49 protein-coding genes, 1 tRNA gene, 1 other RNA gene and 1 riboswitch (2 of these 52 running past the window's edge) are annotated in these 57,015 nt (G+C 69.0%); of the genes, 38 read left to right on the plus strand and 13 right to left on the minus strand.

What is annotated here, in order from left to right:
* A protein-coding gene (locus ED208_RS01985) for a TonB-dependent receptor (RefSeq protein WP_123210171.1) crosses the window boundary here: on the minus strand, positions 1–1,082 show its beginning. The gene continues 1,474 nt to the left of window position 1, outside the view; the window shows 1,082 of its 2,556 coding nt (coding positions 1–1,082); it begins with the start codon at positions 1,080–1,082; the stop codon falls past the left edge of the window.
* 118 nt (positions 1,083–1,200) lie between these two features.
* On the opposite strand from ED208_RS01985, the gene ED208_RS01990 reads away from it, so the two are divergent.
* Positions 1,201–2,148 (plus strand): SDR family oxidoreductase, encoded by a 948-nt coding sequence (locus tag ED208_RS01990; protein WP_158608392.1) that lies wholly within the window; start codon positions 1,201–1,203, stop codon positions 2,146–2,148.
* A 301-nt stretch (positions 2,149–2,449) separates the two neighbouring features.
* Here ED208_RS01990 and glnE read toward each other — a convergent pair whose 3' ends face one another.
* The 3 genes from glnE to groES form a co-directional block, all read right to left on the minus strand.
* Positions 2,450–5,161, minus strand: a complete 2,712-nt coding sequence (gene glnE / locus ED208_RS01995; protein WP_123210172.1) for a bifunctional [glutamate--ammonia ligase]-adenylyl-L-tyrosine phosphorylase/[glutamate--ammonia-ligase] adenylyltransferase — start codon at positions 5,159–5,161, stop codon at positions 2,450–2,452.
* A 127-nt stretch (positions 5,162–5,288) separates the two neighbouring features.
* A complete protein-coding gene (gene groL / locus ED208_RS02000; RefSeq protein WP_123210173.1) occupies positions 5,289–6,929 on the minus strand; it encodes a chaperonin GroEL in 1,641 nt (546 codons plus the stop codon).
* Between the two features lie 33 nt (positions 6,930–6,962).
* The gene (groES, locus tag ED208_RS02005) at positions 6,963–7,253 is read right to left on the minus strand and encodes a co-chaperone GroES (protein ID WP_123210174.1); all 291 of its coding nucleotides are present in this window, start codon (positions 7,251–7,253) and stop codon (positions 6,963–6,965) included.
* 286 nt (positions 7,254–7,539) lie between these two features.
* On the opposite strand from groES, the gene ED208_RS02010 reads away from it, so the two are divergent.
* The 3 genes from ED208_RS02010 (at position 7,540) to hemH (ending at position 11,674) form a co-directional block, all read left to right on the plus strand.
* Entirely contained in the window at positions 7,540–8,826 is a 1,287-nt protein-coding gene (locus tag ED208_RS02010; protein ID WP_123210175.1) for an acetyl-CoA C-acetyltransferase, read from the plus strand.
* A gap of 249 nt (positions 8,827–9,075) precedes the next feature.
* Positions 9,076–10,491: an amino acid permease gene (locus ED208_RS02015; RefSeq protein WP_123210176.1), complete on the plus strand. Its 1,416-nt coding sequence runs from the start codon at positions 9,076–9,078 to the stop codon at positions 10,489–10,491.
* Positions 10,492–10,618: 127 nt separating this feature from the next.
* A complete protein-coding gene (gene hemH, locus ED208_RS02020; protein ID WP_123210177.1) occupies positions 10,619–11,674 on the plus strand; it encodes a ferrochelatase in 1,056 nt (351 codons plus the stop codon).
* 32 nt (positions 11,675–11,706) lie between these two features.
* On the opposite strand, the gene ED208_RS17425 is transcribed toward hemH, so the two are convergent.
* Together ED208_RS17425 and ED208_RS02030 are read right to left on the minus strand one after the other, a co-directional pair.
* Positions 11,707–12,762 (minus strand): thrombospondin type 3 repeat-containing protein, encoded by a 1,056-nt coding sequence (locus ED208_RS17425; protein ID WP_123210178.1) that lies wholly within the window; start codon positions 12,760–12,762, stop codon positions 11,707–11,709.
* Positions 12,763–12,896: 134 nt separating this feature from the next.
* Entirely contained in the window at positions 12,897–13,973 is a 1,077-nt protein-coding gene (locus ED208_RS02030; RefSeq protein WP_123210179.1) for an OmpA family protein, read from the minus strand.
* Positions 13,974–14,111: 138 nt separating this feature from the next.
* Between ED208_RS02030 and sohB the strand changes: the two genes are divergently transcribed.
* The 9 genes from sohB to ED208_RS02075 all read left to right on the plus strand — a co-directional run bounded on the left by sohB (position 14,112) and on the right by ED208_RS02075 (position 20,400).
* Positions 14,112–15,152 (plus strand): protease SohB, encoded by a 1,041-nt coding sequence (gene sohB / locus ED208_RS02035; RefSeq protein WP_123210180.1) that lies wholly within the window; start codon positions 14,112–14,114, stop codon positions 15,150–15,152.
* A gap of 43 nt (positions 15,153–15,195) precedes the next feature.
* Positions 15,196–15,828, plus strand: coding sequence for a YbhB/YbcL family Raf kinase inhibitor-like protein (locus ED208_RS02040; protein ID WP_123210181.1), 633 nt, complete (start codon positions 15,196–15,198; stop codon positions 15,826–15,828).
* Positions 15,829–15,915: 87 nt separating this feature from the next.
* Positions 15,916–17,331, plus strand: coding sequence for a DegQ family serine endoprotease (locus tag ED208_RS02045; RefSeq protein WP_123210182.1), 1,416 nt, complete (start codon positions 15,916–15,918; stop codon positions 17,329–17,331).
* 87 nt (positions 17,332–17,418) lie between these two features.
* Positions 17,419–17,613 (plus strand): hypothetical protein, encoded by a 195-nt coding sequence (locus ED208_RS02050; RefSeq protein ID WP_123210183.1) that lies wholly within the window; start codon positions 17,419–17,421, stop codon positions 17,611–17,613.
* Entirely contained in the window at positions 17,610–17,930 is a 321-nt protein-coding gene (locus tag ED208_RS02055) for a cell division protein ZapA (RefSeq protein ID WP_123210184.1), read from the plus strand. The genes ED208_RS02050 and ED208_RS02055 overlap by 4 nt, the downstream gene beginning before the upstream one ends.
* A 50-nt stretch (positions 17,931–17,980) precedes the next feature.
* Positions 17,981–18,166, plus strand: a non-coding RNA gene (gene ssrS, locus ED208_RS02060) — 6S RNA.
* A 96-nt stretch (positions 18,167–18,262) separates the two neighbouring features.
* Positions 18,263–18,859: a 5-formyltetrahydrofolate cyclo-ligase gene (locus ED208_RS02065; protein WP_123210185.1), complete on the plus strand. Its 597-nt coding sequence runs from the start codon at positions 18,263–18,265 to the stop codon at positions 18,857–18,859.
* Positions 18,860–18,873: 14 nt separating this feature from the next.
* The gene (locus tag ED208_RS02070) at positions 18,874–19,341 is read left to right on the plus strand and encodes an EVE domain-containing protein (RefSeq protein ID WP_123210186.1); all 468 of its coding nucleotides are present in this window, start codon (positions 18,874–18,876) and stop codon (positions 19,339–19,341) included.
* 99 nt (positions 19,342–19,440) lie between these two features.
* Positions 19,441–20,400: a hypothetical protein gene (locus ED208_RS02075; RefSeq protein WP_123210187.1), complete on the plus strand. Its 960-nt coding sequence runs from the start codon at positions 19,441–19,443 to the stop codon at positions 20,398–20,400.
* Between the two features lie 12 nt (positions 20,401–20,412).
* On the opposite strand, the gene ED208_RS02080 is transcribed toward ED208_RS02075, so the two are convergent.
* The gene (locus ED208_RS02080; RefSeq protein WP_123210188.1) at positions 20,413–21,774 is read right to left on the minus strand and encodes an alkaline phosphatase PhoX; all 1,362 of its coding nucleotides are present in this window, start codon (positions 21,772–21,774) and stop codon (positions 20,413–20,415) included.
* Positions 21,775–21,973: 199 nt separating this feature from the next.
* On the opposite strand from ED208_RS02080, the gene ED208_RS02085 reads away from it, so the two are divergent.
* The 5 genes from ED208_RS02085 (at position 21,974) to ED208_RS02110 (ending at position 26,832) form a co-directional block, all read left to right on the plus strand.
* Positions 21,974–23,212 (plus strand): glycerophosphodiester phosphodiesterase, encoded by a 1,239-nt coding sequence (locus ED208_RS02085; RefSeq protein WP_158608393.1) that lies wholly within the window; start codon positions 21,974–21,976, stop codon positions 23,210–23,212.
* A complete protein-coding gene (locus ED208_RS02090) occupies positions 23,209–24,696 on the plus strand; it encodes a metallophosphoesterase (protein WP_123210190.1) in 1,488 nt (495 codons plus the stop codon). The genes ED208_RS02085 and ED208_RS02090 overlap by 4 nt, the downstream gene beginning before the upstream one ends.
* Positions 24,689–24,871 carry a hypothetical protein gene (locus tag ED208_RS02095; protein ID WP_123210191.1) on the plus strand — a complete coding sequence of 61 codons (183 nt, stop codon included), beginning with the start codon at positions 24,689–24,691 and terminating at the stop codon, positions 24,869–24,871. Before ED208_RS02090 ends, ED208_RS02095 begins: the two co-directional genes overlap by 8 nt.
* Before the next feature lie 308 nt (positions 24,872–25,179).
* The gene (locus ED208_RS02100; protein WP_123210192.1) at positions 25,180–25,878 is read left to right on the plus strand and encodes a glutathione S-transferase N-terminal domain-containing protein; all 699 of its coding nucleotides are present in this window, start codon (positions 25,180–25,182) and stop codon (positions 25,876–25,878) included.
* A gap of 123 nt (positions 25,879–26,001) precedes the next feature.
* A complete protein-coding gene (locus ED208_RS02110; protein WP_148044657.1) occupies positions 26,002–26,832 on the plus strand; it encodes a hypothetical protein in 831 nt (276 codons plus the stop codon).
* An 82-nt stretch (positions 26,833–26,914) separates the two neighbouring features.
* On the opposite strand, the gene ED208_RS02115 is transcribed toward ED208_RS02110, so the two are convergent.
* Positions 26,915–27,007, minus strand: a tRNA-Ser gene (locus tag ED208_RS02115).
* A 130-nt stretch (positions 27,008–27,137) separates the two neighbouring features.
* Here ED208_RS02115 and mltF point away from each other — a divergent pair.
* The 7 genes from mltF (at position 27,138) to ED208_RS02150 (ending at position 34,447) form a co-directional block, all read left to right on the plus strand.
* The gene (gene mltF, locus ED208_RS02120) at positions 27,138–28,712 is read left to right on the plus strand and encodes a membrane-bound lytic murein transglycosylase MltF (RefSeq protein ID WP_123210195.1); all 1,575 of its coding nucleotides are present in this window, start codon (positions 27,138–27,140) and stop codon (positions 28,710–28,712) included.
* A 32-nt stretch (positions 28,713–28,744) separates the two neighbouring features.
* The gene (locus tag ED208_RS02125) at positions 28,745–29,437 is read left to right on the plus strand and encodes a Rossmann-fold NAD(P)-binding domain-containing protein (RefSeq protein ID WP_123210196.1); all 693 of its coding nucleotides are present in this window, start codon (positions 28,745–28,747) and stop codon (positions 29,435–29,437) included.
* Between the two features lie 27 nt (positions 29,438–29,464).
* A complete protein-coding gene (locus ED208_RS02130) occupies positions 29,465–30,124 on the plus strand; it encodes a response regulator transcription factor (RefSeq protein ID WP_123210197.1) in 660 nt (219 codons plus the stop codon).
* Complete coding sequence (locus ED208_RS02135) at positions 30,121–31,443, plus strand: ATP-binding protein (protein ID WP_233574746.1); 1,323 nt, start codon at positions 30,121–30,123, stop codon at positions 31,441–31,443. Before ED208_RS02130 ends, ED208_RS02135 begins: the two co-directional genes overlap by 4 nt.
* Before the next feature lie 105 nt (positions 31,444–31,548).
* Positions 31,549–32,154 (plus strand): TetR family transcriptional regulator C-terminal domain-containing protein, encoded by a 606-nt coding sequence (locus tag ED208_RS02140; protein WP_123210199.1) that lies wholly within the window; start codon positions 31,549–31,551, stop codon positions 32,152–32,154.
* A gap of 159 nt (positions 32,155–32,313) precedes the next feature.
* Positions 32,314–33,531: a methionine adenosyltransferase gene (gene metK / locus ED208_RS02145; protein ID WP_123210200.1), complete on the plus strand. Its 1,218-nt coding sequence runs from the start codon at positions 32,314–32,316 to the stop codon at positions 33,529–33,531.
* Between the two features lie 82 nt (positions 33,532–33,613).
* Positions 33,614–34,447, plus strand: coding sequence for a D-hexose-6-phosphate mutarotase (locus tag ED208_RS02150; protein WP_123210201.1), 834 nt, complete (start codon positions 33,614–33,616; stop codon positions 34,445–34,447).
* Here the strand turns inward: ED208_RS02150 and ED208_RS02155 are convergent.
* Together ED208_RS02155 and ED208_RS02160 are read right to left on the minus strand one after the other, a co-directional pair.
* A complete protein-coding gene (locus ED208_RS02155; RefSeq protein ID WP_123210202.1) occupies positions 34,435–35,382 on the minus strand; it encodes a prenyltransferase in 948 nt (315 codons plus the stop codon). The two genes, ED208_RS02150 and ED208_RS02155, sit on opposite strands and share 13 nt — an antisense overlap.
* 9 nt (positions 35,383–35,391) lie before the next feature.
* A complete protein-coding gene (locus ED208_RS02160; protein ID WP_123210203.1) occupies positions 35,392–35,634 on the minus strand; it encodes an HP1242/YdcH family protein in 243 nt (80 codons plus the stop codon).
* A 419-nt stretch (positions 35,635–36,053) separates the two neighbouring features.
* Between ED208_RS02160 and ED208_RS02165 the strand changes: the two genes are divergently transcribed.
* From ED208_RS02165 to ED208_RS02200, 8 genes are all read left to right on the plus strand, one after another.
* Positions 36,054–37,481: a TPR end-of-group domain-containing protein gene (locus ED208_RS02165; protein ID WP_123210204.1), complete on the plus strand. Its 1,428-nt coding sequence runs from the start codon at positions 36,054–36,056 to the stop codon at positions 37,479–37,481.
* Positions 37,482–37,547: 66 nt separating this feature from the next.
* Positions 37,548–37,625, plus strand: a riboswitch (S-adenosyl-L-homocysteine riboswitch).
* A gap of 25 nt (positions 37,626–37,650) precedes the next feature.
* A complete protein-coding gene (gene ahcY, locus ED208_RS02170) occupies positions 37,651–39,090 on the plus strand; it encodes an adenosylhomocysteinase (protein ID WP_123210205.1) in 1,440 nt (479 codons plus the stop codon).
* Between the two features lie 150 nt (positions 39,091–39,240).
* Positions 39,241–40,053, plus strand: a complete 813-nt coding sequence (locus tag ED208_RS02175; protein ID WP_199720479.1) for an MBL fold metallo-hydrolase — start codon at positions 39,241–39,243, stop codon at positions 40,051–40,053.
* On the plus strand, positions 40,050–40,910 hold the full coding sequence (gene metF, locus ED208_RS02180; RefSeq protein WP_123210207.1) for a methylenetetrahydrofolate reductase [NAD(P)H]: 861 nt from the start codon (positions 40,050–40,052) through the stop codon (positions 40,908–40,910). The genes ED208_RS02175 and metF overlap by 4 nt, the downstream gene beginning before the upstream one ends.
* A gap of 3 nt (positions 40,911–40,913) precedes the next feature.
* Positions 40,914–42,125 (plus strand): NAD(P)/FAD-dependent oxidoreductase, encoded by a 1,212-nt coding sequence (locus tag ED208_RS02185; protein ID WP_123210208.1) that lies wholly within the window; start codon positions 40,914–40,916, stop codon positions 42,123–42,125.
* A gap of 103 nt (positions 42,126–42,228) precedes the next feature.
* Entirely contained in the window at positions 42,229–43,554 is a 1,326-nt protein-coding gene (locus ED208_RS02190) for a Xaa-Pro dipeptidase (protein ID WP_123210209.1), read from the plus strand.
* Between the two features lie 339 nt (positions 43,555–43,893).
* Positions 43,894–45,195, plus strand: coding sequence for a tetratricopeptide repeat protein (locus tag ED208_RS02195; RefSeq protein WP_148044658.1), 1,302 nt, complete (start codon positions 43,894–43,896; stop codon positions 45,193–45,195).
* 38 nt (positions 45,196–45,233) lie between these two features.
* Complete coding sequence (locus ED208_RS02200) at positions 45,234–46,133, plus strand: hypothetical protein (protein ID WP_123210211.1); 900 nt, start codon at positions 45,234–45,236, stop codon at positions 46,131–46,133.
* An 8-nt stretch (positions 46,134–46,141) separates the two neighbouring features.
* On the opposite strand, the gene ED208_RS02205 is transcribed toward ED208_RS02200, so the two are convergent.
* Entirely contained in the window at positions 46,142–47,044 is a 903-nt protein-coding gene (locus ED208_RS02205) for an AEC family transporter (RefSeq protein ID WP_199720480.1), read from the minus strand.
* A gap of 145 nt (positions 47,045–47,189) precedes the next feature.
* Positions 47,190–48,632, minus strand: coding sequence for an FAD-binding oxidoreductase (locus ED208_RS02210; protein ID WP_158608394.1), 1,443 nt, complete (start codon positions 48,630–48,632; stop codon positions 47,190–47,192).
* A 154-nt stretch (positions 48,633–48,786) separates the two neighbouring features.
* Between ED208_RS02210 and ED208_RS02215 the strand changes: the two genes are divergently transcribed.
* The 5 genes from ED208_RS02215 (at position 48,787) to ED208_RS02235 (ending at position 55,938) form a co-directional block, all read left to right on the plus strand.
* The gene (locus ED208_RS02215) at positions 48,787–49,593 is read left to right on the plus strand and encodes a crotonase/enoyl-CoA hydratase family protein (protein WP_123210213.1); all 807 of its coding nucleotides are present in this window, start codon (positions 48,787–48,789) and stop codon (positions 49,591–49,593) included.
* Entirely contained in the window at positions 49,593–51,713 is a 2,121-nt protein-coding gene (locus tag ED208_RS02220) for a TonB-dependent receptor family protein (protein ID WP_123210214.1), read from the plus strand. The genes ED208_RS02215 and ED208_RS02220 overlap by 1 nt, the downstream gene beginning before the upstream one ends.
* A gap of 99 nt (positions 51,714–51,812) precedes the next feature.
* Positions 51,813–53,003, plus strand: coding sequence for a GGDEF domain-containing protein (locus ED208_RS02225; protein WP_123210215.1), 1,191 nt, complete (start codon positions 51,813–51,815; stop codon positions 53,001–53,003).
* Between the two features lie 64 nt (positions 53,004–53,067).
* Entirely contained in the window at positions 53,068–54,912 is a 1,845-nt protein-coding gene (locus ED208_RS02230; protein WP_123210216.1) for a DUF885 domain-containing protein, read from the plus strand.
* 72 nt (positions 54,913–54,984) lie between these two features.
* The gene (locus ED208_RS02235; protein WP_123210217.1) at positions 54,985–55,938 is read left to right on the plus strand and encodes a metal-dependent hydrolase; all 954 of its coding nucleotides are present in this window, start codon (positions 54,985–54,987) and stop codon (positions 55,936–55,938) included.
* Here the strand turns inward: ED208_RS02235 and ED208_RS02240 are convergent.
* Positions 55,894–57,015, minus strand: the 3' end of a protein-coding gene (locus ED208_RS02240) for a M36 family metallopeptidase (protein ID WP_148044659.1). Its footprint extends 2,610 nt past the window's final position; 1,122 of the gene's 3,732 nt are visible here — the last part of the coding sequence; its start codon lies beyond the right edge, outside the window — the gene reads right to left on this strand; it ends in the stop codon at positions 55,894–55,896. The two genes, ED208_RS02235 and ED208_RS02240, sit on opposite strands and share 45 nt — an antisense overlap.

Raw genomic sequence — 57,015 nt, forward strand, 5'->3', positions numbered from 1 at the left:
AGCTGGCGATAGGCGCCGAGGTACTTCAGCTCGTAGCCACCGAAGTCGTAGGCCAGGGTCAGCGCGTGGCCGGAGACCTCGGTGCTGGACTCGGCCAGCGGCGCGCTGGTGGCGAGCGCGTCGAGCCGGCGTTGCGAGTAGACCGTCTGACTCTGGGCATGCGCCTTGAACAGATCCGCCGAACCGTGCGTGGTCACCGAAGGCAGCACCGCCTGGAACAACTGGTTGTAGTTGCCGACATCGCTGTAGTCGTAGCTGTAGTTGGCGGTCAGCGCCGTAGCGGGCTGCCAGCGGGCATCGAAGCGCAGACCGAGATCGCGGTGATCGCCGAACTCGCCGCCCGGCCCGAGGTTTTCGACAAAGCCGTCACGCGTGCTGCGGATCGCCGCCAGCTTCACCGCCAGGTTCTCGCTCAGCGGCACATTCACCGCCGCCTTGGCGCTCAGGCTGTTGCGGCTGCCGTAGCTCAGGCTTTCGGTGCTGGAAAAACCCTGCGTCGACGGCCGCCGGGTGATGAGATTGACCGCCCCGCCGGTGGCATTGCGGCCATAGAGCGTGCCCTGCGGGCCGCGCAGCACTTCCACCCGCGCGAGGTCGGCGACATCCAGCGCCAGGCCGGCGGAGCGGGCGATGTAGATGCCGTCGATGTAGACGCCCACCGCCGCGTCCTGCGTAACCTGCGCGTCGATCAGGCCGACGCCACGGATGAACAGCCGCAACTGCGCGTTGTTGGTGGGAAAGGGATCGACGGTCATCGCCGGCACCTGGCTGGCGAGATCGCCGACGCCACGGATGTCGAGGGTTTCCAGTTTGCGGCTGTCGAAGGCGAGCAGCGAGATCGGCGTCTTCTGCAACGAGGCCTCGCGCTTCTGCGCGGTGACCACCACGGTTTCCAGCGCCGTGGTCGGCGCCAACGCGCGCTCGGCGGGCTGTGCTGGCGCTGGCGCGGCCTCCAGGCTTTGCACCGGGATGCTGTCCGCGCTCGCGGATGGCGGTTCCTGCGCCTGCGCCAGCGGCGCCGACAGCCAACCGAGCAACAATCCGCTGGCGCGCAGTCCGCGCCTGGTCTTCCGATACCGCATCGTCTCCTCCCGCCGCGCTTTATGGATGCGCTTTGCGTTGGTTTATCGAAGCACCGACGAGGCAACCTCATCCAAACCGGGTATTCGGCCGCGCGCGTCGGCGATGGACGCTAGCGGCATGAGCAAGAACGCCTGGACGCCCGCGCAACTTCCCACCCTCGACGGCCGTCGCGCCCTGGTCACCGGCGCCGCCAGCGGCATCGGCTACGAGACCGCCGCCGCGCTGGCCGCGAGAGGCGCGGAGGTATTGCTCGCCGACCGCAACGAGCTGGGTGGCGCCGCCGCCGTGCAGCGCATCCGCGCGCAATGGCCGAACGCCCAGGTGCGCTTCCTGCCGCTGGATCTGGGCGAGCTGGCCGGCATCCGCCGCTTCGCCGAGCAATTGCTCGACGACGGCCGGCCGCTGGACATCCTCGCCAACATCGCCGGCATCCTGCCGCCGGTGCAGCGCGCCACCACCCGCGACGGCTTCGAGCTGAAGTTCGGCATCAATGTGCTGGGCCATTTCGCGCTCACCGGCTGGCTGCTGCCGGCACTGCTGAAGGCACCGGCGGCGCGGGTGGTGAATGTCTCCAGCCTGGTGCAACGCACCGGCCGCATCCACTTCGACGACTTGCAGACCGAACGCGGCTACGCCTCGCAGCGGGTCTACGGCCAGGCCAAGCTGGCCTGCCTGATGCTGGCCTTGCGACTGCACGAGCTGGCCCGCGCGCAGGGGGTGCCGCTGATGAGCCTGGCCGCGCATCCCGGCATCGCCCGCACCGCGCTGGGCAGCGACCGGCGCCAGCAGAGCGGCCATCGCCTGCGCGACCGGATGGAGGAGCGCATCCAGGGCTGGGTGTTCCGCTGGCTGGGCCAGGATCCGCCCGAGGGCGCGCTGCCGGTGATCTACGCCGCCGCCGATCCGCATGCGCAGTCCGGCGGCTTCTACGGCCCCGACGGCTTCGGCGAGTTGCGCGGCGCACCCACCGCCGTCACTCCGTCCAGCAACGCCCGCGATCCCGACGCGCAGCAGCGGCTATGGCAGGTCTGCGAACAGCTCACCGGCCTGCGCTACCGCCTTTAGCACCGGCTCTGAGCCACCAGTTGATCCCGAGCCCGGGGTGCCAGGCCGGCATGCCGATGTCAGAAGGACGCGGCCACCGAGCCCGGGAAACGGCGCCGGATGAAGAGGGCCTGTGAGCCCTGGCAGCTCGAACACGACCTTCCATAGCCGCGAAGAGACGACGCGCAGATCCAGCAAGAGGCGCATCGTTTCCACAACACCCGGCGCCTGCGCTCGGCACTCGGTCGGTGGCATCCCGCCGCGTCTGAAGCCCGGCGCTCATCACCAGTGGCTGTCCTGTTTCGCGGGAGAACTGCCGCCGCTAGCCGGACTCGCCGAACACCCGCTGCCAGCACTCCCGCACCCGCGTCCGTTCGCTGGTGAAGTCGGCCTCGCCGGCGTCGGCCGATTCGCCGCGCAGCAGGCGCGCGTGCAGCCAGGCGCGGTAGGCGCGCTGGGCGGCCAACAGAGCATCGGCCTCCTCACGCGCCACCAGCTCGGCGGCGACCAGGGCGTCGAGCTGGCGCCAGACATCCGGGTATTCGATCACCGCCGGGTGCGCGGCCGCCGCGCCCAGCACCCAGCACTGGACGATGAACTCGACGTCGATCAGCCCGCCCCGGCCCTGCTTCACGTCCCAGCGGCCGGGCTTGGGCTTGTCGAGATGGGCGCGCATCTTGGCGCGCATGCCGGCAATCTCCTCGCGCAGCTGGGCGCCGTCGCGCGGCCGCAGCAGGGTGTCGCGGCGTACCCGCTCGAAGGCCTCGCCCAGTGCCGGCGTGCCGGCGATGTGGCGGGCGCGGCTCAGGGCCTGGTGCTCCCAGGTCCAGGCCTTGTGGGCCTGGTAGTCGGCATAGGCGGCGAGCGTCACCACCGGCAGACCGGAGCCGCCGTTGGGGCGCAGCTGCATGTCGACCTCGTAGGCGCGGCCGAGATGGGTCTGGGTGGTGAGCCGGTGCACCACCCGCTGCGCCAGCCGCCCCATCCAGGTCGATTGCGGCAGCGGCCTGGCGCCGCCGACGGTGTCGGCGTCGGGCGGCTCGGCGTCGTGCACGAACACCAGGTCGAGGTCGGAGCCGTAGCTCATCTCCAGCGCGCCGAGCTTGCCGTAGCCGATCACCGAGAAGCCGGCCGGGCTGCCGTCGGCGCGGCGCGGGTCGCCGTGGCTGGCGCGCATCTCGCGCTCGGCATCGGCGACCGCCGCCTCCACCACCGCCTCGGCGAGCCAGGTCAGGCGGTCGCTGACCTTCACCAGCGGCAGCGCCTGCACCACCTCGGCGGCGGCGATCCGCAGCGTGGTCTCCTGCACGTAGCGACGCAGCAGGTCCATCGCCGCCTCGATGTCGCCCAGCGGCAACGCCGCCATGCGCGGCAGCAGGCCCTCGCGCAACTGCGCGCGGTCGGGCGGCGCGTACAGGCTGCGGCTGTCCAGCAACTGGTCGAGCAGCACCGGATGCCGCGCCAGGGTGGCGGCGATCCAGGGGCTGGCGGCGCAGAGGCGCAGCAGATTCACGCGGGCGCCCGGCGATTCCCGCAGTAGGGTCAGATAGGTGCTGCGGCCGAGCACGGCGGTGACCACCTCCAGCGCCCTCTGCAAGGCCAGCGAGGGCGACTGCTCGGCGCCGGCGGCGGTGATCGCGTCTTCGGCCAGCAGCGGCAGCAGCTGCGCCAGCTTCTGCTGGGTGGCTTCCGACACCGAGCGCAGCCGCGGATGTTCGCGCAGGGCGCGCACGCTGTTCAGCAGGGCGGCGTCGGGCGCGCGGAAGCCGGCGGCGGCCAAGGCCGCCAGCGCCGCCTCGTCGGCATCACGCCAGAGCGTGGCGGCGGCCTGGGCGGCGGGCTTCTGCGACACCGCCTCGGGTTCGGCGAACAGTTCGGCGAACAGCTGGCTGACGCCGGCGCGGGCGGCACGCAGCGCCGCGTCCAGCGTCGGCCAGTCCGGATAGCCGAGCGCCTCGGCCAGCCAGGCGCGCTGCTCGGCGGACTCCGGCAGGGCGTGGGTCTGGTCGTCGTTGCGCGCCTGCACGGCGTTCTCGGCGCGGCGCAGCAGCTGGTAGGCGGCGTCGAGCTGGGCGGCGGTGGCGGCGGGCAGGTGCCCCAGCTCCGCCAGCCGGCGCAGCATCGGCCGCCATTCGCGGCCGCGCAGGCGGGCGTCCTGGCCGCCGCGCACCAGCTGGAAGCTCTGGACGATGAACTCGCACTCGCGGATACCGCCGTCGCCGACTTTCAGATCGTCGGCGGCCAGACCGCGCGCGGCGGCGTCGGCGGCGATCTTGCGCTTGAGTTCGCGCAGGCCGGCCAGGGCGTCGAAGTCCAGATAGCGGCGGTAGATGAACGGCGTCAGTCGCGCCAGCAGGGCCTCGCCGGCGGCGAGATCGCCGGCCACCGGCCGCGCCTTGATCAGGGCGTAGCGTTCCCAGTCGCGGCCGTGGTTCTGGTAGTAGTCCTCCATCGCCGACACCGGGATTGCCACCGGCGCTGCGCTGCCGAACGGCCGCAGCATCAGATCGACGCGGAACACGAAGCCGTCGGCGGTGCGCTCGGACAGCAGGCGCACCAGCTCCTGCACCAGCTTGACGAAGTATTCGCCGTTGCTGAGCCGCTTGGGGCCGTCGGTTTCACCGGCTTCGGTGTAGGCGACGATGAGGTCGATGTCGCTGGAAAAATTCAGCTCCCGGCCGCCGAGCTTGCCCATGCCCAGGACGATGGCCTGCACCGGCTGGCCCTGCTCGTCGCGCGGGGTTCCGAAGCGCGGCGCCAGGCTGGCGCCAGCGGCTTGCAGCGCCAGCGCGCAGGCGGCGTCGGCAAAGTCCGAGAGATCGCCGAGGGTTTCGTCCAGCGTTGCCAGGCCGAAACGATCGCGCAGGGCGATGCGCGCCCACTCGCGGTTGCGCACGCGGCGCAGTTCGGCGCCGAGGTCGGCGGCGGCGGGATCGGGCCGCTGCGGCGGCAGCCGCGCCAGCTCGGCAGGCTCGCCACCCTCGTGGCGCAGCACCCGGCTCAGATAGGGGCCGTAGTCAGGGGATTCGCTCATGCCGACATTATGCGGCGGCCACGAAAAACCCCCGGAACGGTCACCCGTGCCGGGGGTTCTGATACTGCGCGGACTGTTCCGTCTGGCGGATCGGGCCGGAGCTCGCCCCGACCCGATCCGCAGGGGATCAGAAGTCGCCCATGCCACCCATGCCGCCCATGCCACCGGCAGGCATCGCCGGCTCGTCCTTCTTGGGCAGCTCGGCGATCATCGCCTCGGTGGTCAGCAGCAGGCCGGCCACGGAAGCGGCGTTCTGCAGCGCCAGGCGGGTGACCTTGGTCGGGTCGATGATGCCGGCGTCGAGCATGTCGACGTACTCGCCGTTGGCGGCGTTGAAGCCGAACGAGCCCTTGCCTTCCAGCACCTTGTTCAGCACCACGCTCGGCTCGCCGCCGGCGTTCTTGACGATCTGGCGCAGCGGCTCGTTGATGGCGCGACGCAGGATGTTGATGCCGATGGTCTGGTCTTCGTTGGCGCCCTTGAGCGACTCGAGCACCTTGGAGGCGCGCACCAGGGCGACACCGCCGCCGGCGACGATGCCTTCCTCGACGGCCGCACGGGTGGCGTGCAGGGCGTCTTCAACGCGGGCCTTCTTTTCCTTCATGGCGACTTCGGTGGCGGCGCCGACCTTGATCACCGCAACACCGCCGGCCAGCTTGGCCAGGCGCTCCTGCAGCTTCTCGCGGTCGTAGTCGCTGGTCGCGGCTTCGGCCTGGGCCTTGATCTCGGCGATGCGGGCCTTGATCTGGCCGGCGTCACCGGCGCCGTCGACGATGGTGGTGTTCTCCTTCTCGATCACCACCTTCTTGGCGTTGCCGAGATCTTCCACGGTGACCTTTTCGAGGCTCATGCCCAGCTCTTCGCTGATGACCTGGCCGCCGGTGAGGGTGGCGATGTCCTTGAGCATTTCCTTGCGGCGGTCGCCGAAGCCCGGGGCCTTGACGGCCGCGACCTTGAGGATGCCGCGCAGGTTGTTGACCACCAGGGTGGCCAGAGCTTCGCCATCGACGTCTTCAGCGACGATCAGCAGCGGGCGGCCGGACTTGGCCACGCCTTCCAGCACCGGCAGCAGATCGCGGATGTTGGAGATCTTCTTCTCGGTGATCAGGATCACCGGATTTTCCAGATTGACCTGCTGGCTCTGGGCGTTGTTGATGAAGTACGGGCTGAGGTAGCCGCGGTCGAACTGCATGCCCTCGACGACGTCCAGCTCGTTCTCCAGGCCCTTGCCTTCCTCGACGGTGATGACGCCTTCCTTGCCAACCTTGTCCATCGCCTTGGCGATGATCTCGCCGACGGCTTCGTCGGCGTTGGCGGAGACGGTGCCGACCTGGGCGATGGCCTTGGCGTCCTTGCAGGGGACGGCGGTCTTCTTCAGCTCGGCGGTGATGGTCTCGACGGCCTTGTCGATGCCGCGCTTGATGTCCATCGGGTCGACGCCGGCGGTCACCGACTTGATGCCCTCGTTGACGATCGCCTGGGCGAGCACGGTGGCAGTGGTGGTGCCGTCGCCGGCGGCGTCATTGGTCTTGCTCGCCACTTCCTTGACCAGCTGGGCGCCCATGTTCTCGAACTTGTCCTTCAGCTCGATTTCCTTGGCGACCGACACGCCGTCCTTGGTCACCGTCGGGGCGCCGTAGGACTTGTCGAGGATGACGTTGCGGCCCTTGGGGCCGAGGGTGACGCGCACCGCGTTGGCGAGAATGTTGACGCCGGCGACCATGCGGGTGCGGGCGTCGTCACCGAACTTCACTTCTTTGGCGGACATGATGGAATTCCTTATATTGCTGAATAGGGGGTGTTACTTGCTGAAGACGGCGACGATGTCGTCTTCGCGCATGACCAGGTAGTCCTGGCCTTCGACCTTCACTTCCGAGCCGGAGTACTTGCCGAACAGGACGGTGTCGCCGACCTTCACGTCGAGGGCGATGTTCTTGCCGTTGTCGTCCTTCTTGCCCGGGCCGACGGCGATGACTTCGCCGCGCACCGGCTTCTCGGCAGCCTGGTCGGGGATGATGATGCCGCCGGCCGACTTCTTCTCTTCTTCCAGACGCTTGACGATCACGCGATCGTGCAGGGGACGCAGATTCATAGGTACTCCTGTAGGTTTTTCAGTAACTTGGGTTGAACCCGCGAGCGTGCATCGCTGTTGTATGGCCGACTTTGGCCAAGCCGCTGTTAGCACTCTCCCGCGAAGGCTGCTAATTGTTGAGGGCAGCCGGTCAGCGATCAAGGGGGCCGGGCCAATAATTTTCGCGGGAGGCCGGACCGCCAACGTCCCGCGCACCTGCGGCCAAGTCTTAAGGCCCGGGGGCGCCGCTAAAATGCCGCACCGCAATAAAACCCACCTCGCTCACCCGCCTGGAGATTCCCGAAAAATGAAACCCTACGGCCGTAAAGTCGCCATCGTCGGCGGCAGCCGCATCCCCTTCGCCCGCAGCAACGGGCCCTACTCGCACAAGTCCAACCAGGAAATGCTCACCGCCGCCTTCAAGGGCGTGGTCGACAAGTTCCAGCTGCACGGCGAGCAGATCGGCGAAGTGGCCGCCGGCGCGGTGCTGAAGCACTCGCGCGACTTCAACCTCTGCCGCGAGTCGGTGCTGTCCTCGGGCCTGTCGGCCCACACCCCGGCCTATGACGTGCAGATGGCCTGCGGCACCGGCCTGCAGGCGGCGATCAACATCGCCAACAAGATCGCGCTCGGCCAGATCGAGTCCGGCATCGCCGGCGGCACCGACACCACCTCGGACGCTCCGATCGCCGTCAACGACAAGCTGCGCAAGATCCTGCTCGACGCCAACCGCGCCAAGACCACCGGCCAGAAGCTGGCGGCGCTGGCCAAGTTCCGCCCGGCGATGCTGGCGCCGGCCACGCCCACCAATGGCGAGCCGCGCACCCGCATGAGCATGGGCCAGCACTGCGAACTGATGGCGAAGGAATGGAAGATCGCCCGCGCCGACCAGGACCAGCTCGCCTACGAGAGCCACAAGAAGGCCGCCGCCGCCTATGACGCCGGCTTCTTCGACGACCTGATCGTGCCCTTCGGCGGCCTCAAGCGCGACAACAACATGCGCGCCGACACCACGCTGGAAAAGCTCGCCAGCCTCGGCCCGGCCTACGACAAGAAGAGCGGCCAGGGCACCCTCACCGCCGGCAACTCGACGCCGCTGACCGACGGCGCCTCCGCCGTGCTGCTGGCCAGCGAGGACTGGTGCAAGGCGCGCGGCGTCAAGCCGCTGGCTTATCTCACCCACGCCCAGACCTCGGCGGTCGACTTCGCCGGCCCGGGCAAGGAAGGCTTGCTGATCGCCCCCGCCTACGCCGTGCCGCAGATGCTGGCGCGCGCCGGCATCAAGCTGCAGGACTTCGACTTCTACGAGATCCACGAAGCCTTCGCCGCCCAGGTGCTGTGCACCCTCAAGGCCTGGGAGAGCGAGGACTACTGCAAGAACGTGCTCGGCCTGCCGGGCGCGCTGGGCTCCATCGACCGCAGCAAGCTCAACGTCAAGGGCGGCTCGCTGGCGGCCGGCCATCCGTTCGCCGCCACTGGCGGTCGCATCATCGCCTCGCTGGCGAAGATCATCGACGAGAACAAGGGCGGTCGCGGCCTGATCTCGATCTGCGCCGCCGGCGGCCTGGGCGTCACCGCCATCGTCGAGCGCTAAACCGCAGTACGAGGACAGCAACCCGCTCCGGCATCGGCCGGAGCGGGTTTTCTTTTGCGCGCGAATCTTTGAAGGGCTCGCTCCCGGGTTTTTTCCAAGAGCGCTGGCAGGAGCCTCGCCCGGCAGTCCGCCCATCGAGGCCCGGCGGCACAGCGTAGTGCCGGTAAAAATTGCCCGAGGGCCCCACGCTGCAGTCATCCGGCATACTTCTGGCATTCTGCGGCCAAACCTTCAGGGAGTTCCCGCTACATGAGCCTGTTCCGCACCAAACCCATCGACTCCGACCTCACCCGCGACCGTGGCCTGAAACGCGTACTGGGCGCCTGGGATCTCACCCTGCTTGGCGTCGGCGCGGTGATCGGCGCCGGCATCTTCGTGCTCACCGGCATCACTGCCGCGACCATGACCGGCCCGGCAGTGGTGCTGTCCTTCGTGCTGGCCGGCATCGCCTGCGCCTGCGCGGCGCTGGCCTATGCCGAACTCGCCAGCGCCATCGGCGGCTCCGGCTCGGCCTACGGCTATGGCTACGCGGCGCTCGGCGAGCTGCCGGCCTGGATCATCGGCTGGATGCTGCTGTGCGAGTACATGGTGGCGATCCCGGCGGTGTCGGCCGGCTGGTCGGGCTATTTCAACAACGGCCTGGAGTCGCTGGGCATCCTGCTGCCGACCGCGATCACCCACACGCCGCTGGATCCGACCACCCCCGGCCTGATCAATCTGCCGGCCTTCGTGATCGTGCTGGTGCTCGGCGTGCTGCTCGCCACCGGCGCCAAGATCAGCGCCCAGTTCAACGCCATCATGGTGGCGGTGAAGGTCGCCGCCATCGCGATCTTCATCGGCGTCGCCTTCGGCCATGTCGATCCCTCCAACTGGTCGCCATTCATCCCGCCGGAAGTCACCAACCCGGACGGCAGCAAGCACTTCGGCATCCAGGGCATCGCCGCCGGTGCCGCCACCATCTTCTTCGCCTACCTCGGCTTCGATGCGGTCTCCACCGCCGCCGACGAAACCCGCAATCCGCAGCGCGACCTGCCGCTGGGCATCCTCGGCTCGCTGTTCTTCTGCACCGCGCTGTACATCCTGGTGTCGGGCCTGTTGACCGGCATCGTCAACTACACCGAGCTGAACGTCGCTTCGCCGGTCGCCCACGCGCTGCTGAAGATCGGCCAGGGCTGGGCCGCCGGACTGATCTCGATCGGCGCCATCGCCGGCCTGACCACGGTGATGCTGGTGATGTACTTCGGTCTCACCCGCGTGCTGTTCGCGATCGCCAAGGACGGCCTGCTGCCGCCGTTCTTCGCCTACGTCAGCCCGAAGACCGGCACGCCGCTCGGTTCGATCATCGCCTCCGGCGTGGTGATGCTGGTGTTCGCCGGCTTCGTGCCGCTCGGCCGCCTCGCGGAGCTGGCCAACATCGGCACCCTGGGCGCCTTCGTGGTGGTCTGCGCCGGCGTGATCGTGTTGCGCAAGACCAAGCCCGACCTCAAGCGCGCCTTCAAGACCCCGTTCTCGCCGGCCATTCCGGCCTTGGGCGTGGTGTCCTGCAGCTACCTGATGGCGAACCTCGGCAACCACACCTGGGTGTCCTTCGGAACCTGGATGGCCATCGGCATCGCGGTCTACTTCCTCTACTCGCGCCGTCACAGCAAGCTGGCCGGGCAGTAATCCCTGAAGCAAAGCGGCGCCGCTGCCCCGACACGGGCAGCGGCGCCGCTTTTGTTTTCGGCCCGCATCCGCCTCCAAGCGAGGCGGGCATGGCGTAATGACCCTGCCGACCACACAATCCTGGCCCATGGATATCGCCGCTCACCGCCAGCCCGCCCAGACCGGCGTCTTGTTGATCAATCTCGGAACCCCCGATGCGCCGACGCCGGAGGCGATCCGGCGCTACCTGAAGGAATTTCTCTCCGACGACCGCGTGGTCGACGTCGAACCCTGGCTGTGGTGGCCGATCCTCAACGGCATCATCCTGCGCACCCGGCCGGGCAAGCTGGCAGCGCGGTATGCGGCAATCTGGGGCCCGGACGGCGGGCCGCTGCTGTCCATCGGCCGCCAGCAGGCCGCCGGTCTGGCGAGCCGCCTGAGTCAACAACTGGGGCGAGCGGTACCGGTGGCGCTGGCGATGCGCTACGGCAACCCGTCGGTGCAGGCCGGACTGGCTGCACTGGAGCAGCAGGGCGTGCGCCGGGTGCTGGTGCTGCCCTTGTTCCCGCAGTACTCGGCCAGCACCACCGCCTCGGCACTGGACGCGGTGTTCGATGCCTTGAAGCTGCGGCGCTGGCTGCCGGAACTGCGCACCATCAACCACTACCACGACGATCCGGGCTACATCGCCGCCCTCGCTGACAGCGTGCGCGCGCACTGGCAGCAGGCGGGCCAGGGCGAGCACCTGCTGCTCAGCTTCCACGGCATCCCGCGCCGCTATTTCGCGCTCGGCGACCCGTATTACTGCGAATGCCAGAAAACCGGCCGCCTGCTGGCCGAGACCCTGGACCTGGCCGAAGGCCAATGGAGCCTGAGTTTCCAGTCGCGATTCGGCCGCGAGGAATGGCTGCAGCCCTATACCGACGAGCACTTGCGGCAGCTGGCACAGCGCGGCATCCGCAAGCTGGACGTGATCGCCCCCGGCTTCGCCGCCGACTGCCTGGAAACCCTGGAAGAAATCGCCGAAGAGTACGGCGCGCTGTTTGCGAAGCTGGGCGGGACGCTGCGTTACATCCCCGCTCTCAACGCCAGCGACCGCCATCTGGACGCCCTCGCCGCCCTGATCGGCGGGCAGCTCCAGGATTGGCTGCCGCGCAACCGTGGCGCGCCGGCGGCCAATCTGGCCCAGCACGCGCCCGACTGAATCGCCGCCCTCGCGGCAAGGCCGACGGGCGCCTAGTCGGCGCTGCGAATCTCGACCCTACGGTTACCTGCCGCCTCGCCGCTGTCGAGCACCCGGATGCTGGTGCGGATGCGCTCGCGCGGTACGCCGTGGGCGAGCAGCCAGGCACGCACCAGCTCGGAGCGCTGGATGGCGTACTGACTGGCTTTGGCCCCTTCGCCACGGTCGGCGAAGGCCGCGATGCTGAGGTGGGCACCGGCGCTGCGACTGGCCAGCTGCCGCAACGCCGGCGCCAGGGACTCCAGCTTGCGGGCCGCCGCCGTCGACAACTCGGCGCTGCGCGCCGCGAACAGCAGGGACTCCGAAACCGATTCCGGCAGCGGCGGAGCGGGCGGCGGTGGTTCTGGCGGAGCTGGGACTGGGGCCGCAGGGGTAGTTACCGGCGCCGGCAGCGAGGCAGCGGCCGGTCTGGCAAGCCGAGCCTGCTCCTCGGCCAGCAAGGCCGCCTGCAAGGTCTGCGTGGCCTGGGCCGGGGCTTCCGGCATCGTGGCAGCGCCGGGCGGCGGGTTCGCGGTCGGCACCGACGGCTTGCTGATGCCTGGGGCTGGGACCGGACGGTCTGATCCGGCTGTCTCGGCCAAGACTCGCGGCGGAGACGGCGGCGCAGCGGCCGGCGGTGGCGGAACAGCGAGCACCGGGGGGTGGACGGCAGCGGCAGTCGGCGGCGGGCGGGCGGACGCGGTCTGGCCGCTGGCGCAACCGCGTGCATCCACCACGGCGCCGAGGGCGGTGTTGAGGCAGAGGTCGATGCCGTTGGCGACGCCATCGAAGTCACTGTCCAGCGCGCAGCCGTGGGAGTCGACCTCGGCGCCCGGCGGCGTGTAGGGACAATCGTCCTGCGGGTCGGCGACGCCATCGCCGTCGCCGTCCTCGGCATGCAGGGGGCAACCGCGTTCATTGATCAGGATGCCCGGCGGGGTGTACGGGCAATCATCGACCTCGTCGGAGATGCCGTCGCCATCGCCATCGACGATCAGCGGCGGCAAAGCTGCCTGCGCGGCCAGGCTCAGCAGCCACAGCGGAAAAATCCAACGGGCACGTTTGATCATGATCCCCAGAACGGTGCGCGGAGTGCGGTCGGCATTGGTAACGAATTTACACGATCACTCTGGAACCGGGCCGGCGGGCATAAAAAAACCCCCGCCGTAGCGGGGGTCTTTTACTACCGATCAGCTGCTGCGACTTACTCGCCGGCGGTGGTGCGGACTTCCGCGCGACGGTTCTTGGCGCGGCCTTCGTCGGTGGCGTTGTCGGCCACCGGCTGGCTCTCGCCATAGGCGAAGGTGCGGATGCGGCTGGCATCAACACCCTTCTTGACCAGATAGGCCTTGACGGTGTTGGCGCGACGCTCGGACAGCGCCTGGTTGTAACCCTCGGAGCCGACCCAGTCGGTGTGACCGGAAACGTTGATGCGCAGGCTCTTGTACTCGCCGGTGCTGACCACCTGGGCGGCGTTGTCGAGGATGGCCACGCCTTCCGGGGTCAGGTCGGACTTGTCGAAGGCGAACAGCACGTCGTCGAACTGGCGCTCGGAACCGGCAGCCAGCTGCTCCTTGGTGCAACCATAGGCATCCACCGGGGCGCCCTTGGCGCTGCCCGGGCAACGGTCCTGATCGTCCGGCACGCCGTCACCGTCGCTGTCGATGATCTTGGTGGCGGGCTTGGTGGCCACCGCTTCGGTACCGGCAACCGGCTTGGCACCCAGCGGGACGGCGAAACCAACCTTCAGCACCGGCTCCGACAGGCTGTCGATGCCACGGGCGTTCTTGATGTCGTCCAGACCGGTCCAGCGGTAGCGCAGGTCGGTGCGGAAGGCGACGTCGTGGTCGGCCACGGTGAAATACTTGAAGAAGCCGAGGCCGGCATTGACCAGCGGCTCGGTGTCGCTCAGGCCGGTGCCGGTGATGTCGGTGCGCTGCACGCCAGCGCCGACGCCGAAGTAGGGCGAGAAGGCACGGTTGCGCGAGTAGAAGAACAGGCCGTCAACGGTGAGGCCGACGTCACGCCATTCGGAACCGCCGGCCTGGGCCTTGTACTTCTGATAAAACGTTTCCAGTTCGATGTTCCAGTACTTGTTCAGCACCTTGCCGCTGGCGAACGAGAAACCGAGACCGTGCTCGGAATTGCGATCATCGTCCTGGAAGGTGTACGCAAACATCGGGGAAAGGTAGGGGCGCTTGTCGAGAAGCTCTTCCGCGTGCAGCGGCAGCGCCAGCCCGACGAGCGTGGCCGCAATCGCGGCGCGTGTCATGTTCTTCATGTTGTTCAAGACTCCAAGTCCTAACTAGGGGTAACGAAACGATGTGCAGCGCAATAAAATTATAGTCACTTCATTTTGCGGGATAAATGGGTCAGAGCACATAAATTGCTCTGACTGCCCCCTGTAACAGGCGCCCAAGTGCACGAATTCATTCTGGAATATGGCCTTTTCCTGGCCAAGACAATAACCCTGTTTCTCGCCGCCGGCCTGTTAATCGGTGGACTGGCCAATGCCATGCGAGAAGCGCGCCATCACGAGTCCGAGAAACTGGAGGTGGAGCCGCTCAACGAGCGCTACCGGCGCCTGCGGGAGACTCTGAACGAGCAGATTCTCGACGAGGCCGGCCTCAAGGCCGAGCGCAAGCGCCGCAAGCGGGAAGACAAGGCGCGCCTCAAGGCCGCGCCCAAGGAACCGCGCAAGCGCCTGTTCGTACTCGACTTTGATGGCGACCTGCAGGCCAGCGCGGTCAGCGAGCTGCGCGAGGAGATCACCGCCCTGCTGCAGCTCCTGCGCAAGGAAGACGAGGTGCTGCTGCGCCTGGAAAGCGAGGGCGGACTCGTTCACGCCTACGGCCTCGCGGCCAGCCAGCTCAAGCGTTTGCGGGATCGTGGCTTCCCCCTCACCGTGGCGGTGGACAAGGTGGCCGCCAGCGGCGGCTATCTGATGGCCTGCGTCGCCGACCGCATCCTCGCCGCGCCCTTCGCGGTGGTCGGCTCGATTGGCGTGGTGGCACAGATTCCCAACGTGCATCGACTGCTCAAGAAGCACGATGTCGACGTCGAACTGCACACCGCCGGCGAGTACAAGCGCACCCTGACCCTGATGGGCGAGAACACCGACGCGGCACGTGCCAAATTCAAGGAAGAGCTGGAGGACACCCACCTGCTGTTCAAGCAGTTTGTGTCCGAGCACCGCCCGCAGGTGCCGATTGCCGAAGCCGCCACTGGCGAGCACTGGTTCGGCGCCCGCGCGCTGTCGCTGAATCTGGTCGATCAGCTGCGGACCAGCGACGACTATCTGCTCGACCACGCCGACAGCGCCGATCTTTACACGGTGCGCTTCCGGCGCAAGAAGCCGCTGTCGGAGCGACTGCACCTGAGCCTGCTGCGCCTGGGCAGCGGTCTGCGCGGCAAGGCGCTGTCCGAGGGATTGCCGCCGCCCCGCTCCTTCATGCTGTAATGCCGCACACCAAAAACAACCGGCAAGACGCCCCCGGCGCCCCATGAAACTGACCAGCGACAGCTTCGAAGATGGCGATGTGATCCCCGGCCGCTGCGCCTTCTGCGTCAAGGACCCGAAGACCTTTCTGCGGCTCTCGCAGAACCTGTCGCCGGAGCTGAGCTGGCGCGGCATCCCCGAAGGCACCCGGAGCTTCGCGCTCAGCTGCATCGACCCGACCGCGCCGGCCACCAAGCCGGACTACGTCAACACCCCGGGCAGCACCATCCCCGCCAAGTACCCGCGCGGCGAGTTCGTGCACTGGCTGGCAGTCAACATCCCCGCCAGCGTCACCCAGCTCGCCGAGGGCGCCTGCTCGAAGGCGGTGATCCCCGGCGGCAAGCGCATCCCCGACGGGCCGGACGGCTGCCAGCAGGGCCTCAACGACTACACCGGCTGGTTCGCTGGCGACAAGGACATGGAAGGTCCCTACCTGGGCTACGACGGCCCCTGCCCGCCGTTCAACGACAGCCTGCCGCACCAGTACGTGTTCACCGTCTACGCACTGGATGCCCAGCTGCAACTGCCGGAGCACTACAACCTGGCCGATTTCCGCAAGGCTATCGAAGGCCATGTACTGGCGCAGGCCAGCCTGACCGGCCGCTACGCGACCAACCCCGACATCCGCTTGAAATAGCGCCGCGCCGCCGCCATTGAACTGCGGAACGACGGCGCGGTCTGTCGCGCTGTCGCACTTGCGACTTTTCAACCAGGACACCTGAAGATGTCTCGCAATTCCCTGCTCAAATCCAGCCTCGCCGCCGCAGCGGTGGGCTTTGGCGTGACGGCCGCCGTGCTCTCGCTGTCGACCACCGCGCCGCAGCCGGCGCATGCCGACCTGCCGGCGCCGATGATCGCCGCCCCCAGCACCGGCGGCCTGCCCTCGCTGGCGCCGATGCTGCGCGAAGTGATGCCGGCGGTGGTCAACATCTCGGTCACCAGCAAGGTCGAGGTGCAGAACCCGTTCGGCCCGATGATGGATGACCCCAACTTCCGGCGCTTCTTCGGCATCCCCGACCAGCCGCAGCAGCGGCAGGCGCAGAGCCTGGGCTCGGGCACCATCGTCGATGCCGCCAAGGGCTACATCCTCACCAACAACCATGTGGTCGCCGACGCCGACGAGATCAAGGTACGGCTGTCCGACGACCGTGAGTTCGCCGCCAAGCTGATCGGCAAGGACGCCGATACCGACCTCGCGGTCATCCAGATCAAGGCCGAGCGCCTCAAGGCCCTGAGCCTGGGCAATTCCGACGGCCTGCAGGTCGGCGATTTCGTGGTCGCCATCGGTTCACCCTTCGGCCTGCGCCAGACCGCGACCACCGGCATCGTCTCCGGCCTCGGCCGCGCCACCGGCGACGGCATCCAGGACTTCATCCAGACCGACGCCTCGATCAACCCCGGCAACTCCGGCGGCGCGCTGATCAACCTGCGCGGCGAACTGGTCGGCGTGCCCAGCCAGATCCTTTCCCGCAGTGGCGGCAACATCGGCATCGGCTTCGCCATTCCGGTCAATCTCGCCAAGAGCGTGATGAACCAGTTGATCGAGACCGGCACCGTCACCCGTGGCCGCATCGGCGTGCAGGGCCAGGACCTGACTCCGGAGCTGGCCAAGTCCTTCGGCCTCAGCAATGCCCGTGGCGTGGTGGTGTCGCGGGTGGTGCCGGACGGCCCGGCCGCCCGCGCCGGCCTGAAGGTCGAGGACATCATCCTCAAGGCCAACGGCCGCGAGATCACCGACTTCAACCAGTTGCGCACGGTCATCGGCCTGCTGCGGGTGGGCGAAAAGGTGCAGCTCGACATCCTCCGCGAAGGCAAGCCGCGCACCGTCACCGTCGCGGTCGGCAAGGACAGCGAGCAGGCCGCCCCGGGCGCCGCCGTCAACCCCAGGCTGCAGGGCGCGACCTTCGCCCCCGCCGACGAGAGCAATGCCGAGGGCGACATCCGTGGCGTGGTGGTGGCCAAGATCGACCCGCGTTCGCCGGCCGCCCGCACCGGCCTGCGTCAGGGCGACGTCATCATCGGCGTCAACCGTCGCCCGGTGAACAGCATGGACGACTTCGCCAAGCTCACCGCCGGCAAGGACGAGCTGCTGCTGCATCTGCGTCGCGGCGAAAGCGCGCTGTTCCTGATCGTCCAGTAAGCCCTGCGCCAGGGCCATCAGCCCCGCCGGTGCCCGCGCGCCGGCGGGGCTTTCTGTTGGCGCCATGCTCGGCCGTATACTCTCGCCATGTTGCACACCGAACTCGACCAGCTCGAAGCCCGCATCAGCCGCCTGACTGCCGCCTACCGGCAGGAGCGGCTGGAAAAGAAGCGCGCCTTGCAGGAGCGTGATCGTCTGCTGGCGCTCAACGCCGAGCTGAAGCGCCGCATCGAAGGCGTGGTCGAGCGTCTGCGGCTGATGGAGGGAGAATCCGCCTCATGAAGCCGGCCGCCAAACCCGATGTGCTGACCGTCACGGTCAAGATCATGGGCCGCGAATACGCGGTGCAGTGCGCGCCCAACGAGCACGAAGCCCTGGTGACCTCCGCCGAGATCCTCAACGAGCGGATGAACGCCATCAAGAAGCGCGGTCGCGCCCTGGGCGCGGAGAAGATCGCGGTGATGGCGGCGCTCAACCTCACCCGCGAGCTGCTGGCCCTGCAGGGCGATGCCAATGTCGTTACCCCCGACAGCCAGGCGCTGGAACGCCTGCGCCAGCTCGGTCATGACATCGACAGCACGCTCAACGACACGGAGTAGGCGTTCTTGTCGCGCCGACCGGCGCCGCGAGCCGGTGTAGAATGCCGACGTGTCTCCTGCGGTGTTCGACGGCTCCGTCCAAACCCCTTGAGCCTAATTGCAAAACCCCGGGAGCCTTACCCGGTTCTGGCGTGCAGGCCCACCTTGCAGTGGGAAGCCCAAAGGCCGGCGCGGTGCCCACTTGAGACGTTCGTCTCAAGGTCAGTGACGATGGCCACGGCACAGGCGGGAGACACACTTTTTCTAGCCGCCGGCGTTCAAGCCGGCCCGGTGCCGAATGCACCGCCCAGGCGCGAAGCCGCCCGAGTCCGCAACCAAGCATCGCCAATGCCATGAGCGCCGCAGACCCCGCCGAGGTCAAAGGTCATCTGCGCACCGAGCTGCGCGCCCGCAGGCGAGCCATCCCGGCGAGCGCGCGGCGCCGCGCCGCCCGTCGACTGGCACGCCAGTATCTGCGCCAACGGGCGTTGCAGCAGGCCCGCAGCGTGGCGCTGTATCTGCCAATGGCCTCGGAGATCGACACCGCACCGCTGCGCGCGGTGCTGGCGGCGCGCGGTGTTGCGCTCTACGTGCCGAAGGTCGCACGCGGCAAGCGTCTGCGCTTTCTGCGCCTGGGCAAGACCCGCATGGAGTGGCACCACCACGGCATGCCGCAGCCGCGCGGCGGCGACAGCCTGCCGCTGCGTCGCATCGCGCTGATCCTGCTGCCGCTGCTGGGCTACGACGCCCAGGGCCGGCGGCTGGGCCAGGGCGGCGGCTACTACGACCGTGCCCTGGCCGGACTGCGCGGCGCCCGCCGCCCGCTGCGCATCGGACTCGCCTACGCTTGCCAGCAGGTCGAGGCCCTGCCCCGCGAGGACCACGACCATCCCTTGCAGGGCGTGCTCAGCGAGCGCGGCCTGCAACGCTTCCCCTTTCATCATTCCTGAATCCGAGCCTCCCAATGCCCCAGCGCTTTTGGCTGATGAAGTCCGAGCCCGAGACGTTTTCCATCGACGATCTGAAGAAGCGGCCGAAAAAGACCGAACCCTGGGACGGCGTGCGCAACTACCAGGCGCGCAATTTCATGCGCGACCAGATGCAGGTCGGCGACGGCGTGTTCTTCTACCACTCCAACTGCGAAGTACCGGGCATCTACGGCCTGGCCGAGATCGCCAGCACCGCGTATCCGGACCCCACCCAGTTCGACCCCCAGCACCATCACTACGACCCGGGCTCCAAGCCGGAGGAGCCGCGCTGGCTCTTGGTGGACGTGCGCTACCAGCGCCACCTGAAGCGCCCGATCACGCTGGAAACCCTGCGCCAGCACGAAAAGCAGTTGCAGGGCCTGGCGGTCATCGCGCGCGGCAACCGGCTGTCGGTGATGCCGGTGCGCCCGGAGCACTGGCAAGCGATCCTGGCTCTGGAATGAAGCGCCCGGGTCCGCCCTGAGCGGACCATCACGGCTTCGTAAACTGCCCTCGCTAGGCTGCGCGGTTTGGGGATTCTCGCCCCCTGCCACCGCCCAGCCATGCTGCCTTCCAACACCTTCTTTCCCCAGACGCTTCTTCGCGCCTGCGCTCTGTTGCCGCTGTGCTGGCTGGCCGCCTGCGGCGACTCCAGCACGAGCGAATCCGCCCCTGAGCCGGCGCCCAACGAACCGGCCCTGGTCGAGTACCGGCTCGACAGCGAAGTGGTCAACGAGTCCAGCGGCCTGGCCCGCTCGCAGCGGCGCGACGACGTGCTCTGGACGCTCAACGACAGCGGTGGCGCCACAGAGCTGTACGCGATCAGCAGCAGCGGCCAGGTGCTGGCGACGCTGAGTATCCAGGGCGCCCTGCTCAATCTCGACTGGGAAGATCTCGCCAGCTACACGCAGGACGGCAAGCCCTATCTGCTGATCGGCGACATGGGCGACAACGGCGCCTTCCGGCCGGTGCTGAATTTCTACCGGGTCGAAGAGCCGGAGCTGAGGCCCGGCGCGACGCCGCAAGCGCTCAGCGCCACGGCGACGATCTACACGGTCGCCTACCCCAACGGCCCGCGCGACGCCGAGTCGCTGGCGGTGGATGGCGAGGAGAACATGGCCTATGTGCTCTCCAAGCGCGACGCCCAGCCCACGCTGTACCGCTTCCCGCTCGCCAGCCCGCTGCCACTGGCGCTGCCGGCGATCATGGAAAACCTCGGCGCCATCAATATCCCGCGCGCGCCGGCCGACTATGCCGGCAATGTCGAGTCCTACAACTGGACCACGGCGATGGACTTCGACGACAGCCTGCGCCGCGCCTACGTCGGCAGCCTGGTCAACGGCTACTTCTGGGACCGCGCCGAAGGAGAGACCTGGGCCGCGGCCTTCGCCCGCCCGCCGCGCAGCTTCGACCTGCCGGACTACTCGCAAATTGAGGCCGGCAGCTTCGCGCGTGGCCGCCGAGACAGTCTCTACATCAGCAGCGAAGGCACGCCCATGCCGCTGGCGCGCCTGCACCCCTGAAGGCGCGCTCGCTCAAGGCGTGAACCAGGGCCCCTCGACGCAATAGGTGATGCCGGCGAAGCCAGTGACGCCGCCGGCATTCGGGCCGCGCTGGCTGCTGAAGTAGAAGTAGCGGCCATCGGGCGAGAACGCCGGGCCGGTGACCTCCGAGCCGTCCTGGCCGACCAGTTGCACCAGCACCGCCAGCCTGCCGTCGGGCTGGATCGCCACCGCCTGCTGGTTGGCTTCCTCCTTGTCCTCGACCACCACGATGTCGCCGCCCGGCGTCATCACGATGTTGTCCACCGAGTCGAGAATCGGCGCGGGCGCGAAGAAGAAATCGTCGTAGATGATTTCCAGCGTCTGCTTGGCGAGGTCGTGCGCCCACACCCGGCGGTCGCCCTTGGTGGTGAAGTAGACGACGCCGTGCTGACACCAGATGCCCTCGCCGCCGTTGAAGTGGCTGGCCTCGGTCTGCAGCCGCGTTGGCGTCTGCGGTTGCAGCGCGGCCGGCAGTTCCGGAAGTTGCAGCGGATTCGGGTTGGGCACGTCCAGCCAGCTCACCGGCCAGGGGCCGCGCGCGCCCTCGGCGTCCAACTCCTCCTGGGCACTTTCGGCCTTCAAGGCCTGCAGCTTGCCGGTGGTGCCGGGCCGGCCACCGACATTCGGCTCGTCGGGAATGAAGCGGTAGAAGCAGCCATCGCCCATGTCCTCGGTGAGGTAGAAGGTGTTGCTGGCCGGGTCCACCGTCGCCGCCTCGTGAGTGAAGGTGCCGCAGCCGTCGATGCGGCGCGCCGCCGTGACACCGTTCTTGTTGAAGGGATCGCATTCCCAGATGTAGCCGATGTCGGTTTCCTCCCCGGACAGCCAGGTGCCCCAGGGTGTGACGCCGCCGCCGCAGTTCAAACGACTGAGTACCCCCGAGAGGATGTTGTAGGCATCGACGATGGCGCCGTCCTTATCGAAGCGGATGGCATTGACCCCGCCGAACAGGAACTCGCGGTTGGAGACATAGACCCAACCACCATCGTCGGCGGCGAACACCGCGCCGGCATCGGGGTCGCTGTGCCAGACGAAGCCGGTATCGCCGACCGGCCGGTTGGCCTGGGCGATGACGCGGCTCTTGAAGCCCTGCGGGATCAGCAGGCCGTTCTCGTCGGCGGTTTCCGCCAGCGGCGGCACCTGCAGGCGGCCACGCACCGGCGCCGGCGGCTCGGTGGGCGGCAACACCGGATCATCGACCAGCGGCGTCTCGGAGGAGCCGGTGCAGGCGGTGAGTGCGCCACCGACGCCGACCAGGCCCAGGCCGAGAAAGCCCCGGCGCAAGAGCTCTCGGCGTGACAGCGCCCGACGCAGCAGCGGCTGGGCCTTGCGGAAATTGGTTGCGACGGTCATCGGCGACTCCAAACGGAAGGTGGGCAGGCAGCACGCGCGCCCGGCATTCGCCCGGCCTGCGGAATACAGGCGGCCGAACGGGCAGCCGATGACCATAGCCAGGAAGATTTACAGTTCGTTGACGGCGAGGCGCCCGTCATCGGCGCATCACATCGGCTGGCTAGGCTGCCCGACTCCCACCGGCCTCCCTGTCACAGCCATGCCCCGCCTGCTGCTGTCCGCGCTGTTACTGATCTCCGCCAGCACCGGGGCGGCGGACCTGCCCAAGGCCAGCGAGACCTGCGACCGAACCGTCAACCAAGTCCGTTGGACCGAAGTCGGCAGCCCCGACCTCGGCCGCCGGCCAGCGCTGGTCTCCGCGCACCGGGGCGGCGTCACCCTGGCGCCGGAGAACACGCTCTGGGCCTACCGCCACGCCTTTGCCTACGGCATGGACTTCGTCGAGATCGACGTGCGCGAATCGCTGGACGGCGTGCTCTATTCCATGCACGACGACGCGGTGGCGCGCACCACCGGCGGCAGCGGCAATATCTCGACGATGCTGTCCTCGCAGATCGACGCGCTCAACGCCGCCAACTTCGAGCCCTGGATCGGCAGCGAGTACGACCCCTCGCCGGTGCCGCGCCTGGACGACATTCTGGCCCTGGCGCGCGACAGCCAGCGCGGCATCGAGTTCGACATCAAGTTCGTGAAGAACTACCTGGGCTTCTTCCAGAAGGTGCAGGACTACGGCCTGATGTCACGCAGCTACTTCAACATGAGCGGTTTCACCGTCAGCCTGGCGCAACTGCTCTACCCGGAGCTGCGGGTGATCTACAACCTCGGCGACGGCGAAACCGCGCAGTCGCTCTACGACGAGACCGGCCGCTCGATCATCTACGGCTCGGCGATGGACAAGTTCACGCCCGAGCTGATCGCCGCCATCCACGACGGTTGCTCCTACGTGCTGCCGCACAGCTACGACGACGGCCACGAGTACGAGGCGGCGGAATTTCTGCGCGGCCTGGCGATGGGTGCCGATGGCGCCCAATCCGACCAGCCCGACGTGATCCGCGCGGCGCTGCACGCGCCACTCGCGGTGAAGCTGGCGCCGGGCAGCGCCGACGCAGCCGGCAGCAACCGCGTCTGCCTGAGCAACGCCGAAAACGGCCTGGGCCTGCCAGGCAAGACGCTGCGCTATGGGCGCCGCGACGGCACCGATGCGACCGAAGCGCGCAGCGACCGCTACGGCTGCGTCAGCCTGCCGGGTGCGGTGCAGGACTACTGGGCGCGCTTCACTGGCGATGCCACCGCCGTGGCGGCGCAATACAACGCGCCCGAAGCGCCGACACCGCCAACGGCCACCACCCCCGCCATCACCGAAGGCGGCAGCCTGCCGCTGCTCGCCAGCCTGCTCTACCTGCTGATCGCCGCGCTGCGGCGCCGAACCCTGCCATGACCCACAGCCTGCCTCCCGATCTGCGCCGCCGCCGCTTTCTCCAGCACGGGATGTATGGCGGCGGCGCCTTGCTGCTACCGGCCTGGCTGGGCGGCTGCGGCTCCAGCGAGCGCGGCGCCCCGCCGACCACGCCCGAGCCGCCAGTGACACCGCCGGTGACACCGCCCAGCGCGAAGTTCGCGCCGCGCGGCACGCATCTGTCCTGGACCGGCGACCCGCTGCGCAGCCGCACCGCCACCTGGTTCACCGACGGCGCCGACGCGCCGCGCAGCTATATCGAGTTCGGCCCGGTAAGCGAGGGCATGAGCGCGGCGGAGATCGTCGGCGCACCGTTCCCGGGCCGTGCCGAGGCAGCCACCAGCGCCACGCCCGGTGTCGCCAGCTTCACCCACAAGGCCAGCGCCAGCGGCCTCGACCCGGCGCTGCCCATGCGCTATCGCGTCGGCTCGGAGGAGGGCTGGAGCCCGGTGCGGGTGGTGCGGCCGACGCCGGCCGGCGAGGAGTTCCGCTTCTGCCACTTCGGCGACCACGGCATCGGCGCCAGTTCCAGTGCGGTGCTGCGTGCCGTCGCTGCACGGCAGCCGGACTTCGCCCTGCTGGCCGGCGACATCTCCTACGCCAACGGCGAGCAGCCGCTGTGGGACGACTACGTGAATGCCATCGAGGCCGACTACGCCGCCAGCGGCATCCTGATGACCGCGCCCGGCAATCACGAGGAGGAGGACAACAACGGCCAGACCTACCGCAACCGCTTTGCCTGCCCGACCTCAGCGCAGAGCCCGGACGGCACCTTCTACAGCTTCGATCTCGGCCGCTGCCACTTCCTGATCTCCACCGGCGGCTGCTTCGCCACCGACGGCACGCTGGTGAGCGAGCTGGCCTTCCTGGAAGCCGATCTCGCACAGGCGGCGCTGCGCCGCGCGGCCGGCGAGATCGACTTCATCATCGTCTCCCAGCACTTCACGATCTGGACCGATAACGAGGGCCGCAACCCGGCCAACTTCACCCTGGTGCTGCTGCAGGAAAACATCTTCGTGCGCTACGGCGTCGATCTGCTGGCGGTGGGCCACGACCACATCTACCAGCGCAGCAAGCCGATGAGCTTCGGCCTGCCCAATCCGCTCGGCTACACGCAGGTCACCGCCGGCACCGGCGGCAAGGGCTTCTACGTGCTGCTGCCGCAGTCGGGCTGGAGCGCTGCGGCGCTGCAAGACACCCATGTGTTCGTCGAATACGCGGTGAGCCGTAGCGAGATCAAGGCCACCACCTGGGCGGTCGATCCGCTCAGCGGCGCCACCGCCGTGGCGGATAGCTTCAGCATCCCGCGCCGCAGCCTGCTCGCCGCCAACCAGGCGGTGCAGCCGGTGCGCTCGGTCGCCGCACTGGGTAAGCCCATCGACGGCAACTTCGATCTGCTCGCCCGACGCACCCAGGTCGCCAACCGCCTGAAGCGCGCGCACTGCGCCGCTCTCGACCATGCCTAGTTGGCGCGGGCTGCCGCTGCTGGCGGTCTTGTTGCTCACCGCCTGCGCCGAAAGCCTGCCGCCGGAGACCACACCGGCTCCGACCGCGCCGCCCACAGGCGCGCAACAGCCCCTGCGCCGCGCCCCCGCGCACAACGACGACGAGCATGCGCGGCTACGGATCAGCGACAACTGAATCAAGCAGTTCGGCTGGGATGGCAATGCCGCGATCCCCACCGATCAGCAGGCCAAACTGTTCGGCGGCATCGCCCAGGCGCATGCCGCCGGCCGTCGCGTGCGGCTCGCGGGTACCGCCCTGACGTCCGATGGCAGCAGCTGATCGCTGCCGACCAGGACTACATCAACACCGACGATCTGCCGGGTCTGCGCGCCTTTCAGCTCGCCCACGACCCCTTGCAGCGCCGAACGCAGCCACCAGCTTGAAGACGGAGCCTCGCGGTTGGTCGCGTGGCAAGCTTTGCACCTGAATACCCGGACACTGTCATGAGCGCGCTCTCCGCCTACCCCATCACCCGCAAGTGGCCGGCGCTGCACCCGGACCGCATCCAGCTCTACTCGCTGCCCACGCCCAACGGCGTGAAGGTCTCGATCCTGCTGGAGGAAACCGGCCTGCCCTACGAGGCGCACAAGGTCGATTTCGCCAGCAACGACCAGCTCTCGCCGGAATTCCTCTCGCTCAATCCCAACAACAAGATCCCGGCGATCCTCGACCCGCAGGGGCCGGGCGGCAGGCCACTGGCCTTGTTCGAGTCCGGCGCGATCCTGCTCTACCTCGCCGACAAGGCCGGCACCTTCCTCCCCGCCGACCCGGCCGGCCGCTACGAGGCGATCCAGTGGCTGATGTTCCAGATGGGCGGCGTCGGCCCGATGTTCGGGCAGCTCGGCTTCTTCCATAAATTCGCCGGCAAGGACTACGAGGACAAGCGCCCGCGCGACCGCTATGTCGCCGAGTCGCAGCGGCTGCTGGCGGTTCTGGAGCGGCAGCTCGACGGCCGCGACTGGCTGCTGGGGAAGGACTACAGCATCGCCGACATCGCCACCTTCCCCTGGGTGCGCAACCTGATCGGCTTCTACGGCGCCGGCGAGTTGGTGCGGATCCAGAACTATCCGAATGTGTTGCGGGTGCTGGACGCTTTTCTGGCACGGCCGGCAGTGCAGCGCGGGCTCAGCATCCCCGGCTGAGCGCGGTCGGTGCGGCCAAAGCAAAACGCCCCCTTGCAGAGGTCGTTGGATTGCTTGGAAATGACGCTGTCTGCGCACAGCACCTTCGCGTTGCTCCCACCGCCGTATCTCTGGAGACCTCACTTGACCATCACTCACGCCCAATGGGTTCTAGCACGGCCCCAAGTTAAGCAAGTCGTCCTGGAGCAGGCACTGGGGTACTACAGACTTCGAGTCACTGTTGAGCTCGAGGTACGCGGCTACCCGGATCAACGCCGATTCGTTGTCAAAGACATGCAGCTTCGTGTCGAGGCCCGCAATCACGAGGCAATCGGTTTGCTCGGAACAGCATTTCCTGAGCACCCATTCATCATCGAAACCATGATGCATAGTTCACCGGCGAACTACTGCTTCGAGCTTTCGCTGACTGCTCGTCAGATCGGTCTTCTGGAGGAACTTAGAGCTGGAGGAGATCTCCATCTTTTCGTGTCCCTGCACGCCCTGACTTCAGAGAGTGATGTGACTTACTCCTGCAGCGACTCATTAATTTTCACAGTCCCTCAAAGCAACTGGATCAAGCAGCTCAACGACTCCAAGTTCACAGACGTACTGCTGGTCGAGGTTCCAATCGGCAGCCTGACACCAGCTCATTTGGTCACATTCTTGCAAAAGGCCCGCAACCAGATCGCCACAGCCGACTATCGCGGGGCGATAGCTACATGCCGGGCTGCCATGGAATTGCTTGCTGAGGGTGAGCAGAAGGAGGACCAGCAAGCCGTCTCTGGCTTTAAGGAGAACCCGCGAGGAATGTCGTCAGAGAATCGGCTTCGCCTTATTCGGCATGCCGCGAGGCACTACACACACTTGGCGAATCATGCAGATAGCGAATCTCTGAAGGCCAGCTACACCCTAAGGGATGCAGTGTTGTTGCTGACGTTAGCGACCGCCTTTTCGGCTCACCAACTTGATGCTTAACCGGCAGACTGGAAAGTCGAACTACGCGGAGTTAGGGCCGGGTAAAGCAAAACGCCCTCTTGCGAGGGCGTTGTGTTTGACTTGGCGGACGAGGAGGGATTCGAACCCCCGTGCAGGGTCGCCCCCACCATCTGATTTCGAGTCAGCGCCGTTATGACCGCTTCGGTACCCGTCCAGTGGCGCGCATTTTAGCCGAAGCCGTCGGCGAGGGCGACCACATCGGCGTTTGCCATGGCTGTGATACGGTGGTGCGCAGAGGAAATTCACGCCGCCGAACGCCTAGACCAGAGCTGCGAACCCCGCCCATGCCCGCCCCCGTCACCCGCTCTCGACTGCGCAGCCGCCTGCCTGCGGCGCTGTACGGCTGCGTGGCGCTGGCGACGCTGACCACCTGCTCGGAACTGCGGCCGCCGCTGCTGGAACAGATCCGTGAGGACGGCGTGCTGAAGATCGCCTCCACCTACAGTCGCACCAGCTGCTACAGCGGCCCGACCGGGCTGATCGGTTACGAATGCGAGCTGGCCCAGGGCTTGGCCAAAAGCCTGGGGGTGAGCGCCGAGATCAGCTTCAGCAACAGCCCCGCCGACGCCCTGCAGGCGGTGCTCGACGGCCGCGCGCACCTGGCGGCGGCCGGGCTCACGGTCAATTCCGAACGCCGCGACCGGGCGCGCTTCTCCTCGCCCATTGACCAAGTGGTGCCGCAACTGGTCTACCGCATCGGCAGCCCGCGCCCGAAATCGCTGGGCGAGCTGGACGGCCGGCTGCTGGTCTCCGAGGGCGGCAACCACGTCGCCCGGCTGCGGGCGCTGGCGCGCAGCTTTCCGCAGCTGAAGTGGGAGGCGACCACCGCCTACGACTCCGAAGATCTCTTGTTCCAGGTCGCCAGCGGCGAGCTGGACTACACCATCGCCAGCTCGGCGCTGGTGGCGATCAACCAGCGCTACTACCCGCGCCTGCGGGTGGCTTTCGATGTCGGCAATGCCGAGGACATCGCCTTCGCCTTCGCGCCCGGGCGTGACACCTCGCTCTACGACGCCGCACAGGACTATCTCGCACGCCTGCCGCCGCGCAACCTGGCGCGGCTGCATGACCGCTACTACGGCCATGTCGAAGAGGTGGACTACTTCAGCGCGGTGCAGATCGCCAACCACATGCGCAGCCGCCTGCCGCGCCTGCGCGGCTATTTCGAGCAGTCGGCCAATCGCCACGGCCTGGACTGGCGCCTGCTCGCGGCCATCGGTTACCAGGAATCGCACTGGGACAGCAGCGCCCAGAGCCGCACCGGGGTGCGCGGGGTGATGATGCTGACCAACGACACCGCCACCCGCTACAAGGTCGCCAATCGCGAAGACCCGGAGCAGAGCATCGAGGGCGGCGCGCGGGTGCTGGCCGACATCCTGCGCGGCATCCCCGAGGAGGTGCCGGAGCCCGACCGCAGCTGGATGGCTCTGGCCGCCTACAACCAGGGCCTGGGGCACCTGCTCGACGCCCGTGAGCTGACCGCCCAGCGCGGCGGCGATTCCGCCCACTGGCTGGACGTGCGCGACGTGTTCCCGCTGCTGTCGCGGCCGCGCTGGTACCAGCAGACCAAGTACGGCTACACCCGGGGCCGCGAGGCGGTGGACTTCGTCACCAACGTCCGCGCCTACTACGACATCATCAGCTGGCTCACTTCCGGCGCGCCGGTGCTGCCGCCACCGCCGCTGCGGCTGGAGCAGAAGCTGCGAGTGGCCGACAGCAGCCTGCCCGCCAACGATCCGCTGCTGCCGGAGGCGCTGGACGGCTCGCCGCTCGACACACCCGCCGATCCCGCTGCGGAGGCACTCGCGCCGGGGCCGGCCGAGTCTGCTGGCAGCCCCGAAGCCCGTCCGGCCAGCTGAGTGCGGCCGTCGTCCCCGCGGATAGTCTGCCCATGAAAGTGATCCTGTTCGGCGCCAGCGGCATGGTCGGCCAGGGCGTGCTGCGCGAATGCCTGCTCGACAACGGCGTCAGCGCGGTGCTGTCGCTGGTACGCCGCCCCGGGCTGACGGTGCATCCCAAGCTGCACGAACTGGTCTGCGCCGACTTCCACGACTACAGGCCGCTGGAGTCGCAGCTGGCTGGCTACGAGGCCTGCTTCTTCTGCCTGGGCGTCTCCTCCGGTGGCATGGACGAGGCGCGCTACCGTCGGCTCAGCTACGAGCTGACCCTGGCCGCCGCGCAAACCCTGGCGCGGCTGAATCCGCAGATGGTGTTCGTCTACGTTTCCGGCATGGGCACCGACAGCAGCGAGCGCGGCGCCAGCATGTGGGCGCGGGTGAAGGGCGCGACCGAGAACGCCCTGCTGCGCCTGCCGTTTGCGGCCACCTACCTGTTCCGGCCCGCCGGCATCCGGCCACTGCACGGCATCCGCTCCAAGACCCCGGCCTACTACTGGGGCTACGTGCTGATGGCGCCGCTGCTACCGCTGTTGCAGCGCTGGGCGCCGGGGCTGATGACCAGTACCGAGGAAGTCGGCCGCGCCATGCTGCGGGTGGTCCGGGAGCGACCGGCGCGGCCGATACTCGAAGCCCGCGACATCGCCGCGCTCGGCCGTGGCGAACCTTTGCCGGCAGCGCGGTCTTAGTCCGCCATCCGCCATCCGCAAATCAGAATGCGCCTGCTGCTCGCCGAGGATGATCCCGACATCGGAGCCGCCGCCGTCCGTGGCCTGGCGCAGCGCGGCTTCGCGGTGGACTGGGTGAAAGACGGCCCCAGCGCGCTCACCGCCCTGGCCAGCGGCGAGCACTTCGACGCCCTGCTGCTCGATCTCGGCCTGCCCGGACTCGATGGTCATGACGTGCTGCGGCGGCTGCGCGCCGAGGGCCGCGAGCTGCCGGTGCTGGTGCTCACCGCCCGCGACGCGGTCAGCGACAAGGTTCGCGGCCTCGACGAGGGCGCCGACGACTATCTGGTCAAGCCCTTCGACCTCGACGAACTGGCCGCCCGCCTGCGCGCCCTGGTGCGTCGGCGCGGCGGCCGCGCCGGGCCGCGCATCGTCCACCGCGAGCTGGAGCTGGACCCGGCCCAGCACCGCCTGACCCAGGCCGGGGTCGAGGTACCGCTGTCGCCGCGCGAGTTCGCGATCCTGCATGCGCTGATGGAGCGGCCCGGCCAGGTGCTATCGCGCCAGCAACTGGAAGAGCGCCTGTACAGCTGGGACAGCAGCATCGAGAGCAATGCCGTCGACGTGCACCTGCACGCCCTGCGCCGGAAGCTGGGCAGCGGCCTGATCCTCAACGTCCGTGGCGTCGGCTGGCGCCTGCCGCCGTGAGTACAGATGCGACACCCTTGCTCGGCTCACTGCGCGCGCGCCTGCTCGCCGGGCTGCTGGGCGGCCTGCTACTGGCGGCCCTGCTGGTCGCCGCCCTGCTCTACCGCATCACCCTGCGCGAAGCCAACGAGGTGTTCGACCAGCACCTGCGCGATACCGCGCTGAGCCTGCGCGACCAGATGTTTGCCGGCCCGTTCGCGCCGCAGCCGGAGCTGTCGGCGCAGGACCGCGCGGCCGATCTCGCCGTGCAGGTGTTCAGCCTCGACGGCGTGCGGGTCTACCTCTCACAGCCGCACAGCGTGCTGCCGGGCCTGACCACCCTGGGCTATTCCGATGTCGAGACCCGCGAGGGCCGCTGGCGCGTCTACGGCGTGCGCACGCCACTGCACGTGATCCAGGTGGCGCAGCCGACCGCAGTCCGCGAGGAGCGCGCGGCGCGACTGGCGCTGCGCGTGCTCGCCGTCTTCGCGCTGCTGGTGCCGCTGCTGGCGGCGCTGATCTGGGGGATCGTCGGTCGCGGGCTGCGGCCGCTGCGCGCGCTCGCCGCCCAGGTCGAGGCGCGTCCGGCCGAGGCGCTGGAGCCGCTGCCGCAGACCGGCCTGCCCAGCGAGGCGCAGCCGCTGGTGCAGGCTCTCAACGGCCAGTTGCGACGGCTGGCCGGCCTGCTGGAAAGCGAGCGCGCCTTCCTCGCCGATGCCGCCCACGAATTGCGCACGCCGCTGACCGCCCTGCGCCTGCAGGTGCAGGCGCTACAGGGCGCGCCGGAAGCCGAACGCGCCGCCGCCGGCACCGCCATCCTCGCCGGCATCGACCGCGCCAGCCGGCTGATCGAACAGCTGCTGGCACTGGCGCGGCAGGAGCAACTGCCGGCGCCGGAGCCGCGCACCATCGCCTTGCACGAGCTACCGCCGGCGGCAATCGCCGACCTGCTGCCGCTGGCCGACGCCAAGCAGATCGAATTGGGCTACGGGGTGGCACAGCCCTGCACCCTGCTGGGCGATGCCGAGGCGCTGAGCCTGGCGCTGCGCAACCTGATCGACAACGCCATCCGCTACACGCCGGTCGGCGGACGCGTCGAGCTTGGCGTGCAGTGCGTCGATGGCCAACCCGAGCTGTGGGTCAGCGACAGCGGCCCGGGCATCCCCGAGGCGGAACGCGAACGGGTGCTGCGCCGCTTCTACCGGCTGCCAGGCAGCCCCGCCGAGGGCAGCGGACTCGGTCTCGCGCTGGTCAGCCGCATCGCCCAGCGACACGGCGCGCAGCTGTGCCTGGATCAGGGCGCGCTGGGCGGGCTGAGAGTGCGGTTGCGGTTCCGCTGAGCTGGGGCGCCAGTGGCGCAGAACAGGCCGAGGGCCGACAGCGCCAGGCGCGCTGCAACGCCGACGGCGATTGACAAGCCGGCAGGCCAGTCGATACTCGCCGGTATGTCTGCCGCCCGCCAACCCGATGTCACCCGCCAGCGCTTGCTGGAATGCGCCTTCGACGAGATCCACAAGCGCGGCTTCCGCAGCGCCAGTCTCGACGCCATTCTCGACAAGGCGGGGGTTACCAAGGGCGCGCTCTACCACCACTTCGATAACAAGAACGCGCTCGGCTACGCGGTGCTCGATGAGCTGGTGCGGCCTTACATGCAGGCGCAGTGGGAGCCGCTGCGGACCGCCGACGACCCGGTGAGCGCGGCGGTCGCCGGGCTGCGCAAGCGCCGCGAGAAGCTGCGCGAGCGCCTGCTCGCCTATGGCTGCCCGTTCAACAACTTGGCGCAGGAGATGTCGCCGCACGACGAGGGCTTCCGCAGCCGCCTGCAAGGCATCCTCAGCGAATGGATCGGCGCCTACGCCGAGGCCCTGGCGCGCGGCCAGGCCCTGGGCAAGGTGCGCGCCGACCTCAATGTGCCGGCGGCGGCGGTGTTCATCGTCTCCGCCATCGAAGGGCTGATCGGCATGGCCAAGACCGCTCAGAGCGGAGTCCTGTACGACGAGGGACTGCGCGGCTTGATCGAGTACCTGGAACGCCTGCGTCCGGCGGACTGAAGCCGCCTCCGCGAACCCCCTCCGCTGCCACGCCAGTGTCGCGTGGACGGCGCACACTCGCGCCGGGGGGCGACCGGCTTTAAAATAGCCAGCTATCCGCCTATCCGCATAGACAGATATTCCTCCTTCCGCCGGACATCCTCTGGAGCAGCAACCCCGATGAGCGAGTACCTCTTCACTTCCGAATCCGTTTCCGAAGGCCACCCCGACAAGCTGGCCGACCAGATCTCGGACGCCGTTCTCGACGCCATCCTGGCCCAGGACAAGAAGGCGCGCGTCGCCTGCGAAACGCTGGTGAAGACCGGTGTCGCCATCGTCGCCGGCGAAGTCACCACCAGCGCCTGGGTCGACCTGGAACAACTGGTGCGCAAGGTCATCAGCGATGTCGGCTACAACAGCTCCGACGTCGGCTTTGACGGCGCCACCTGCGGTATCCTCAACATCATTGGCAAGCAGTCGCCCGACATCAACATGGGCGTCGACGGCACCGCCAAGAAGCCCAAGGCGCCCGAGGAAATCGGCGCCGGCGACCAGGGCCTGATGTTCGGCTACGCCTGCGACGAGACCAAGGAGCTGATGCCGGCGCCGATCTACTACAGCCACCGCCTGGTCGAGCAGCAGTCGAAGATCCGCAAGGCCAAGAAGGGCGGCCTGCCCTGGCTGCGCCCGGACGCCAAGAGCCAGGTCACCCTGCGCTACAAGGACGGCGAGGCGGTGGGTGTCGATGCCGTGGTGCTGTCCACCCAGCACAGCCCGGACATCAAGCTCAAGGACCTGCGCGAGGCGGTGATGGAATCCATCATCAAGCCGGTGATCCCCGCCAAGTGGATCACCAAGTCCACCAAGTTCCACATCAACCCGACCGGCAATTTCGTGATCGGCGGCCCGGTGGGCGACTGCGGCCTGACCGGCCGCAAGATCATCGTCGACACCTACGGCGGCTGGGCCCGTCACGGTGGCGGCGCGTTCTCCGGCAAGGACCCGTCCAAGGTGGACCGCAGCGCCGCCTACGCCGCCCGCTACGTCGCCAAGAACATCGTCGCCGCCGGCCTCGCCAGCCGCTGCGAGGTGCAGGTGAGCTACGCCATCGGCGTCGCCGAGCCGACCTCGATCTTCGTCACCAGCTTCGGCACCGGCAAGGTCTCCGACGCGGTGCTGGAAAAGCTGGTGCGCAAGAACTTCGACCTGCGTCCGGGCGGCATCATCAAGATGCTCGACCTGATCCACCCGATGTACCAGGCCACCGCCAGCTACGGCCACTTCGGCCGCGCGCCCTACGAGATCAAGGGCGCCAACGGCGAGAAGTACACCGCCTTCTCCTGGGAGAAGACCGACAAGGCCGAACTGCTGAAGAGCGAGACCAAGAAGCTGAAGTAAGCTGCCGCCAGGCCGCGCAAACGAGCCGTCGCAAGACGGCTTTTTTGTGCCTGCCATTCCTATCCGCAAGCCGACGACGGTCATGAGCGAAGAAGACGTATTGATCCTACGCGCCGCCGACGGCGCCCAGGCACGGCTGCATCGGCACGGCGGCCATCTGCTGTCCTGGATTCCGGCCGGCGAATCGGAAGACCGGCTCTACCTGAGCCCGCTTTCCCAGGCCGCGCCCGGCGTCGCGATCCGGGGTGGCGTGCCGGTGATCTTTCCGCAGTTCGCCGGCGAGGGGCCGCTGCCCAAGCACGGCTTTGCCCGCAGCGCGCGCTGGTCGGTGCAGAGCGCGGCGCCGGCCTCGGCGACGCTGGTTCTGGAGGACAACGCCGAAACCCGCGCGCGCTGGCCACAGGCATTCAGTCTGCAATTGCAGGTGCTGATCGGCGGCGACACGCTGGAAATCCGCTTCTCGGTGCGCAACACCGGCACGCAGGCATTCCGCTTCACCGCCGCGCTGCATACCTACCTGCGCGTCAACGAGATCGCGGAGGTGGCGCTGCGGGGCCTGCAAGGCCTGCGTTACCGCGATTCCGCCGGCGGCGGTATTGAGCGGCAGGAGCAGTCCTCGGCCGTGCGCTTCGACGGCGAAGTTGATCGCATCTACTTCGACGCCCCGTCACAACTGCGGCTGCGCGATGGCCGGCAAGCCCTGGAAGTGCGCCAGAGCGGCTTCACCGACACGGTGGTCTGGAATCCGGGTGCGACCAAGGCCGCCGCGCTGGCCGATCTGCCGGCCGGCGACGACCGGCGCTTCGTCTGCGTGGAAGCCGCCTGCGTCGGTAACCCGGTTCTGCTCGCGTCCGGCGCGAGCTGGCACGCCAGCCAGACCCTGCGCGCCCTGGCGGGCGGCGATCAGGTGCAGTAGAGGCCGATGGCCATCAGCAGCGGCGTGAGCAGGCTGAGCATCACATTGGCCACCATCGCCGGCAGCAGCCGGGGGATGCGATTGGGCCAGCGCTGCACCACCGCCGCTGCGTAGGCGGCGATGGGCAGGGTCGCCAGACCCAGCAGCGCCGGCTTCGGCAACGCGCCCAGCAACACCCCCAGCAGCAGCGCGCTGTAGGCGGCCACCAGCAGGCCGACATACACCCGCGCGGCGGCCGGCCGGCCGTAGAGGACAGGCAGATTGCGGCGGCCGACACTGCGGTCGGCCTCCACATCGGGGAACTGGTTGAGCAGCAGCAAGGCGCTGACCAGGAACAGCAGCGGCAGCGCGGCGGCCCAGACCGCCGTCGAGTGGTGCCCGGTGAGCGCCACCGCCGTGCCGACCACCATCAGCGGACCAAAGCCCAGGCCCGGCGCCAGCAGGCCCAGCCAGGGCCGTCGCACCAGCACCGGCGTGTAGCTGGCAACCAGCAGCAGCCCCAGCAAGCCGAGTGGCAGCAAGGCCGCGCCGTGATGCGCCAGCAGCCAGAGGCCGATCACCGCCGTCAGCGCCAGTGCACCGAGAGCCAGCGCCAGCGTGTAGCCGGCGAGTTCCGGGTGTGCTTGCAGGCTGCCGCTACCGCCGGAGAACGGGGTGCGACGGGTGCGGGCGTCGAGGCCGCTACGGAAGTCGAACCACTCGTTGAGCGCATTGACCGCCGCATGCGCCGCCAGCGCGCCCAGCAGCGCCAGCGTCAGCCGGCGCAAATCCAGCGCCCCCTGCTGCCAGTGCACCACCGCAGCGGCCAGCAGCACGCAGCCAGGCGTCAGCAGCAAAAACGGCAAGCGCAATGGGCCCAGCCAGACACGCCAACCGGCGGTTGCCGTCGGGCGTGAGAATCGCGACTGCGGCGCCGCCAGGGTGGCACTGAGCATGGCCCGCCCTCAGTGCGCGGCGTTGAGCCGGGTGTAGAGCTGATCCTTGAGGCGCACGCGGCGGGTCTTGAGGTTTTCCACATACTCGTCGCCGGGCGTCTCCAGCTCCTGCTCGATGCGGCGCACCTCGTGATCCACCTCGTGGTACTCGGCGAACAGCTTGGCGAAGTGGGCGTCGCTGGTCTTCAGCGCATGGATGCGGTCCTTGAACTGCGGCAGGTCGTGGACGAGGTCGTGCTTTTCGATGGTCATGGAGGAAATCCCGCTCTAGGTCTTGGGTGCGGGCATTGTTCCCAGCCCCTCGACCCGGCTCATTGACCTCGGTCAATCCCAGCCCAGCCGAGGTGATCGCTTGCGGCATACTCGACACAAACCATCTGCGGGTCTGGGCGACGCCCTGAACCCGCGTTCTTGGGGAAGGGAAGATCACCATGGCTGACACGAGGCCACCGCAGGCAATCTGGGTACGACACCCCTACTGGACCTATACCGTCACTGCCGCAGGACTCGCCGGCCTGCTGTCCTGGGGCCTGGTCAGCCTCGCCGGGCCAGCCTGGGCCAGCCCCTCGGTGGCGGCACCTGCGGCACAAGCAGCCGCTCCGCCGGCGCCAATCGCCCCCGCGACGACAAGCCCGTCGAGCACATCACCGGCGCCGCCTGCCCCAGCGACGGTGCCTTCATCGCTCGCGCCCGCACCGCCCAGCCCGAGCCCCTCCACCGGCCTCGGCGCCGAAGCGGAGCGGCGCCTGGCCGAACTCGAACAGCGGCAAGAGTCCGTCGTCAACAGCGTGATCGAGGCTCGCAGCAAGACCATCGACTGGTGGCTGGCCTACCTGGCCGTGTTCACGGCCGTGATCGGACTGGTCGGCCTGCTGATTCCCTTCATCATCGGCCGCAAGGAGCGAGAGCGGCTCCAGGTCGACCTCGACGAGGTCCGACGGATGAAGGGCGAGATCGACTCCCACCTGCAGGGCTCGCGGAAGAACCTTGACGAGAGCAATGCCTTGCTCGCCGCCCAGCGGCCCGAATCCAAGGACAGCACTTCGAGCCCCAAAAGCGCAGCAGCCGTGGACAAGGCCGTCGCCGAGGTCAAGGCGGCGGAAGCGGCCTCGCCGACCGACCGCCTCCGCGCCGAGGCACTCGCCAGCAAGGCAGAGCCCGAAAAAGCCTATGCGCTCTGGCACGCCTTGTTGAGCCTGAGCCCCGGAGATGCGCAGGCCGCTTTTTACTGCGGCTACTGGGCGCAGTCGATCAGCGAGCAAGACGGCCGCGCGGATGCCTCCTGGTGGCGACAGCGGGGCATCGCGCACTACCAGCGGGCGGTGGAACTCGACGGGCGCAGTCACTGGGCGCTGAACAACTGGGGCAACGCCCTCACGGCCGAAGCCCGGGCCCTGGCGCAAGCCGGGGACCTGCCGACCGCGCGCAGCCTCTGGCAGCAGGCCGGCCAGCGCTACGCCGACGCCCTGCGCATCAAGCCCGACAAGCACGAGGCCGCCTACAACTGGGGCAGCGCCCTCGACGACGAAGCCCTGGCCCTGGCGCAGGTCAAGGACCTGCCGACCGCGCGCAGCCTCTGGCAGCAGGCCGGCCAGCGCTACGCCGACGCCCTGCGCATCAAGCCCGACAAGCACGAGGCCGCCTACAACTGGGGCAACGCTCTCGCGGCCGAAGCCCTGGCCCTGGCGCAGGTCAAGGACCTGCCGACCGCGCGCAGCCTCTGGCAGCAGGCCGGCCAGCGCTACGCCGACGCCCTGCGCATCAAACCGGACATGCACGAGGTCGCCAGCAACTGGGCCAGCACGCTGCTGCACGAAGCTGAGGCCATCGGAGATTCTGCGGAGGCTCGTGGCCTTTGCGAGCGTGCACGGGACTTGATGCTGCCCTTCGCGGAGCGGAAACCCTCAGTGGCCGCCTACAACCTCGCCTGCGCCTACGCCCGGTTGCAGGACTTCGAGGCCAGCCTCACCTGGCTGCGCCGCAGCCGCGATGCGGGCGGTCTACCCGACCGCGAGCATCTGGAGACCGATCCGGATCTGGCCGAGCTGCGGCTAACACCCGGCTTCAAGGCCTTCCTGGGAGAGACCTTCGGCGGATAGGCCCGTCGCCCACCGTCTCGGCAATATCCTCTTATCCGCATAAGCGGATATACTGCCACCCACTTGGCCCGCGAGGGGCGCTGCGACCGTCGATGAGGGCGGCCAGGCTCGCCGGCACTGACACCGCAACGGCGCCCGTTCCAACTCAACACCAGCTCTGGAGCGACGCATGACCGCGATCACCAAACCCACCTTCTCCGATTTCAAGGTCAAGGACCTCTCCCTGGCCGAATTCGGCCGCAAGCGCATCCGCATGGCCGAGGAGGAAATGCCCGGCCTGATGTCGATCCGCGCCAAGTACGCGCCGTCCAAGCCGCTGGCCGGGGTGCGCCTGACCGGCTCGCTGCACATGACCAAGGAGACGGCGGTGCTGCTCGAGACCCTGAAGGCGCTCGGTGCCTCGGTGCGTTGGGCGAGCTGCAACATTTTCTCCACCCAGGACGATGCCGCCGCCGCCGTGGCGACGGCCGGGACGCCGGTGTTCGCCTGGAAGGGCGAGACCCTGGAGGAGTACTGGGACCTGACCCTGGACTGCGTCACCCACACCCTGGCCGATGGCACCCTCACCGGCCCCGAGCTGGTGGTCGATGACGGCGGCGACGTCACCCTGCTAATCCACAAGGGCTACGAGCTGGAGCAGGGCGACACCTGGGTGGACACGCCCAGCGACAACCACGAAGTGCAGGTGATCAAGAACCTGCTCAAGCGCGTCGCCAAGGAGCGCCCGGGCTTCTGGACCCGGGTGGTGAAGGACTGGAAGGGCGTTTCGGAAGAAACCACCACCGGCGTGCACCGCCTCTACCAGATGATGGAGGCCGGCAAGCTGCTGGTGCCGGCGATCAACGTCAACGACTCGGTCACCAAGAGCAAGTTCGACAACCTCTACGGCTGCCGCGAATCGCTGGCCGACGGCATCAAGCGCGCCACCGATCTGATGATCGCCGGCAAGGTCGCCTTCGTCGCCGGCTACGGTGACGTGGGCAAGGGCTCGGCGCACTCGCTGCGCGGCCTCGGCGCCCGCGTGATCGTCTCCGAGATCGACCCGATCAACGCCCTGCAGGCGGCGATGGAGGGCTTCGAGGTGAAGACCATCGAGGACGTGCTGCCGTTCGCCGACATCTACGTCACCACCACCGGCAACAAGGACATCATCACGCTCGAACACATCCGCGCGATGAAGAACAACGCCCTGGTCTGCAACATCGGCCACTTCGACAACGAGATCCAGGTCGACCGCCTGAACAACTCCGGCGCGGTGCGCGAGAACATCAAGCCGCAGGTGGACCGCTACACCTTCAGTGACAGCGGCCGCTCGATCTACCTGCTCGCCGAAGGCCGCCTGATCAACCTCGGCTGCGCCCACGGCCACCCGGCCTTCGTGATGTCCAACAGCTTCTCCAACCAGACCCTCGCGGCGCTGGATCTGTGGAAGAACAAGGACAGCTACCAGAAGACCGTCTACCGCCTGCCGAAGAAGCTGGACGAGGAAGTGGCCGCCCTGCACCTGGAGCAGATCGGCGTGAAGCTGACCAAGCTCACGCCCGAGCAGGCCGCCTACCTGGGCGTGCCGGTGGAAGGCCCGTACAAGCCCGAGCACTATCGCTACTAAGGCTTGAGTCCCCTCACCCGCCTGCGGGGAAGGGCGTAGGTTGGGGGCGTTTGCCCGCCCCCCCAACGCCCCATCCCAACCTTCCCCCGCTAGCGGGGGAGGGCGTCGCCCGCCAGCGACGATGGCAAGCGCTTCGTTTCGAGGTCGCCCGTGAAAATTCATCACCTCAACTGCGGCTCGATGTGCCCGCACGGCCGGCGCCTGATGCAGGGCGAAGGCGGCTGGCTGGAGCCGGCGCAGATCGTCTGCCACTGCTGGCTGATCGAGGGCCGCAAGGGCCTGACCCTGGTTGATACCGGCCTCGGCACCGCCCAGGTCCAGGGCATGGTGCACGCTCACCTCAAGGCACTGATGCGGCCAACACTCGATCTGCGCGAAACCGCGCTGGCGCAGGTGGTCAAACTCGGCTTCAAGGCCGCCGACGTGCGCCACATCGTGCTCACCCATCTCGACTTCGACCACGCCGGCGCGCTCGCCGATTTCCCCGAGGCCGAGGTGCATGTGCACGCCCCCGAGCTGACCGCCGCCGCGCACCCGCAGAGCCTGATCGAGAAGCAGCGCTACGAGGCGCGGCTGTGGGCGCACGGTCCGAAGTGGGTGCGGCACTCTACCGCCGGCGAGCGCTGGAACGGCTTCGAGGCGGTGCGCGCGCTCGGCGACAGCGACGACGAAATCCTGCTGCTGCCGCTGGCCGGCCACACCCGTGGCCATGCCGGCGTCGCCGCCCGCGACCAGGACGGCGGCTGGCGGCTGCATTGCGGCGACGCCTACTTCTTCCACACCGAAGTCGAGACGGCAGGCCGCTGCCCGCCCGGCCTCAACCTCTTCCAGACCCTGCTGGCGGTGGACAATCCCGCCCGCAAGACCAACCAGGCGCGGCTGCGCCAGCTCAACGCCCAGGGCGGCGTCGCCCTCAACAGCGCGCACTGCCCCCACGAATACCGCCGAGACACCGCCGCATGAGCCACGCGCACGAACTGCATTTTTCCTTCGAGCTGTTCCCGCCGCGCACGCCGGTGGGCTGGACCAATCTGCCGCGCCTGATCGGCGAGCTGGCGGCAGTGAAGCCGGCCTTCTTCAGCGTCACCTACGGCGCCGGCGGCAGCGACCAGAACGGCACCTACGACACCCTCATCCAGGTCATCAAGCAGACCGGCATCGAGGCGGCGCCGCACCTCACCTGCATCGGCTCCACCCGCACCGGCATCGCGGCTCTGCTCGACCAGTACCGCGCCGCCGGCGTGCGCCGCATCGTCGCCCTGCGCGGCGACCTGCCGGCCACCGCGATCAGCAATGCCGCGCCGGGCGAGTTCCGCTACGCCAACGAGCTGGTGAGTTTCATCCGCGAGACCCACGGCGACCACTTCCAGTTGGAGGTCGCGGCCTACCCGGAGGTGCACCCGCAGGCCGCCAGTCCGGACGCCGATTTCGCCGCCTACCTGCGCAAGGTGGAGGCCGGCGCCAGCGGCGCGGTGACCCAGTACTTCTACAACGCCGACGCCTACTTCGATTTCGTCGAGCGCGGCGAGAAGGCCGGCCTGCGCATCCCGGTGGTGCCGGGCATCATGCCCATCGTCAACTACGGCCAGTTGCAGCGCTTCAGCGACGCCTGCGGCGCCGAGATACCGCGCTGGCTGCGACTGCGCCTGGAAAGCTACGGCGAGGACAAGGCCAGCCTTCAGACCTTCGGCCTGGATGTGGTCACCCGGCTCGCCGAAACCCTGCTCAAGGGCGGCGCGCCGGGCCTGCACTTCTACACCCTCAACCAGGCCGAGCCGACGCTCAAGCTCTGGCGCAATCTCGGCCTGCCGGCGGCCTGAGGCATGACCGCCGCCGGCATGCACGACCTGGCGGTGATCGGCGCCGGCCCGGCGGGCGCCGCGACCGCCTTCCACGCCGCCCGCGCTGGCCTGCGGGTGGTGCTGCTCGACATGGCGCGCTTCCCGCGCGACAAGATTTGCGGCGACGGTCTGACCGTGCGCGCGGTCGCGGAATTGCAGGCACTGGGCGTCGAGCCCGAGGTCCGGCGCCAGGCGGCGCTGATCCGCCGCTTCGAGCTGAGCGCGCCGCTGGGCCGGGTGCAGTCGAAGCTCGGCGGCGCCGGCGAAACCGACTACGCCTACGTGCTGCCGCGCCTGAAGCTGGACCCGCTGCTGGTGCAGGCGGCGGTCGGCGCCGGCGCCGAGTTGCGCGAGCAGCACGCGCTTGAGACCTGGGAGACCGCCGACAACCATCTGCGCCTGCGACTGAAGACCCCGGACGGCGAGCGCTCGCTCGATGCCCGCTACGCGGTGCTGGCCTGCGGCGCCCATCTGGGTCCGCTGATGCGCATGCGGCTGCTGACGCGCAAGCCGGCGGTGATGGTCGCGGTGCGCCAGTACTACGAAAACTATCAATCCGACGACGACCTCTGGCGCCTGCAGTTCCGCCGCGAGACGGCACCCGGCTACGGCTGGGTGTTCCCGGCCGGGCCGGGGCTGGCGAACGTCGGCGTCGCGCTCTACGCCAATCGCGACCACGCCCGCCCGGCGGAATGGCTGGAGCAGTACCGCCGGCGCACGGCCGCGCCCCTGCTGCGCGGCGCCCTGCCGCTGGGGCAAGCGCGCAGTTTCCCGCTGCGCACCGACTTCCTGCGCGCGCCGCTCACGGCGCCGCGCGTACTCATCACTGGCGAGGCCGCCGGCCTGGTCAACCCACTCACCGGCGAAGGCATCGACTACGCGCTGGAAAGCGGCCGCATCGCCGCCGAACAGGCGCGGACCCTGCTGGAACGCGGCGGCGACGGCAGCGCCCACGCCGCCGCCCTCCAGGCCCGCTACGCCGACCTGTTCCGGCTCAGCGAGGGCTTGCGCGACTGGTGCACGACGCCGGTGGGCATATCCCTGCTGACCCTGGCCGCGCACTGGCGGCCAGAGCTGAAACTGCGGCTGATCCGGGTGCTGTTCGGCGGCGAAGTGATCCAGGGCCGCCCCACGGCCCGGCGCCTGCTGCGCCGCCTGCTATGGCCCTCGCGCCGGGGCGGGACCGCCGCCTGAACGGCTTGCGGCCCCAGGGGGCTTGGCGCCAGAGTTCAGGCCAACACGGCGCCGCGCACCGATCTTGCGTGGCTACCGACACCCGCCGACCGAGGACTCTCCCTTGCCCAGCCCCCGCATCCGTCTGAGCGCCCTGCTGCTCGCCCTTGCCCTGCCGTTCAACGCCAGTCTGGCGGCTGGCGAAACCCCTGTCCCCAAGCGACTGGCGATCCGCGCCGCGCAACTCATCGACGGCACTGGTGCGGCGCCGCTGCGCGACGCGGTGGTGCTGGTCGAGGGCGAGCGGATCACCGCCGTCGGCAGCGGCCTGCCGATCCCGGCCGGCACCGAGCTGATCGACCTCGGCGGCGCGACGCTCACGCCTGGCCTGATCGACTGCCACACCCACATCAGCGGCGAGTCCGGCGACTACTACCAGAAGCTGGTGCGCGAAAGTGCCATCGACGCCGCGGTGCGCGCCCACGTCTACGCCGGCCGCACCCTGATGGCCGGCTTCACCAGCATCCGCAACCTCGGCGCCGAGGACTTCATCGACATCGCGCTGAAGAAGGCCATCGACGACGGCAGCGTCGCCGGTCCGCGCATCGACGCCGCCGGCCACGGTATCGGCGCCACCGGCGGTCACGCCGACCTCACCGGCACCTCGCCCTACCTGCACATCGACGGCTTCAGCGGCGTCGCCGACGGCGTCGAGGCGGTGCGGCTGAAAGTTCGCGAGCAGGTGAAGTACGGCGCCGGCGTGATCAAGATGGTGGCCACCGCCGGCGTGCTCTCGGAAGAGGACTCGGTGGGCGCGCCGCAATACACCCAGGAAGAGATGAACGCCCTGGTCGACGAAGCGCACCGCTGGGACCGCAAGGTGGCCGCGCACGCGCACGGCACCGAGGGCATCAAGATGGCCATCAAGGCCGGCGTGGACTCCATCGAGCACGGCAGCTTCATCGACGACGAGGGCATCCGCCTGATGAAGCAGCACGGCACCTGGCTGGTCGCCGACATCTACAACGACGACTACATCCTCGCCGAGTTCGGACGCCTGAATTATCCGCAGAAGATCCTCGACAAGGAACGGCTGGTCGGCCGTACCCAGCGTGAGAACTTCCGCAAGGCGGCCAAAGCCGGCGTGAAGATCGCCTACGGCACCGACGCTGGCGTCTACCCGCACGGCTGGAACGGCAAGCAGATGGCGAAGATGGTGGAGTGGGGTCTGACGCCGATGCAGGCCATCGTCTCCGCCACCGGCAGCGCCGCCGAGCTGCTGGGCTGGCAAAAGACCGTAGGCCGCATCGCCCCAGGGCTCTACGCCGACCTGATCGCGGTCAGCGGCGACCCGCTCCGGGATGTCAGCGAGTTTGAGCACATCGCCTTCGTGATGAAGGGCGGCGTGGTCTACAAGCAAGGCGGTCAGGTGCTGCCTCGCGCGCCCTGAGCGTGCGCTGACCAATCCGGCCGAAGCGCAAGCCCAGGCCGGATGCCAGCCGGGCATCGAGCACCGGATGCATCCGACACTCGGGCCAGGCCTGTCTCTGAGCCCGAGCAAGGCTCTGCCGGCGCCTGCAACCTCGGTCACAACGGCGCGGAAACCTCGTCTTTAAACTCCACCTCCAAGTCGGGCATCTGAGCCCGCTAGAACCGAATACCGACACGGACGTCGCCGGCCTGCCAGGGGCACCGCCGTAGGCGCCGCTCCGTCCGGAGGAGTCAGGGGATGGACCAGCAATGCAGCGCAGACCGCGTGGCCGTCGGCCGGCCGCGCTGGCTCGTGGGCATGGCCCTGCTCCTGGTCGCGCTGGCCTGGCTGCCGGCGCTGGCGGCGGTGTTCCAGTTCGACGACTACCGGGTCATCGTCGGCGACCCGGCGGCGCGGTCGCTGACGGTCTGGGCGGACGAATTCGGCACCGGCCTGCGGCCGCTGCTGAAGCTCAGCTACCTGCTGAGCTGGGCGCTTGGCGACGGCGCCCCCTGGGCCTTCGCGGTCTTCAACCTGCTGCTGCACGCACTCGCCAGCGCCCTGGTCTGGCGGCTGGGCGAGCGGCTGTTCGCGCTGGCCGGCGTCGAGGCCGAGCAGCGTGCGCCGGCGGCGCTGATCGCGGCGCTGCTGTTTGCCCTGCACCCGCTGCAGACCGAGGCGGTGAGCTATCTCAGCGGGCGGTCCAGCGGCCTGTCCGGCCTGCTGGCGCTGGCGGCGGTCGCCGCCTACGACCGGCAACTGCGCGGCGGCGCTCGCGGTTGGGCGCCGGCGTTCTGGCTGGCCGCCATGCTGGTCAAGGAGACCGCCGCCGTGCTGCCGCTCGCCCTGCTCGCCTGGGATGCGCTGGCGCGTCCGGATGACCCGCTGCGGCAGCGGATGGCGCGGCTCTGGCCCTACCCGCTGCTGCTGATTGCGGTGGTGGCCTGGATGGCCGGCAGCCGCTACACCGGCTTCTTCGCCACCAGCCTGGAAACCCGGGCGCCGCTGGACAACCTGTTGCAGCAGTTGCCGGCACTGGTCTGGCTGCTGCGCGGGGCGCTGCTGCTGCGCGCGCCCAACATCGACCCCGCGCTGCCGGTCTCCGGTGGCGTCGATGCCGGGGCGCTGGCGGCGGCGGCACTGTTGATCGGCCTGCTGGCCTCGGCGCTGGCCTGGCGCCGCTGGCGCTGGCCGGCCTTCTGCGCCGCCTGGGCGCTGGTGTTCCTGCTGCCGACCAACTCGCTGCTGGCGCGGCTGGACCTCGCCAACGACCGTCAGCTCTACCTGCCGATGGCGGCGCTGGCCTGGACGCTGGGCTGGGCGCTGGCCTGGCTGATCCGGCGGCAGCCGCAGGCCGGTCGTGCGCTGGCGGCCCTCCTGCTGGCGACGCTGGCGACCCTCACCGCCTTGCGCAATCTCGACTACCGCAGCGAGACCGCGCTCTGGGCCGCGACGCTGGAACAGTCGCCCGGCAAGGCGCGGGTACTGAGCAACCACGGCGTCGCGCTCTGGCAGTCCGGCCACGAGGCCGAGGCGGCCAGCGCCTTCCGGACTGCACTCGCTCTCGATCCCGCCTACCTGCCCGCCCGTCGCAATCTGCGGCGGCTCACCGGCGAATGAACCCCATCCCCTCCACCCCACCAACCCCGGAGCTTCCCATGACCTACCGCCTCCCGGCCCTCGCCCTGCTGCTGATGACCGGCGCCGCCAGCGCTGGCGTCGCTGATCCGTTCGCGTCGATTCCCGCCATCCCGGCCCCGAATGCCGAGGGCGTGGTCGATTGCGCCGCTTTCGAGGCGCCGATCAGCGCGCTCTACAACGCCGTCGACCAGCGCGAGAAACAGCTCAATGACCAGCGCGACATCCTGGAACCGCTGGTGCAGGCCGAACAGCAGGCGCAGGTGGCGGCCGCCATGCAGTCCGGCGGCGCCTTCGATCAGCAGGCGCTGATGGCGCAGTACCAGGGCTACAGCGACACCGCCGCCGGCACGCTGGAAACCGACCCGGAGTGCATCGCCTGGAGCCACGACGGCGGGCTGAGCCAGAACTTCAGCGTCAGCAAGGGCATGGCCCCCGCCGTGCGCAGCGCCCGGATGGGCCTGCACGAGCAACTCAAGGCGGCGCCAGCCGGCGACTACCAGGCCGCCTTCCAGAAAGCCGCGCCGGACTATGTGAGCCAGCTCAATGCCGCGCTCGCCAACGGCCGTGCCGTCAACGCCAAATGCGCCAAGGCCTGGGAGACGCGGACCAGGCAGAACACCGCCAAGCTCAAGGGCAACCTGCAGAAGTACATGCAACTGCAAACCGACGGCGAGCTGTACCGCACCAAGCGAGCCCTCGATCTGGCGCAGGACGGCCAGACGCTCTGCAACGATGTCGGCTATCGGCTCAACGACTACGCCGGCGGCATCCAGGCGGTGCGCGGCTACACCGCCGCCGGCGGCAAGGCGACGGCGGCGGGCACGGTGCAGGACGCCACCAAGAGCCTGGTCGAGCAGGTGAAGGACAACGCCGTCGGCAAGGCGCTGGACAAGGCTTTCTCGATCTTCGGCAAGTAAGCCAAGCCCTAGCCCAGCAGCAGGTTCCACAGCGGCACGGTGGCGAGCGAGAGCAGGATGCCGACGCCGACCACCGTGTTCGCCAAGGCCGGCGCCAGGCCCGATTGCTGCGCCAGGATGCCGGCCGAGATCATCGGCGCGGTGGCGGCCTGCAATACCGCCACCTCGTAGGGAGTGCCACTGCCGACGCCAAGTACGCGGCCGGTGAGCACCACCAGCAGCGGCGCCAGGCCCAGCTTCCAGGCCAGGCCGGCGGTCATCGGCTTCAGGTGCACGGCGAGGTCCGAGGGCTTGAACTGCAAGCCCACCGCGAACAGCGCCATCGGCGACAGGGCCACGCCGATCCGGTGCAGCACGTCCTCGGCCAGCGGCGGCCAGCCGCCCAGGGCGCCGACCGCGAAGCCGGCGAGCATGGCGATGAACGGCGGGAACTTGGCCACCCGCAGCAGCACCTCGCGGGCACTGGTAGCGGTGCCGGCAAACCAGGACGCGGTGAACACCCCCAGCGTCGCCAAGGCCAGGAAGGAGCCGGCCTGATCGGCCAGCACCGCAGCGCCCAGGTGGCTCTTGCCGCGCAGGGCCTCGATCAGCGGAATGCCGGTGAAGGAGGTGTTGCCGAAGCCGGCGACCAGGGCCAGCGCGCCGACCGTGCCGCGCTGCCAGCCCAGCCAGCGACCGAGCAGCACCATCAGCGCCAGCGCGCCGAGCGCGGTGCCCCACATCGCCATCACCGGAAACCACAGGCCGTGTTCCAGGTGCAGCTTGGGGATCAGCTCCAGCACCAGCGCCGGAAAGGCGATGTTGAGCACGAAGCCATTGAGGCCGGGCACCCAGCCGGCGGCGTCGGGGCGCACGCGGACGGTGATGGCGCCCAGCGCCATGCAGACTGCGAGGAGGATCAGGGCGCTCATGAACGGACCACGCGAAGGCTCCCCTCCCCCCTCGTGGGGGAGGGGTTGGGGGAGAGGGGGCCGCGACGGGAAAGATCTAAAGTCCCCCCTCTCCCTAACCCTCTCCCACGAGGGGAGAGGGGATAGATGGCGGTGAGTTCAGACATCAGCACTCCAGCACCAAGCGATCCAGTCCGAAGCTGCGCGGATTGAGGATCAGATTCGGATCGCGCAGCCGCTTCGCCGCCACCAGCGCCTGCACCACCGACGGCCGCGCGCGGCGGGCGAATTCCTCCCCCCACTTGCTGCCGACGCCGTGCTCGGCGCTGAAGGTGCCACCAAACTCGGCGGTGACATCGAAAACCCGCGCGATCAGCGCCGCGCTCTCCGCCGCTACCGGCCGCTCGCCGGAACCCAACAAGTGCAGATGCGCGCCGCCAACGCCGGCATGGCCGAAGGCGACGAAGTCGATGTGCGGGTAGTCGCGCTTGAGCGAGGCTTCCAGTGCCGCGAGGTAGTCGCCGAAGCGGGCGATGGGGGTGGCGGTATCGAAGGCCAGACGACCGCCGCCGCGCTGCTTCATGGCGTGGTTGCTGGCCTCGGTGATCGAGTGGCGGATCGCCTTCAAGGCCTTGAGCGGCGCGTAGCCGATCAGCGCGTCCGGCAGGGCCAGGGTCTCGGCCAGGAAGCCGTACAAACGGCCGGCGAGATCCTCGTCGGGGTCCGCCGACTTGATCTGCAGCAGCAGATAGAAATTGGCCTGCGGGTCCTTCTCGAACGGCAGCCGGAACTCCGCGCCCTTCAGCTCGCGCACCAGCTGCATGGCGCGCTGGCCGATGAACTCGAATTCCTCGATGTCGGTGCCGAACGCATTGCGCGCGGCGGCGAGGATCTGCATGGCCTCGGGCATCGACGCCGCCGGGATCAGCGCCGCTTCACGCTGCGCCGGCAGTGCTTGCAGGCGCAGCCGGGCGCGGGTGATGAGGCCGAGCACGCCCTGGGTGCCGATCAGGCCCAGCGCCGGATCGGGCGCGGCGGAGTCGATCACCAGTTGCTGCGGATCAGGCTGCTGCCAGCGCGGGCCGGCGGTCTCCGGCGCGGCGCTGCCGTCGGCCCACAGGCCCCAGACCGCGTCGGCAAGGTGCGCGGCGGTGCCGTAGCAGATGGCGTTGGCGCCGGCCGAGCCATTGGCGATGCAGGCGCCGACGCTGGCGCTGCTGGTGCTGCCCATCTCCATCGGCCAGACCAGGCCCAGCGGCTCCAGCTCGGCATTGAGCGCATCGACGGCAACGCCGGCCTCGACCATCGCGGTGCGCGCACCGGCGTCGATGCTGAGAATGCGCTTGAGCTTTTCCAGCGACAGCACCGCCTCGCCTTCCGGCCGCTGCGCCTCGACCAGGCCGGTGCGCCCGGCGCTGACCACCAGCGGGCTGCGCGCCGCCTGCGCGGCTTGCAGCAGGGCGGCCAGCTCGGCCTCGTCCTGCGGCAGCAGCACCGCCGGGGTGTGGCCGGGCGCGCCGCGCTCGGGAATGGCGTAGCGGCGGCAGCGCTCCTGCTCGTCCACGAAACGGGGGCCGAGCAAGTGTTGCAGGGGAGCAAGCGACGACATGGCAGACAGCCGCTTGGGGCGGCGGGAATTGCGGGTGCGCAAGCTTACGCAGTCGCGCCCGCGCTGGCGACTGCGAGGGCTCCTCCGGCCGCAGTACGCCGACGTACGCGGCACGGTGGACAATCGCCGCAGTCCAGCCACGCCGGTCACCCTCATGTCCAGCCCTTCCGTATCGCCGGTGCGCGTCGAACGCCGCGCGCCGCTGCTGATCGTCACCATCGACCGCCCCGAGGCGCGCAATGCCGTCGATGGCGCCACCGCCCGCGCGCTGGCCGAGGCCTTCCGCGCCTTCGACGCCGACCCGGAGCTGAAGGTCGCCATCCTCACCGGTGCTGGCGAACACTTCTGCGCCGGCGCCGACCTGAAGGCGGTGGGCAGCGGCGACCCGCAGCGCGCCAACCGGCTGGCGCCGGACGGCGATGGGCCGATGGGCCCCAGCCGCATGCAACTGAGCAAGCCGGTGATCGCGGCGGTGAGCGGCTACTGCGTGGCCGGCGGCATCGAGCTGGCCTGCTGGTGCGATCTGCGCGTTGCCGACGAGACCGCAGTGTTCGGGGTGTTCTGCCGGCGTTTCGGGGTGCCGCTGATCGACGGCGGCACGCTGCGGCTGCCGCGCCTGATCGGCATGAGCCGGGCGCTGGACCTGATCCTCACCGGCCGCCCGGTGGCTGCCGCCGAGGCCTTGCAGATCGGCCTGGCCAACCGAATGGTGCCGGCCGGCCAGGCGCTGGCCGCCGCCGAGGCGCTGGCGCTGCAACTGGCGGATTTTCCCCAGCAATGTCTGCGCAACGACCGCCGCAGCGCCTACGAGCAATGGGGCCTGGACGAGCCGGCGGCGCTGGCCAACGAATTCCGCCTGGGCATGGCCACGCTGCAGTCCGGCGAGACCCTGGCCGGTGCCGCGCGCTTCAGCAGCGGCGGCGGCCGCCATGGCCGCTTCGACAGCGGAAGCGAGGCCTGATGCGCCCACATCGCCATGCCGTCGCGCTTGCCCTGCTGGCCCTGCCCGCCGCCGCTCAGCCCCCGGGGCAGCCGGCGCCGGTGCAGCTCGCGCCGGTCACGGTCAGCGCCACCCGCGTCGCCACGCCGGCCGACGAGGTGCCGGCGACGATCAGCCGGCGTGAGCCGGACGCGGCCGAGCTGGGCGTAAACCTTTCCGAGCTGCTCGACGGCGTGCCCGGCCTCTTGGCCCGCGACCGCCAGAACTACGCGCAGGACACGCAGATCTCGCTGCGCGGTTTCGGCGCCCGCTCGGCCTTCGGCATCCGTGGCCTGCGCCTGTACCTGGACGGCATCCCGGCCAGCCAGCCGGACGGCCAGGGGCAGATCTCGCACTTTCCGCTCGCCGCCGCCGACCACGTCGAGGTGCTACGCGGGCCGTTCTCGACGCTCTACGGCAATTCCTCCGGCGGCGTGATCCAGTTGTTCAGCCGCGATGGCGGCGCCAGCCCGGAATTCCGGCTCGACAGCGCCTACGGCAGCGACGGCCGCCAGCGCTGGTCGGCGAGCCTGAGCGGGCCGCTGAGCCCGGAGGCTGGGGCCGGCGATTTCAGCTTCGCGCTCAGCCGCTTCGAGACCGACGGCTACCGCGCACACAGCGCCGCCAGCCGCGAGAACCTCTACGGCAAGCTGCGCTTCACCCTCGGCGAGGGCCGGCACTTGAGCCTGCTGCTCAGCCACTTCGACAGTCCCGAGGCCCTGGACCCGCTGGGCCTGACCCGCGCCCAGGCGCAGGCCGATCCCCGCCAGGCAGCGCCGGCGGCGCTGCTGTTCGACAGCCGCAAGAGCACCGCGCAGGACCAGCTCGGTGCGGTGCTGAGCCAGCGCCTAGGCGCCGGCGAATTGCAGTTGCTGGCCTATGCCGGCCAGCGCGCGATTACCCAATACCTGGCGGTGCCGATGGCGGCGCAGGCGGCACCCGGCAGCGCCGGCGGCGTGGTCGATCTCGCCAGCGACTACGGCGGTGCCGACCTGCGCTACAGCCGCCAGACACACTGGCTGGCACGGCCGCTGAGCCTGGTCGCGGGCCTGAGCTACGACCGGCTGCAACAGCAGCGTCGCGGCTACGAGAACTTCGTCGGCAGCGACCTCGGCCTGCGTGGCGCCCTGCGTCGCGACGAGGACAACCGCGCCGACAGTTTCGACCAGTACCTGCAAGCCGACTGGCATTTCGCGCCGCGCGCCTCGCTGTTGGCCGGTGTGCGCCACAGCCGGGTCGCCTTCGACTCGGAGGATCACTACCTCGCCGCCGGCAACGGCGACGACAGCGGCGGCACCGCCTATGGCGCCACCACGCCGGTGGCCGGCCTGCGCTGGGCGGCGCGGCCCTGGGCACAGCTCTACGCCGCCTACGGCACCGGCTTCGAGACCCCGACCTTCGCCGAACTGGCTTACCGGCCCGACGGCCAGCCAGGCCCCAACCTCGGCCTGCGCGCCGCCAAGAGCCGCAACGCCGAACTGGGCGCCAAGCTGAGCCCGCGTGCCGGCTGGCGCAGCGAGCTGGCGCTGTTCGAAACCCGCAGCCGCGACGAGCTGGTGGTGCTCACCAACAGCGGCGGCCGCAGCAGCTATGGCAATGCCGGCCGCACCCGTCGGCGCGGTGCCGAGTGGCAGCTCGGCGGCCAACTGGCGGCGGACTGGCAACTGCAAGTGGCGGGCACCTGGCTGGAAGCCCGCGTGCAGGACGAATACCGTGCCTGCACCGGCAGCCCCTGCACCACGCCCAACACGACCATCGCGGCGGGCAACCGCCTGCCGGGCGTCGCCGACCAGCAGTGGCAGGCGCGCCTGGACTGGACGCCGACGCCGGCCTGGCTGGGCTTTGTCGAGGCCCGCTACCTGGGCTCGGTGCCGGTCGACGACCGCAACAGCGAATCGGCGCCGGCAGCAGCTCTGTTCGACCTCGGCGCGCGCTACCGGCGGCGCGGCGAGCACTGGGGCTGGAGCGCCAGCCTGCGGGTCGAAAACCTGCTCGACCGCGCCAGCATCGGCTCGGTGATCGTCAACGACGGCAACCGCCGCTACTACGAACCGGCACCGAGTCGCGGCCTGCTGGCCGGACTGGCCCTGGACTGGTACTGAAGACCCGAGCACTGCCGTCGGCAGCTCGGGTACTATGGCGAAAATTACTACATTACTAGGAGACGGCCTCCCGGCCGGCAGCGGGCGCCGCAGACCGCGATGGACACCGATTCGAGCTCCTGGAAGCTGGCGCCGGCACAGTGGCGCCTGTTGATCGACTCGCCACGCCAGCGCGCCTCGCGCCTGTCGCCGGCGCTGGAGGCGGCGTTCCGCAATGTGCTGCGCCGCCGCTACCGCTACTCGCGCAGTCTGCTGCTGGCGGCGCACGCGCTGATGTTCGCGGTCTCGCCGCTGCTGAACGCACCGCTGTTTGAGGTCAGCGCGGCCGCGACACCCTTCGTGCAACTGCTGGAACTCGGCTTGATCCTGCCGCTGCTGCTGATCGCCATCGGCCTGACCCTGGCCAACGTGCCGCCGCTCCTGCAGCAGAGCGTGCAGACCCTGGCGGTGATCGCGCTGGGTGTCGCCGAACTGGTGCTGAGGCACCTGTCGCTGCGCGGCGAGATGCATTTCCCCAGTCAGATGCTGGGCATCGTGCTGGTGGCGGTGGCGCTGTTCGGTGGTTTCAGCTTTCGCCGCATCGCCCTCGGCGCGGCGGTATTCGTCACGCTCGCCATCGCCCAGGAGTACCGCTGGCCGCTGCCGGGATCCAGCCCGGCGCTGGAGGCCTACACGCTGGCGCTGCTGGGGCTGATCGCGATCCTGGGCGCCTACGCCATCGAGGTCATCAACCGCATCAACTGGCTGGGCTATCAATACGCCAGCAGTCTGGCCAAGACCGATGCGCTGACCGGGCTGTCCAACCGCCACGACTTCAACCGGCTGTTCCCACGGCTGTTGCAGCAGGCGGCGCGCGAGCAGCGCGGGCTTGCCGTGATGCTGGTGGACATCGACCACTTCAAGGCGATCAACGACCGCCACGGCCATCCGTTCGGCGACGAGGTGCTGCGCCAGGTCGGGCGGGCGCTGTCCGGCCGGGTCGCGCGGCGGCCGATGGACCTGGTGGCGCGCTACGGCGGCGAGGAACTGGTGGTGGTCTGGTACGACCTCCATGCCGAGGCCCTGCCCGAACTCGCCGAGGGCGTGCTTGAGGTGATCCGCGGGGTGTCGCTGAACCTGCCGATGAGCCAGGAGCCGCTGCGTCTGACCGCCAGCGGCGGCTGTCGCTGGCTGCAGCCGACCCGCGAGCAATCTGCGGAGCGCCTGCTGCGCGAGGTCGATGGCCTGCTCTACCAGGCCAAGGCGGCCGGCCGCAATCGCTGGCTGGCGCCGCCGCTGGCCGCCGGCTGAAGGCGCGCGGCGCGGCGGATTCGCGCTACCTTTGCGGCGGGTCCCTCACGCCATCAACACCGCCATGACTCCCCAGCGCCTGCGCTCCCACCTGCTGCTCACCGGCCTCACCGCCCTGCTGACCGCCGCCTGCGCCCAGACGCCGGTCGTGCCCACGCCGCCGCCGATGCCCGCTGCGGCACCACCGGCACCCACGCCGGCCGAGGCGGTCAGCCGCCTGTTCAGCGATTACTGGGAGGAGGGCCTGCGGCTGAGCCCGCTGAATGCCACCTACGTCGGGGATAGCCGCTACAACGATCAGCTGCCCAACTTCCTGTCGGCGGAGTTCCGCGCCCAGGAGCTGGAGTTCAACCGCAAATGGCGGGCGCGGATCGCGGCGGTTGATCCCGCACCGCTGGGCGCGCAGGACCGGCTGAGCCTGCAGATCCTGTTGCGCGAGCTGGACAACGACATCGAGGGCGCGCGCTTTCCCGGCTGGATGCAGCCGATCAACCAGTTCTACAGCCTGCCCAACCAGTTGGCGCAGCTCGGTTCCGGCAGTTCCGCGCAGCCGTTCAAGACCGTGCAGGACTACGACAACTGGCTCCAGCGCGCCGGGCAGATTCCGGTGCTGTTCGACCAGGCCATCGCCAACATGCGCGAGGGCGTCGCCGCCGGCGTGGTGCAGCCCCGGGTGCTGATGGACAAGGTGCTGCCACAGCTCGACGCGCTGATCGTTGCCGAGCCGGAACAGACGCTGTTCTACAAGCCGATCAGCAATCTGCCCGCCGAGTTCAGCGCCGAGGACCGGGCGCGCCTGAGCCGCGACTACAAGGTGCTGATCGGCGAAACGCTGCTGCCGGCCTATCGCAAGCTGCGCGACTACATCCGCAACGACTACCTGCCCAAGACCCGCGCCAGCGTCGGGCTTGCCGCCCTGCCCGACGGTGCCGCCTGGTACGCCTACCGGGTGCGGACCACCACGACGACCGATCTCACGCCGGAGCAGATCCACCGGATCGGGCTCGACGAGGTGGCGCGCATCCACGGCGAGATGCGCAAGGTCATCAAGCAATTGAAGTTCAAGGGCGACCTCAAGCAGTTCTTCCACTTCCTCGATACCGACAAGCGCTTCGAGTTCAAGAGCGAAGAGGAGCTGCTGGCCTACTACAACGGCCTGCGCGGCAAGGTGGAGGCGGGCAGCGCCAAGCTCTTTACCCTGTTGCCGAAGGCCGGTTTCGAGATCCGGCCGGTGGAGAGCTTCCGCAACAAGTCGGCGGCCGGCGGCAGCTACCAGTCGCCCAGCGAGGACGGCAGCCGGCCGGGCGTCTTCTACGTCAACACCTACGACCTGCCGACCCGCAAGATCTGGGACGCGGAGGACCTGTTCCTGCACGAGGCGATCCCCGGGCATCACTTCCAGTTGGCTTTGCAGCAGGAGCTGACCGAGCTGCCGAAGTTCCGCCGCTTCGGCGGCGTCACCGCCTACATCGAGGGCTGGGGCCTGTACGCGGAATCGCTGGGCCGCGAGATCGGCGTCTATCAGGATCCCTACGACTACTTCGGCTATCTGCAGAACGAGCTGTGGCGCGCGATCCGGCTGGTGGTGGATACCGGCCTGCACGCCAAGGGCTGGAGCCGCAAGCAGGTGATCGACTACATGCTCGCCAACTCGGCGCAGAGCGAGACGCAGGCGATCTCGGAGGCCGAGCGCTACATGGCGATCCCCGGCCAGGCGCTGGCCTACAAGCTGGGCGAGCTGAAGATCAAGGAACTGCGCGCCCGCGCCGAGCAGGCGCTGGGGCCGAAGTTCGACATCCGCGAGTTCCACCGCGAGGTGCTCAAGGACGGCGCGGTGCCGCTGGGCGTGCTCGACAGCAAGATCGAGCTTTGGATCGCCGCCCAGCGCGGTCAGCAACCGGGGGATTGATGGCTCATTGCCATTGATTGATGTAATAATTCTCCACGCCGCTCCAGTCCGGCGGCGTGGAGGAGTCTCGCAATGCCCGTCACCCCGATCCATGGCCGCCGTCGCCAGGAGGCCGCCGCCTCCACCACGCCGGGGCGGCTGACGCCGCGCAAGCCGCGCTTCGACTGGTCACGGACGCCGCTGGAATGGATCCCTGGCCAACCCTTCGCCAGCCATTTCATCAACGAGATCAATCTGCTGCTGCCGGCCGGCGAGCGCTGGTTCTGCAAGCTCTACCAGCAGGCGCTGCCGCTGATTACCGACCCGCGCCTGCGCGAGGACGTGCAGGCCTTCATCCGCCAGGAAGCCGCGCACGCCCGCGCCCATGCCGACGCCACCCAGGACTATCTGCAGGCGCACGGCATCGAGACCGAGAGCAACACCCGCCAGGAAGACTGGCTGTTCGCCACCCTGCTCTCGGACCGGCCGATGGGGGTCCAGGTGCCGCGCCTGGCGCAGCGGCAGTGGCTGCTGTTCCGGCTCGGCATCGTCGCCGCCGTCGAGCACATGACCTGCGTGCTGGGCCGCTACGTGCTCAGCAACCGCCGCTGGGACGCCGCCGGTGCCGACCCGACCCTGCTGGATCTGTTGCGCTGGCACGGCGCCGAGGAAGTCGAGCACCGTTGCGTGGCCTTCGACGTCTACCGCCACCTGGGCGGCGGCTACGCCTCGCGCTACTACCTGGCCAGCATCGCCATGCCGGCGATCTTCGGCCTCTGGGTGCACGGCGCCGCGCACCTGATGAAGCAGGACCCACGCTTCGCCGCCCGCAAGCCCAGCGTGTTCCGCCCCTGGATCTGGCGGGAATGGCAAAGGCAGTCGGCCACTGGCCACCTGCCCTCGCTGTTCTGGCTGATGCGCCGTGAGCTGTCCTTCTTCAGCCCCTGGTACGACCCGGTCGGTGAAGCCTCGACCGAGCAGGCGCTCGCCTATCTGCGCAGTTCACCGGCCGCCGCCAGCGCCCAGCTCGGCGCCGTCGCGGCCTGAGGCCAACCGACGGCGGCGCGCCGCCGCCAGCAGCAAGGGCAACAGCAGGCCCAGACCAGCCGCGCCACCGCCGAAGCGGCCGGAACCGCCGTCGCCACCGCCGGAGCTGGAACCGCCCGGATCGCTGCTGGCGCTGAGTTCGGCCTTGGCCTCGCTGGAGTAGGCCTGGATCTCGGTGGCGCGCGCCGCGTCGCCCGGCTTCACCGAGGTGATCGGCGAGCCGCCGCTGAGGATGTTGAGCGCGGACAGCAGGGTGGAGGACGTGCTCATGCAGTCGGTGTTGTTGAGCGGATCGCTGTCCTGATCGCCCTGGAAATCCGGTCCGCCGCTGCACTGGGTGTTGAGCACCCGCAATTGCAGGTGGGTGGCCTTCACCGGCGCGAAGCTGAAACGGCGGAGGTTGAGGTCCGGCTGCAGGGGACGCGGGCGCACGCCCGGGAAGGCATCGTCGGCGCTGGTGTAGACCAGGTTCTTGAAGTCCGCCACCGGATCGGCGCAAGCACCGTCGCAACTGCGGATCTCGAAGGAGCGCAGCGCCGTCCAGCGGCCGGCGTTGCTGGGGCCGGCAGCGGTGCTGACGCTGACCGAGGAGACGGTCTGCTCGCCGCCCGCCAGGGCGATGGTCGCGTAGGCGCCCACCGCCAGACCCGCGTCGCCGAGGATGGCGCCGGTGTCTTCGGAGTCGTCGATCAACTGGTCCTTGAGCGCGATGTTCTCGGCCAGACTGGCGCTGGTGCTGACGCTGGCGCCCTTGCTCAGCGAAGCGCGGTTGCTGGGCAGGGTGAAGCTGAGCGTGGCCTTGCCGGGCTTCAGATCCTGCTCGAAATGGTGGATGCCGTAGCCGGGCGCGACCACCATGAACTCGTAGTGGCCGGGCACGAAGCGGGCGCTGTCGCGGTTGATCAGGGTCTTGCGACGGCTCGCCTCGTCGGTCTCGTCCACCACGGTGGCGGGATCGGTGTCGGCGATCTGCCGGGTGCGGGTGGCGTAGCGGCCGACCAGAATGCGGGCATTGCTGATCGGCGCGCCGCCCTCGTCACCGGCGAAGACCTTGAAGGCGATCTCTGCCTGATCGGT

Origin of the sequence: Stagnimonas aquatica (assembly GCF_003730135.1) — a bacterium.
In the GTDB taxonomy this organism is placed as follows: Bacteria; Pseudomonadota; Gammaproteobacteria; order Nevskiales; family Nevskiaceae; genus Stagnimonas; species Stagnimonas aquatica.

Coding starts and splice junctions, on each gene's coding strand:
- ED208_RS02080 (WP_123210188.1), bottom strand. CDS start 21,774: ATGACCGTCGCAACCAATTTCCGCAAGGCCCAGCCGCTGCTGCGTCGG.
- ED208_RS02225 (WP_123210215.1), top strand. CDS start 51,813: ATGGACACCGATTCGAGCTCCTGGAAGCTGGCGCCGGCACAGTGGCGC.
- ED208_RS02085 (WP_158608393.1), top strand. CDS start 21,974: ATGCCCCGCCTGCTGCTGTCCGCGCTGTTACTGATCTCCGCCAGCACC.
- ED208_RS02195 (WP_148044658.1), top strand. CDS start 43,894: ATGGCCCTGCTCCTGGTCGCGCTGGCCTGGCTGCCGGCGCTGGCGGCG.
- ED208_RS02140 (WP_123210199.1), top strand. CDS start 31,549: ATGTCTGCCGCCCGCCAACCCGATGTCACCCGCCAGCGCTTGCTGGAA.
- groL (WP_123210173.1), bottom strand. CDS start 6,929: ATGTCCGCCAAAGAAGTGAAGTTCGGTGACGACGCCCGCACCCGCATG.
- ED208_RS02205 (WP_199720480.1), bottom strand. CDS start 47,044: ATGAGCGCCCTGATCCTCCTCGCAGTCTGCATGGCGCTGGGCGCCATC.
- ED208_RS02070 (WP_123210186.1), top strand. CDS start 18,874: ATGCCCCAGCGCTTTTGGCTGATGAAGTCCGAGCCCGAGACGTTTTCC.
- ED208_RS02125 (WP_123210196.1), top strand. CDS start 28,745: ATGAAAGTGATCCTGTTCGGCGCCAGCGGCATGGTCGGCCAGGGCGTG.
- hemH (WP_123210177.1), top strand. CDS start 10,619: ATGGATATCGCCGCTCACCGCCAGCCCGCCCAGACCGGCGTCTTGTTG.
- ED208_RS02100 (WP_123210192.1), top strand. CDS start 25,180: ATGAGCGCGCTCTCCGCCTACCCCATCACCCGCAAGTGGCCGGCGCTG.
- ED208_RS02090 (WP_123210190.1), top strand. CDS start 23,209: ATGACCCACAGCCTGCCTCCCGATCTGCGCCGCCGCCGCTTTCTCCAG.
- metK (WP_123210200.1), top strand. CDS start 32,314: ATGAGCGAGTACCTCTTCACTTCCGAATCCGTTTCCGAAGGCCACCCC.
- ED208_RS02235 (WP_123210217.1), top strand. CDS start 54,985: ATGCCCGTCACCCCGATCCATGGCCGCCGTCGCCAGGAGGCCGCCGCC.
- ED208_RS02065 (WP_123210185.1), top strand. CDS start 18,263: ATGAGCGCCGCAGACCCCGCCGAGGTCAAAGGTCATCTGCGCACCGAG.
- metF (WP_123210207.1), top strand. CDS start 40,050: ATGAGCCACGCGCACGAACTGCATTTTTCCTTCGAGCTGTTCCCGCCG.
- ED208_RS02220 (WP_123210214.1), top strand. CDS start 49,593: ATGCGCCCACATCGCCATGCCGTCGCGCTTGCCCTGCTGGCCCTGCCC.
- ED208_RS02095 (WP_123210191.1), top strand. CDS start 24,689: ATGCCTAGTTGGCGCGGGCTGCCGCTGCTGGCGGTCTTGTTGCTCACC.
- ED208_RS02210 (WP_158608394.1), bottom strand. CDS start 48,632: ATGTCGTCGCTTGCTCCCCTGCAACACTTGCTCGGCCCCCGTTTCGTG.
- ED208_RS01990 (WP_158608392.1), top strand. CDS start 1,201: ATGAGCAAGAACGCCTGGACGCCCGCGCAACTTCCCACCCTCGACGGC.
- ED208_RS17425 (WP_123210178.1), bottom strand. CDS start 12,762: ATGATCAAACGTGCCCGTTGGATTTTTCCGCTGTGGCTGCTGAGCCTG.
- ED208_RS02160 (WP_123210203.1), bottom strand. CDS start 35,634: ATGACCATCGAAAAGCACGACCTCGTCCACGACCTGCCGCAGTTCAAG.
- ED208_RS02015 (WP_123210176.1), top strand. CDS start 9,076: ATGAGCCTGTTCCGCACCAAACCCATCGACTCCGACCTCACCCGCGAC.
- ahcY (WP_123210205.1), top strand. CDS start 37,651: ATGACCGCGATCACCAAACCCACCTTCTCCGATTTCAAGGTCAAGGAC.
- ED208_RS02055 (WP_123210184.1), top strand. CDS start 17,610: ATGAAGCCGGCCGCCAAACCCGATGTGCTGACCGTCACGGTCAAGATC.
- ED208_RS02230 (WP_123210216.1), top strand. CDS start 53,068: ATGACTCCCCAGCGCCTGCGCTCCCACCTGCTGCTCACCGGCCTCACC.
- ED208_RS02200 (WP_123210211.1), top strand. CDS start 45,234: ATGACCTACCGCCTCCCGGCCCTCGCCCTGCTGCTGATGACCGGCGCC.
- ED208_RS02030 (WP_123210179.1), bottom strand. CDS start 13,973: ATGAAGAACATGACACGCGCCGCGATTGCGGCCACGCTCGTCGGGCTG.
- groES (WP_123210174.1), bottom strand. CDS start 7,253: ATGAATCTGCGTCCCCTGCACGATCGCGTGATCGTCAAGCGTCTGGAA.
- ED208_RS02150 (WP_123210201.1), top strand. CDS start 33,614: ATGAGCGAAGAAGACGTATTGATCCTACGCGCCGCCGACGGCGCCCAG.
- mltF (WP_123210195.1), top strand. CDS start 27,138: ATGCCCGCCCCCGTCACCCGCTCTCGACTGCGCAGCCGCCTGCCTGCG.
- ED208_RS02185 (WP_123210208.1), top strand. CDS start 40,914: ATGACCGCCGCCGGCATGCACGACCTGGCGGTGATCGGCGCCGGCCCG.
- ED208_RS02050 (WP_123210183.1), top strand. CDS start 17,419: ATGTTGCACACCGAACTCGACCAGCTCGAAGCCCGCATCAGCCGCCTG.
- ED208_RS02130 (WP_123210197.1), top strand. CDS start 29,465: ATGCGCCTGCTGCTCGCCGAGGATGATCCCGACATCGGAGCCGCCGCC.
- ED208_RS02155 (WP_123210202.1), bottom strand. CDS start 35,382: ATGCTCAGTGCCACCCTGGCGGCGCCGCAGTCGCGATTCTCACGCCCG.
- ED208_RS02075 (WP_123210187.1), top strand. CDS start 19,441: ATGCTGCCTTCCAACACCTTCTTTCCCCAGACGCTTCTTCGCGCCTGC.
- ED208_RS02045 (WP_123210182.1), top strand. CDS start 15,916: ATGTCTCGCAATTCCCTGCTCAAATCCAGCCTCGCCGCCGCAGCGGTG.
- glnE (WP_123210172.1), bottom strand. CDS start 5,161: ATGAGCGAATCCCCTGACTACGGCCCCTATCTGAGCCGGGTGCTGCGC.
- ED208_RS02010 (WP_123210175.1), top strand. CDS start 7,540: ATGAAACCCTACGGCCGTAAAGTCGCCATCGTCGGCGGCAGCCGCATC.
- ED208_RS02215 (WP_123210213.1), top strand. CDS start 48,787: ATGTCCAGCCCTTCCGTATCGCCGGTGCGCGTCGAACGCCGCGCGCCG.
- ED208_RS02040 (WP_123210181.1), top strand. CDS start 15,196: ATGAAACTGACCAGCGACAGCTTCGAAGATGGCGATGTGATCCCCGGC.